The following is a 42,896-nucleotide window of genomic DNA, read 5'->3' as shown; positions in this document are numbered from 1 at the left end:
AGAGGTCCCCTCAGAATCGATTTCCACACCTCGCACAAGAGTACGTTTGTACTCATGTGCGATTCCCCTGCCCTTGAGGGGGAGATGCCCGGCAGGGCAGAGGGGGGCAACGCTTGATACCAACCTTCGGCTCTTCCCATCTCGGCAATGTTCGCCTTCATCGCTCACTGACGCCAGGCCTTTCCGCGCCCTTCGATGATGACGGCTTTGCGCTTGCCGACATCGCTGTGGCCGATGGCAAGATTTCCAGCATCACCGCGCATGACCGATCCGCCGATGGCGTCGATCTCGGCGGCCGCATCGTCCTGCCCTGTTTCGTCGACTGCCACACGCATATCGACAAAGGCCATATCTGGCCGCGCAAACCCAATCCCGACGGCACCTTCATGGGGGCGCTGAACGCCACCGGCGCTGACCGCACGGCCCGCTGGAGTGCCGAGGACGTGGCGCGCCGGATGGATTTCTCGCTGCGCTCTGCCTACGCGCATGGCACAAGGGCGCTGCGTACCCACATCGACAGCGTCGCGCCGCAGGAGGAGATTTCCTGGCCGGTATTCGAGACGATGCGCGAGACATGGCGTGGCCGCATCGAATTGCAGGGCGCCTGCCTGCTCGGCATCGAGGGCGTGCGCGACAGAAAATGGTTCGACAGGCTGGCGAAACGGGTTGCAGCGGCCAAGGGGGTGCTCGGCGTCGTCACCTATATGGTGCCGGACCTGGAAGAACTGCTCGACCAGGTTTTCGCGCAAGCGATCAAGCATGGCCTCGACCTCGATTTCCATGCCGACGAGACGGACGATGCCGCCGCGGTCTCGCTGAAGAAGATCGCCGAGGCGGCACTCTGGAACGGCTTCGAAGGCAATATTCTCGTCGGCCATTGCTGCTCGCTGGCCCGGCAGCCCGATCTCGAGGTGCTGGACACGCTGGACAAGGTGGCGAAGGCCGGGCTGGCTGTCGTCTCGCTGCCGATGTGCAATCTCTATCTCCAGGATCGGCGCCCCGATCAGACCACGCCGCGCTGGCGCGGCGTGACGCTGCTGCATGAGATGAAGGCGAGGGGCATTCCGGTCGCCGTCGCCTCCGACAACACGCGCGATCCGTTCTATGCCTATGGCGACCTCGACATGCTGGAGGTCTACCGCATGGCGACGCGCATCCTGCATTTCGATCATCCGGTCGCGGACTGGCCGCAAACCGTCAGCGCGACGCCGGCCAGCGTTATGCGGCTCGACGGGTTCGGCACGCTTGCCGCCGGCGGCGATGCCGACTTCATCCTGTTCAAAGGTAGGAGCTGGACCGAATTGCTGTCGCGGCCCGAATCGGATCGCATCGTCGTGCGCGGCGGGCGCGCGATCGACCGGCAGTTGCCCGACTATGCCGAACTCGACGGACTGATGGTGGAATGATGGACGTCTCGGGGCTCAAACGCGATCTCGAAGGCCTGAAGGTCGACGACAATCCGGCCATCGTCCAGCAGAAGAGCCGCGATTTCTACTGGTACAGCCCGGTGCTGAAGCGGCAGCTCGACCATGTCACCGGCGATCTCATCGTGACGCCGAGGAACGAGGCCGAACTGGTCCGCCTGCTGGCCGCCTGTTATCGGCATGGCGTACCGGTGACACCGCGCGGCAGCGGCACCGGCAATTACGGCCAGGCGATGCCGCTGTCGGGCGGCGTGGTGCTCAATCTTGCCGAGATGAACGAGATCAAGTCGATCGCGCCGGGCCGTGTCGTGACCGGACCCGGTGCGATCCTGGCCGATATCGACAAAGCGACGCGGGCGCATTCCGGCCAGGAGCTGCGGCTGTCGCCCTCCACCTACAACACTGCCTCGATCGGCGGCTTCATCGCCGGCGGCTCGGGCGGCGTCGGCTCGATCAATTTCGGCGGGTTGCGCGATTTCGGCAATGTGCTGCGCCTGCGCGTGGTGACCATGGAGGCCGAACCGAAGGCGCTCGAACTCACCGGCGAGGATCTGCACAAGGTGACCCACGCCTACGGCACCAACGGCATCATCACGGAAGTCGAGATGCCGCTGACCGCTGCCTATGAGTGGGTCGATGTCATCGTCGGCTTCGACAAGTTCATGGACGCGGCGCGCTATGGCAATGCGCTGGCCTGCCAGGACGGCATCCTGGCCAAGCTGATCACGCCGATCGCCGCGCCCGTGCCGCAGCTCTATTTCAAGCGGCACCAGAAATTCCTACGGGAAGGGCAGAGCATCTGCGTCGTCATGGTGGCGCGGCATGGGCTGGATGCTTTCCTCGCCTTCACCCGCCGCGCCGGCGGCGAGTTGATCTTCAATGCCGCGACGGCAACGCCGGAGGAGAAAAAGGGTCTGCCGCCGGCCTATGAGCTGGCCTGGAATCACACAACGCTGAGGGCGCTGCGGGTTGACCCTTCGATCACCTACCTGCAATCGCTCTATCCCTTTCCAAATCAGCTGGCGCTGGTCGAGAAAATGGACGCGATGTTCCCCGGCGAGGTGTTCTCGCATCTCGAGTTCGTGCGGCTGGACGGCAACATCACCTGTTTCGGCCTGCCGTTGGTAAAGTTCACCACCGAGGCGCGGCTCGACGGGATCATCCGCCTGCATGAGGATAATGGCTGCCCGATCTTCAACCCGCACCGCTACACGCTGGAAGAGGGCGGCATGAAGCAGACGGACGCGGTGCAGCTCGCCTTCAAGCGCGAGACCGACCCCCAGGGGCTGCTCAATCCCGGCAAGATGATCGCCTGGGAAAACCCGGATTATGACTACCGTTCGGGGCGAACCTTCCTTTTCAAGGGGCTGCAAAAGGCAGGGTGAGACGATGACCGGCGCATGGCGTTGTACCCCCCTCTGGCCTGCCGGCCATCTCCCCCTCAAGGGGGGAGATCAGACTGCCGCGTTGCTTTCGCCAATCATCAACGCCGCAGTTTGGTCGCACCACAAAAGCTGCCAATCTCCCCCCTTGAGGGGGAGATGCCCGGCAGGGCAGAGGGGGGCGCCTCGCGCTAACATAGGGGATGTTTCACCGTGAACATCCTCGTCCTCTACGCCCATCCGGTCGAGACCAGCTTCAATGCCGGACTGCACCGGATGATCGTCGAGCGGCTGACGGCGGCGGGTCATGCGGTCGATGACTGTGATCTCTACGCCGAGGATTTCGACCCGCGGCTGACGCACCAGGAGAGGCTGGATTATCACAATCGGCGCGGCCCCGAAGACCCGGCGGCGCCCTATGTCGAGCGCCTGTTGCGGGCCGATGCGCTGGTGCTTTCCTATCCGGTCTGGAACTACGGCTTCCCCGCGATCCTGAAAGGCTTCTTCGATCGCGTCTTCCTGCCCGGCGTGTCGTTCAAGCTGGTCGACGGCAAGGTGCAGCCGTCATTGCACAACATCAAGAAGGTCGCGGCCGTCACCACGTACGGCGGCAGCCGGTTTCGCGCCATGCTGATGGGCGATCCGCCGCGCAGGCTGATCAAGCGCATGCTGCGCGCCACCGTGAAACCCGGCGCGCCGGTGACCTATCTCGCGCATTACGCGATGAACCTGTCGACCGACGACAGCCGCAAGGCCTTCATGGCCAAGACCGCGGCCAGCATGGATGCCTTCTGATGCGCGCGCTGGTCGTCTATTGCCATCCGGTGCCGGAGAGTTTTTGCGCCGCGATCCGCGATGCCGCTGTCGAGGTGTTGACGCAAAGAGGCTGGGAGGTGCGGCTGCTCGACCTCTATGCCGAGAAATTCGACCCGGTGATGGGCTGCGAGGAGCGGCGTGGTTACAATAACCAGGCTCCGCGCGACCCGGCGCTGAAGCCGCATTTCGAGCTGCTCAACTGGGCCGAGGCGATCCTCTTCGTCTATCCGACCTGGTGGTACGGGCTGCCGGCGATGCTGAAGGGCTGGCTCGATCGCGTTTGGGCGACCGATGTCGCCTTCAAGCTGCCGGCGGGCAAGGGACGGATCAAATCGCTGATGACGCATGTAACCAAGGTCGGCGTCATCACCACCTGCGGGGCGCCGACCTGGTGGAGTGTCGTTGTCGGCCAACCCGGGCGCAAAACCCTGCTGCGCGGCATGCGGGCGCTCTGCGCGACGCGCTGCAGGACATTTTTCCTGGCGCATTATCTGATGGATGCCTCGACGCCACAATCGAGGACGGCGTTTCTGGCGAAGGTGAGGGCGAAGCTGGAGCGGTTTTGAGGAAATTAGCGTCCTTCTCCCCGTTCCACGGGGAGAAGATGCCGGCAGGCAGATGAGGGGCAGCGCGACTTTCGAATGCTGGCGCCGCCCCTCATCCGGCCCTTCGGGCCACCTTCTCCCCGTGGAACGGGGAGAAGGAAGAGGGCGCTACATCTTCGTTCGCTCGGCCTTGGGATCATACATCGGTTTCAGCGAAGCCTCTGCTGCAAAACGTTCGCCGGCGATCTCGATCTCGTAGGACGAGGCCAGCACATCGGCCTCGCTCTCGCCGGGGCAGGGCACAAAGCCGAGCCCGATCGCACCGCCGAGATGATGGCCGTAATTGCCAGAGGTGATTGGGCCGACGATCTTGCCGTCGCGCAGGATCGCCTCGTTGTGGAAGAGCAGCGGCTGCGGGTCCTTCAGGCGGAATTGGACGAGCCGGCGTGAGAGCCCGGCCTCCTTCTTGCGCAGCACCGCATCACGGCCGATGAACTCACCCTTGGCGGTTTTGACGGCGAAGCCGAGGCCGGCCTCCAGCACATGGTCCTCGTCGGTGATGTCGTGGCCGAAATGCCGGAAGGCCTTTTCGATGCGGCAGGAATCCAGCGTGTGCAGGCCGCAGAGTTTCAGTCCGACATCGGCACCGGCCTCGTCGATCGCCTCGAAGACATGGGCGGCCTGATCGGTCGAGACATAAAGCTCCCAGCCGAGTTCGCCGACATAGGTGACGCGGTGGGCGCGGGCGAGGCCCATGCCGATCTCGATTTCCTGGAACGTGCCGAACGGGTTGTTCTCGTTGGAGAAATCGTTGGGGCTGACCTTCTGGATTAGCTTTCGGGCGTCCGGACCCATCAGGCAAAGTACGCTTTCGGCCGCGGTCACATCGGTGATGACGACGAATTCCTCGCCGACATGCCGTCGCAGCCAGGCGAGATCACGTTGCAGCGTGGCGCCCGGCACGACGAGGAAGTAGGCCGTGTCCGATAGCCTGGACACGGTGAGGTCGCTCTCGATGCCGCCGCGCCGATTGAGCATCTGGGCGTAGACGATCTTGCCCGACGCCACGTCCATGTCGTTGGCGCAGAGCCTTTGCAGGAAAGCGCAAGCGTCGCGGCCCTCGACGCGGATCTTGCCGAACGAGGTCATGTCGAACATGCCGACCTTGTCGCGGACCGCCAGATGTTCCTCGCGCTGGTTGTCGAACCAGTTCTGCCGCTTCCAGGAATAGCGGTATTCGCGCTCCTGTCCCTCGCGGGCGAACCAGTTGGCGCGTTCCCAGCCTGCGACCTCGCCGAACACGGCGCCGCGCGCCTTCAGGTGTTCATGCAGCGGCGAGCGCCGGACATTCCTCGACGTTGCCATCTGCCGATAGGGGAAGTGATCGGCGTAGAGCAGGCCGAGCGTTTCGGAGACGCGCTCCTTGAGGTAGCGGCGGTTCTTCTGGAACGGCTGGGCGCGGCGGATGTCGACTTCCCACAGGTCGAACGGTGCTTCGCCATCGTTGATCCACTGCGCCAGCGCCATGCCGGCGCCACCGGAAGAGACGATGCCGATCGAATTGTAGCCGGTCGCCATCCAATAGCCCCGCAGTTCCGGCGCCTCGCCGAGATAATAGCGGTCGTCGGGAGTGAAACTCTCGGGGCCGTTGAAGAAGGTGTGGATGCCGGCGGTGGCCAGCATCGGCATGCGGTTGACGCCCATTTCGAGGATGGGTTCGAAATGGTCCATGTCCTCGGGAAGCTGGTCGAAGCAGAAATCCTCGCGGATGCCGTCCATGCCCCAGGGCTTGGCCACTGGCTCGAAGGCGCCGAGCATCATCTTGCCGGCGTCTTCCTTGTAGTAGGCGCACTCGTCCGGCACGCGCAGCACCGGCAGGCGGCCGAGACCGGGGATGGGTTCGGTGACAAGGTAAAAATGCTCGCAGGCGTGCAGCGGGATGGTGACGCCGTTCTGGGCGCCCAGTTCGCGCGCCCACATGCCGGCGCAGTTGACGACGATGTCGGCCTCGATCATGCCTGTTTCGTCACCTTGCGCCCAGGATACGCCGGTGACGCGACCAGCCCTGGTGTGGACCTTGGTCACCTTCACATTCTCGACGATGGTGGCGCCGCGCTGGCGCGCGCCCTTGGCCAGCGCCATGGCAATGTTGGCGGGGTCGCACTGGCCGTCGAGCGGCAGATGGACGGCGCCGACGACGTCGGACACGTTGAGATGCGGATACATCTCCTTGACTTCGCTGGGCGAAATCTCGCGCACGTCGACATCGAAGGCGCGGGCCAGCGAGGCCTGTCGATAGATCTCGTGCTTGCGCTCCTCGGTCAGCGCCACGGTGATCGAGCCGACTTGGCGCATGCCGGTTCCGACCTCGGTCTCGGCTTCCAGCTTGACATAGAGGTCGGCCGAATATTTCGCCAGCCGCGTCATGTTCTGCGAGCCGCGCAACTGGCCGATCAGGCCAGCGGCGTGCCATGTCGTACCCGACGTCAACTGCTTGCGCTCGAGCAGCACGATGTCGGTCCAGCCGAGCTTGGCAAGGTGATAGGCGACCGAACAGCCGGAGACGCCGCCGCCGATGATGACCGCCCTTGCCTTGGCATTGATGGCCTTGGTGGGGATGGTCGTCATGCGGCCTCGCGGCGATAGCTGGAAGCAAAACGGCGCAGCCGCAGCGCTGCTTCCCGCAGCACGGGCTCAGGCTGGCAGAGGCTGATGCGGATGTGGCCGGCGGCGGCCTCGCCGAAGCTGGAGCCGGGCATCACGCCGACATTCTCCTTGTCGAGCAAGGCCCAGGCGAATTTCTCGTCGTCGGGTTCGACATTGGATATGTCGAGCATGACATACATGCCGCCCTCTGAACCGCGCACGGTGACGTCGTTCATGCCGCGCACGGCCTCGATGAAGACGGTGCGGCGCGCCGCGTAGCGCTCGGCGATGTCCTTTACGCCATAGCGGTTCTCCAGCGCCTCTGCGCAAGCGATCGAGATGAAGGCCGGCAGGCCGTAGGTCGTCACCAGATTGAGGTTGATCAGCAGCGTGATCATCTCGCTGGGACCGGTCAGCCAGCCCATGCGCCAGCCGGTCATGCCATGGCTCTTGGACATGGAATTGATGACCAGCGTGCGCTTGGCCATGCCGGGCAGCGAGCGCGGCGAGACGTGCTCGCCGCCGCCCAACGTCCAGTAGACCTCGTCCGACAGCAGCCAGAGGTCGTGCTCACGGCAAATCTCGGCAAGCTGTTCCAGCCGCTCGCGCGAATAGACGGCGCCTGTCGGGTTGTTCGGCGTGTTGATCAGGATGGCGCGCGTGTTGGACTTGATCGCCGCGCGGATCATGTCGGCGCGGGGCTGGAAGCCATCCTCGGCCGGCGTCTCGACGACGGTGAAACTGGCGCCGGCGGCGCTGAACGTGTTGGGATAGGTGGCGTAGTAGGGCGCCACGACGATGGCATGGTCGCCCTGGTCGAGCACGGCCTGCACGGCCGCGTAAAGGGCGGCCTGGCCGCCCGGCGTGGCGATCACCTGATCCGGCACCGTCTCCACGCCCGTGCAGGCGCTCGAGGCCGCCGCCATCGCCTTGCGCAGGCCCGGCAGGCCGGGCAGCGGGGTATAGTGGTGATTGCTGCCGCGAACCGCGGTCACGCAGGCTTCGATCGTTTCCGAGGGCGTGTCGAAATCATGATCGCCGACCGACAGCATGATGATGTCTTCGCCAGCTTCCTTGCGTGTCCAGGCGGCGAAATGAACCTCCCAGCCATCCTTGCCGGAAGGTACGATACCGGAAATGCGCGATGATGGTCTTGGCATTATTGAACTCCCGAAATCTCATAGCCGGCCTGCTCAAGCCGGTCGCGCAGGGCGGCGATATGCGGCGGCCCGACTTCGCAGCAACCGCCGACGATAGTAGCACCGGCTTCGACCCAGCCGGTCGCCTGGTCGGCGTAGGCATCAGGGCCAAGGTCATGGCGTGCGTGCAGCACATCCACCGTGTCGCCGTGCTTCAGCGCTTCGGTTGAGGTGAAGCCATTGGCATAAGCGCCGACCGGGCCGCCGAGGTCGATCAGTTCAGGCAAGGCGGCGGCGATCGCTTCCGGCCGGCAGCAATTGAGCAGCCGCGCTGCGACGGTCAGGCCATCAAGCGCGCTGGACGCGCCGGCTATCGTCTCGCCGCTGCGCAAGCGCGGCGCGCCATGGTCGGCAAGCGTCCATGACACCCACACGGGCTTGCCGCTTTCCGATGCCGCGGTGACGGCCGCGCGCGCTTCCTCGGACGAGGCCATCGTTTCGCACAGGAACAGATCGACGCCATCCGCCTGTTCGGCGACGATGCGACGGTAGATGCCGAGTGTCTCTTCGAACGAGATGGTGAGCGCCGGGGCGTAGCTGCCGAAAAGCGGTGACAGGCAGCCGGCGATCGTCGCATCGCCGGCTTCATCGCGGGCCTGCCTGGCCAATTCGATGCCGCGCTTCTGCAGCGGCTTGAACAGGTCTTCGGCACCCTCGCGCGCCAGGCGTTCGGGCGTCGCCGAATAGGTGTTGATGGTGATGACGCGCGCGCCGGCGCGGATGAATTCCGCGTGCAGGCCGCGCACGAGGTCGGGTTCGTCGATCAGCACCCTGGCCGACCATAGCGGCGTCGGCTCGGACTTGCTGCGCCGCACCAGTTCCTGGCCCATGCCGCCATCGGTGAGAATGACCTTCTTCATGCGCGCAGCCTCTGGTTCTTCGGATCCCACAGGGGTTCGTCCTTCTGTACGATCGCCTTGAAGCGATCGCCGAAGATTTCGACTTCGACGGCGGTGCCGGGTTCGGTCAAATCGGCGCGCAGCATGCCAAGCGCGATCGATTTGTCGATGCGATGGCCCCAGCCGCCGGATGTGGTCTCGCCGACGATCTGGCCATCGTGCCACAGCGTCGACATGTAGGGTGCGTCGCAATCGCCGGGGCTTTCGACGACCAGCGTGACGAAGCGCTTCTTCACGCCTTGCTGCTTCTCGTTCTGCAGTGCGGCCTTGCCACGGAAGTCGGGCTTTTCCCATTTGACGAAACGCTCAAGCCCGCCCTGCAGGATGGAATAGTCGGTCGACAGGTCACCCTTCCAGGTGCGGTAGCCTTTTTCGAGCCTGAGCGAATCCAGCGCGTACATGCCGAACGGTTTCAGCCCATGGTTTTGTCCTGCCGCGCAGAGGGCGTCGAAGATGGCGGCGGTGTCGTCGACCCTGGTGTGGATTTCCCAGCCGAGTTCGCCGGCGAAGGAGACGCGCACGAGCTTCGCCCAGCGGCCGGCGATTTTGGTTTCCTGATGCGTCAGCCATGGCAGCGTCAGGTCGGCGTCGCAAACTTCTGCGAGGATTTTTCGCGAATTGGGTCCGGCCAGGATCTGGGTGGAGAATTCCTCGGTCCGGTCGATCAGCTCGAAGGTGGCATCTTTCGGCATGCGCGATTTCAGCCATTCGAAATCGTGCCACTGCGCCACCGCCGCGGTGATCAGCGTCATCAGGTTCTCGTCGTGGCGCACCACCGACATTTCGGTGACGATGCGGCCCTTGTCGTCGGCGAAATAGACGAGGCCGATGCGGCCGGGTTTCGGCACCAGCCCGGTGACCTGCAGACCGAGCCATTCTGCCGCTCCCGGCCCATCGAGGTTGAAGCGCGAGAACCCAGGCAGGTCGAGGATGCCGGCGGCGTCGCGCACGGCGAGACATTCTTCGCGCACGCGATGCTGCCACGGCCCGTCGCGGCGGAAGGTCAGCGTGGCTTCCTCGGAGATGTCGTCGCCGTCCTGCGCGTACCATGTGGCGCGCTCCCAGCCATTATAAGCGTCGAAGCGGGCACCCAGCGCCTTGATGCGATCGTGGATCGGCGACAGCTTGCGATCGCGCCCTTCGGGCCACGCATGGCGTGGAAACTGGATGGCGTATTCGTTGCCATAGATTTCCATGCCCTTGGCGACGCAATAGTCCGGTGCCGAAGCGAAAGAGGTGAAGCGGCGCGGGTCGCACGACCACATGTCCCATTCGGTCTGGCCTTGCGTGACCCATTCGGCGAGCACCTTGCCGGCGCCGCCGCCCTGGGCAATGCCGAAGGTGAAGACGCAGGCTTCGAAGGCATTGGGAACGCCTGGCATCGGGCCGATCAGCGGATTGCCGTCCGGCGCGTAGGGGATCGGTCCGTTGATGACCTTGGACAGGCCGGCGGTGCCCAGGATCGGCACGCGGGCGACGGCATCGGCCAGATAATGTTCCAGCCGGTCGAGATCGTCGGGGAAAAGCTGGAAGGAGAAATCGTCCGGCATCGGATCATTATGATCAGCCCAATGCGCGCGGCAATTGCGCTCATAGGGGCCGAGATTCATGCCGGCCTTTTCCTGGCGCAGATAGTAGGACGTGTCGACATCGCGCAGCAGCGGCAGCTTCTTGCCCTGTTCCTTGGACCATGCGGCGAGTTCGGGGATTTCCTCGAACAGGATGTATTGGTGGCTCATCACCATCATCGGCACCTCGCGCCCGAACATCCGGCCCACTTCGGCGGCGCGGTAACCGGCGGCATTGACGACGATTTCGCAACGGATATCGCCTTGCGCCGTGGCGACCACCCATTCGTCGTTCTCACGGCGGACGCCGGTGACGGGGCAGAAACGGATGATCTTGGCACCCATGTCGCGCGCGCCCTTGGCCAGCGCCTGGGTCAACTGCGCCGGGTCGATGTCGCCGTCGCTGGGGTCGTAGAGCGCGCCTTCCAGGTCATGCGTTTCGATAAAGGGATAGCGGCGCTTGATCTCGTCGACGCCGACCACGTCGATGTCCATGCCTTGGTAGCGGCCCATGCCCTTGGCGCGCTGGAACTCCTGCATACGCTCCTTCGAATGGGCGAGCCGCAGCGAGCCGGTGACGTGATAGTTCATGGGATAGTCGACCGCGTCTGCCAGGCCCCGGTAAAGCTCGGTCGAATAGCGCTGCATGTTCATCAGCGACCAGGACGAGGAGAACGTCGGCACATTGCCGGCCGCGTGCCATGTCGAACCGGAGGTCAGCTCGTTCTTCTCCACGAGCACGCAGTCGGTCCAGCCAGCCTTCGCGAGATGATAGAGCGCGGAAGTGCCGACCACGCCACCTCCGATGATCACCACGCGCGCCGTGCTCGGCAAACCCGCCATGTTCTTCTCCCAACTTGAAACTTAATAGACCGGTGGCGAAACCACCCAGATGACAACCGCCGGCTCGGTGCCTGGATTGCGCCAGCGATAGGGCTTGCCTTCGAAGCGGAAGGAATCGCCTTCGCCGAGCCGATGCCAGACACCCGCTATCTCGATCTCGAAAATGCCCGAGGCGATATAGCCTGCCTCCTCGGTCGGCCGCAGCTGCTCGGTCTTCATCTCCGCGCCCGCCGCGAAGATCGAGCGCACCATTTCAAAACTACCACTGAGATCGGGCGACAGGAGTTCTTCCACCAAGCCGGATTCGCTGGTGCCAAGCGAGCGGCGCCTGCCGGCACGCACCACCACGCCGCGCTCGCTCTCGACAGGCACCTCATGGCTGAAGAACAGGCTGATCGGCACGCCGAACAATTCGGCGAAAGCCCTGAGGTCGCCGACCGATGGCGTCGAGAGGCCACGTTCGATCTGGCTGACCCAGCCAACCGAACGGCCGAGTTTCAGCGCGATCTCGGCCAGCGTCAGCCCGCGAACGCGGCGCAAGGCTCTGATGTCGCTGGCCAGCACGCGTTCGTCGGACCCCTGCAGTGTTCGTGCGGTCGTCGGGGGCAAAACACTCTTCATGAAAATTCCCATCCGAATTTCATGAGAAATCAAGCTCATGAAAAAATCAAGTAGATTTTCACCAATGCTCAAGATTTGCTTGCAGGACTTTGACCGTTCATGCAAAGGCTCCGCCGCGAGCGGCGAGTGGGGACGTCCGATCGCGATAGCTAAGGGACGGCCCATGCTGGAAAAGAAGGCTCGAATCGCGGTTGAGGCCGAGATCGTCGACGACGCGATCCTATCGCGCCGTTCGGTGCGCGCATTTTTGCCCGACATGATCGACGACGAGACGATCCGGGACATTCTGACGGTTGCGGCACGCGCCCCATCCGGTACCAACATGCAGCCATGGCGGGTCTACGTCACCAAGGGCGAGACCAAGCAACAGATATCGGATGCCATCCTGAATTCCGGCATCCGCGCCGAGAAGGCCGAATGGGACGAGTACCGCTACTATCCCACGCAGTTCTTCGAACCGTATCTCACCCGCCGACGCGCCAACGGGTTCGGCCTCTATGGCGCGCTCGGTATCGGTCGCCGCGAGGTCGACAAGATGCGTGCCCAGCACGACCGCAACTTCGTCTTCTTCGACGCGCCGGTCGGCATGATCTTCACCATCGACCGCCGGCTCAACCAGGGCTCGTGGATCGATTACGGCATGTTCCTGCAGAACATCATGGTCGCGGCGCGGGGCAGGGGCCTGCACACGTGCCCGCAAGCGGCCTTCGCGCCCTATCACCGGCAGATCCGGCCGGTGCTCAACATTCCCGACGAGGAAATCGTCGTCTGCGGCATGGCGCTGGGCTATGAGGACATTTCCAAGCCCGAAAACGCCTTCCGCACCGACCGCGTGCCGCTCGAGGAATGGGTTACGTTCAGCGAATAGCCGGCCGCGACGGGCTGCGGCACTATTCCGTATTCATCTGCGCGCCATGACCGCTGACATGGGCGCCGTCCTGTGGCGTCAGCTTGAGATAGGCTGATAGTGCGCAGAGCGTGATGACGCCCTCGATCGCGAACAGAATCCGGAAATCGCCGATCACGGCAGGCCCGCCGCCGGCCAGGAACGACAGCATGGCCGCCGCAAGGCCGACGCTGATCGCCACTGCCAGTTGCCAGAGGATGTAATAGAGCGCGCTGAAGCGGGCGAGTTGGTCGGGAGCGATGTCGGAATAGGCGAGGTTTCCGGTCGAGGCCCATTGCACCGAGCGGAAGACGCCGAAAACGAAGATGTAGCCAAGCACGATCCAGACCGACGTCGCCGCCTGCATCAGGGCGAAGCCCGCAACCATCGCGGCGACGATCGGCGTGTTGACGACCAGCACGCGGCGGAAGCCGAAGCGGTTGAGGACGCGCGGCATGAAGAAACGCATGACCACCGAGCCGAGCGCGGCAACGAAGGTCAGCGATCCCGCCTGCACCGCGCTCATGCCGAAGCCGAGCTGGAACATCAGCGGCAGCAGGAAGGCGACGGAACTGAGGCCGATCGTGTCCAGGCCGCCGCCGGTGAGAAACGAGATGCGGAAGGTGCGGATGCGCAGCAGCTTGAGGTCGAGCAGGGGATTGGGCACGCGCAGGCAGTAGAGCGAGGCGATCGACAGGATGATGACCGCCAGCGCCAGTTCGCCGGCAATCATGCCGCCGGCGGCATCCTTGGCGGCAAGCGAGTCCATGCCGAAGACAAGCAGGATCATGCCGCTGCCGACCAGCAGAAAGCCGGGAAAATCGAACCGCGTGCGAACGGGCTTGGTCACCGTCGGGAACAGCGAGGCGGCAAGGATTGCCGCCGCCAGCGCGAACGGCACATTGATGAAGAAAATCCAGCGCCAGGAAATGTAGGTGGTCAGCGCGCCGCCGACGAGTGGGCCGACCAATGGCCCGGACTGGCTGGCCAGCGAGATGTACATGTTGATCTTGAGCGTGCGGCTGCGCGGAAAGCTCGACAGGATGACGACCTGGCCGAGCGTGCCCATCAGCGCACCGCCGAAGCCTTGCAGCGCGCGGGCGCCGACCAGTGTCCAGATATCATCGGCCAGGCCGCAGAGCGCCGACGAGCTAGCGAACACCAGCAAGGCAAAGCAGTAGACGTTGCGCAGGCCGAAGCGGTCGGCGGCCCAGCCGCCGAGCGGCATGGAGATGATCAGGCTGGCGACATAGACGGTGATCAGCAGGCCGAGTTGGCTCGGCGGATGACCGAGGCTTTCGCCGATGCCGGGCAGTGCCGTCACGACGACATTCTGGTCGAGGCTGGTCATGAAAACGCCGCAGGCGACCGTCAGCGGCAGCAGGAGCAAGGCTCGCGCCGACACATCGGCGCGATCCGTGGCGCCGGCGGATAGTTCTGCGGTCATGGGGATGTTCGAACCAAACGAATGCGCCGACTCTTAAAGACGGGATTTATGCCCCTCGGACCGGTTGGGCGGCCATTTTTTCCACCATGGACGCACGCGGCAGGATTCTCTAGCTGCAGAACCGGCTGGTGTTGATGCCAGAAGCAATTGCTCTACTGCACCTCGTAGCCGACTTCCTCGCTGGCATGGCAGAGCGCCTTCCAGAACGAGCGGGCGAACGAGCGAAAGACGTAGATGTCGAACTCGTCGGCGCCGGTGCGCTGGATCTGGGCGAAGACATCGTGATGTGCGGTCGAGCGGCCGGCGCCTATGGGAAAAGCCGGCAGCGCGAAGTCGATGGCGAAGAATTTCGCCAGCACCCATTCGGCCTTCGGCCCGGCGATGCGGATCGCGGTGCGGCCATGCGACAGGTCCGTCACCGTGCCGATGGCCGGCGTCACCGCGTTGACCAAGGCGGCGGCCAGTCCTTCGGCCTCGTCGACCACGGTGAACTTTCCCGGCGCGAAGCCGAACACCGACTTCACGCCGTCGCTCAAGCCGCCGCCGGCACCGTCGGGCAATGCAAGGCCGGTGACTGTGCGGATGGCAGCGATCAGCTTCTTCTCCTCGCCTGGCCATGCCGCGAGCTGCACGATCGAGCCCGGCCTTGTCTCGGTCAGGAGGATCTCGACGCCGTGCTCGAAATTGCCGTGCGAGCCGGTGTGAAACTCCGGCTCAAGGGGAGATTGGCGCTCAACCATGCATGCGGGTCCCTTCCGGATCGTAGAAATGGTTGGAGACGATCTCGACCGGCCCGAAGCGGTTGCGCAGCGGATCGGAGACGTAGGCACGCGTGCCGTGCCTTGCCTTGCCGCCCTTGACCAGCGCCAGCGCGATATGCTTGCCGAGCGCCGGTGAGTAGCAGCAGGCGGTGATGTGGCCGATCGAGCCGTGCGGATTGGCTTCGTCAACCTCCTCGACGATGTGCGCACCGCCGTTGAGCGGCCGGTTGTCCAGCGCGATCAGGCCGACCAGTTCCAGCCGGTCGGCCGCGATCAGGCCTTCGCGGTCCATCATGGCCGAGCCGATGAAGGGCTTCTTCTTCGATAGCATCCAGTCTAGATGCAGATCGCGCGCCGTGGTGCGGCCGTCGATCTCGGCGCCGGTGACATGGCCCTTTTCGATGCGCATCGTGCCGAGCGCCTCGAGCCCGTAGGTGACTAGCTCGAACGGCTTGCCGGCCTCGATCAGCGCTTCCCAGACATGCGTGCCATGGCCGGCGCCGCAATAGACCTCGAAGGCCATTTCGCCGGAGAAGGACAGCCGGCAGATCATCACCGGGACGCCGGCGATCTCGCCACGCACGATGCCCATGAAGGGCAGCGTCGCATTGTCGACAGCGGTGCCGGTGACGCAAGCACCAAGGATCTGCCTCGCCTTCGGCCCGCCGATCGCGGCGCCCGCCCATTCATCGGTCACCGAGGTGACGTGCACTTTCAGCTCCGGCCAGACCACGTCGAGGAAATATTCCAGATGCTGCATCACCTTGCCGGCATTGGCCGTGGTGGTGGTCATCAGGAAATCCTGCTCGCCAAGCCGCCAGGTGGTGCCGTCGTCGAAGGCAAAGCCGTCCTCGCGCAGCATCAGCCCGTAGCGCGCCTTACCGACGGCGAGCGTCGAAAACATGTTGGTATAGACGCGGTCGAGGAAAGCGGCTGCGTCGGGACCTTGCACGGCGATCTTGCCCAGCGTCGAGACATCGACGATGCCGGCGCTTTCGCGCGTCGCCTTGGCTTCGCGTACATAGGCCTGCTCGACCGTCTCGCCGGCATGGCCGTAGATCATCGGCCGGTACCAGAGGCCGGCGGAATACATGGTCGCGCCGTTGGCGAGGTGCCAGTCATGCATCGGCGTCAGCCGTTCGGGCTTCAGGTCGCCGAAACGCTCGGCCGCCAGCGAGCCGATCGACACCGGCGCGAAGGGCGGCCGAAAGCGTGTCGTGCCGACTTCCGGGATCGGCTTGCCGAGCGCCTCGGCCATAATGGCGAGCCCGGGGACGTTGGAGCTCTTGCCCTGGTCGGTCGCCATGCCAAGCGTGGTGTAGCGCTTGAGGTGCTCGACCGAGACGAAGCCTTCGCGATGCGCCAGCCGCACATCCTCCGCCGTCACGTCGTGTTGGAAATCGACGAAGCTCTTGCCCTTGGCCCTGATCTCGAAAACCGGCGCCGGATCGGGATCGCCAGGTGCGGCCTCAACAGTGGGCAGCGCCGGCGGCGTGGCTGTTCCACCGGCCGCCGTGAGCCCGGCAGCGCGGCCTTCGGCGATGGCTTCGGCCGTCGAAAAACTGCCGGTAAAGGCGCCGGCACCAATCCATTGCTGTGTTGGCCATTGTTGTGTCGGCCCCTTCTGTGTGGGCTTCGGCGGCAGGAAGGCCTGCCGTGCTGCGTTCCATTCCGCCCTGGCGCCGGCCTGGCTGGCGAGATGGATGGTCGGCGACCAGCCGCCCGACATCAGCAGGCAGTCGGCGTGGATCGAGCGCGCATCGTCGCTCAGCGTGCCCGTGACCATGTCGAAACGCTGAACCTTGATGCCCGAGAGCGCCTTGCCGCCTTCGGTGGCGACGACGGCATGGCCCGTCAACAGCTCGGCCTCGGCTTCCGCGGCGAGCTTGCGCATCTCGGCCGAAAGCTCGGACCTGACGTCGGCGATGGCGATGATCGCGGCGCCCGCCTTCTTCAAGGCAACCGCCGCGCGGTAGGCGCTGTCATTGTTGGTGAACAGGGCGACCCGTTCGCCCGGCAGCACGCCGAACTCATTGGCATAGCGCTCGGCCGCATGCGCCAGCATGACGCCTGGCCTGTCATTGCCAGGGAAGACAAGCGGCCGTTCGAAGGAACCCGTGGCCAGCACGACGGACCTGGCGCGGATCGCCCAGTAGCGATGCCGCGGCTCGCCCTTGGCGGGCTGCTCCTTGTGGTCGCTGACCCGTTCGAGCGCGGCAAGCGTGTTGTTGTCGTAGTAACCCCAGACGGTGGTGCGCGGTAGAAGCCGGACATTGTCGCGGCCTGCGAGCTGGGCGACGGTGCGCCGCGCCCAATCGGCGGCGGGCGCGCCATCGATGATTTCATCGGACCAGTTGGCCGAACCGCCGAAACGCGGTTCGAGATCGGCCAGCATGACACGGGCGCCCTGATCGGCGGCTGCCTTGGCGGCCATCAGGCCGGCAGGGCCGGAGCCGACCACCAGCACGTCGCAAAAGGCGTTCATGCGTTCGTAGCGGGCCGGGTCCTTCGCCGATCCGGCGCTGCCGAGGCCAGCGGCACGGCGGATGAAGTGCTCGCAGAACATCCAGAAGCGCGTGCCCTTGAGCGGGCCGACCACGGGTCCCATGAAGGTCTTGTAGTAGAAGCCGGCCGACAGGATCTTGCCGCCGAGCTGGTTGACGGCGTTGATGTCCCAGGCAAGCGAGGGGAAGCGGTTCTGGCTGACCGCGACCAGGCCGTCATGGATCTCGACCGTGGTGGCCGGGATGTTGGGCTCGCGCACCTCGCCCTTCAGCACCGTCACCAGCGCATTGGGCTCCTCGACGCCAGCGGTCAGCAGGCCGCGCGGCCGGTGATACTTGAACGAGCGCCCGAAAAGCGTGACGCCCTTGGCCAGCAGCGCCGACGCCAGCGTGTCGCCGGCATGGCCCGTATAGGCAACGCCGTCGAAGGTGAAACGGATGGTCTTCAGCCGGTCGATGCGGCCGCCAGTGTCGGTGCGGCGCGGGCTCATGCCTTGTCCTCCGCCTTGCGGCGGGCGGCCGAACCGTGGTCGCCGCGCACGAAGGCGACACTCGAAATCTCATGCGTCAGCGTGTTGCGCACGACGCGCAGATGCGCGCGGCAACCGCCGGAATGCTGCCAGATCTCATGGTGATCGCCTGCCGGGTTCAGCCGGTCGTAGACATAGGCGTTCCACGCCTCGAAATTCTGCGAGGCGGGATCGGGGCGCTCGCGGTTGCCATCACCCTGGTAGGTGAATTCGATGACGTCGCGCGGGCCGCAATAGGGGCAGGTGATCAACATTCAATTCTACCTAATGCAGCCTGGGGTTCGCACCCTGGCCCTTGTCGTCGATGACGAGGCCGCGGTGGAAACGGTCGAGCGTGAACGGCGCGTTGAAGTCGTGCGGCTCATCCTTGGCGATGGTCCAGGCAAAGGTCCAGCCAGAGGCCGGCGTCGCCTTGAAGCCGCCATAGCACCAGCCGCAGTTGAGATACATGCCGGGCAGGGGGCCGGTGGTGATGATCGGCGAGCCGTCCATCGACATGTCGCAGACGCCGCCCCAGGAGCGCAGCATGCGCACGCGGGCAAGTCCCGGGAACAGCGCCAGCATCTCGCTCATCACCTCGTCGACGACGGGCAGGTTGCCGCGCTGGGCGTAACTGTTGTAGCCGTCGATGTCGCCGCCATAGACAAGGCCGCCCTTGTCCGACTGCGACATGTAGAAATGCCCCATGCCGAAGGTCACGACGGTGTCGATGAAGGGTTTTAGCGATTCCGTGACGAAGGCCTGCAGCACATGGCTTTCGATCGGCATCGTCTCGACGCCGGCCAGTTGCATGACCCGGCCCGTGCTGCCGGCCACCGCGACCGCCACCTTCTTGGCGCGGATGTCGCCGCGCGAGGTGGCGACGCCGGTGACGCGGTCGCCGTCGCGCAGGAAGCCGGTGACCTCGCAATTCTCGATGATGTCGACACCGCGCCGGTCGGCGCCGCGCGCGTAGCCCCAGGCGACGGCATCGTGGCGGGCGGTGCCGGCGCGCCGTTGCATCAGGCCGCCAACCACGGGGAAGCGCGCATCGCCGGAGATGTCGAGCGCCGGGATTAGGCGCTTGATCTCGGTCGGCGTCATCAGCTCCGCATCGACGCCGAGATGGCGCATGGCGTTGCCGCGCCGTGCGTAGTCGTCAAACTGGGCCGGCGTGTGCGCCAGGTTCAGGCAGCCGCGCTGCGAGAACATGACGTTGTAGTTGAGCTCGTGCGAGAGGGTCTCCCACAGTTTCATCGAGTGTTCGTAGAAACGGGTGTTGGCCGGCAGCAGGTAGTTCGAGCGCACGGCCGTCGTGTTGCGGCCGACATTGCCGGAGCCGAGCCAGCCCTTTTCCAGCACCGCGACATTGGTGATGCCGTGCTCCTTGGCAAGGTAGTAGGCGGTCGCCAGCCCGTGGCCGCCGCCGCCGACGATGATGACATCATAGGACGCCTTCGGGTCCGGCTTGCGCCAGGCCGGTTTCCAGTCCTTGTTTCCCTTGAGCGCGTTCGCGAGCAGCGAAAGGGCCGAGTACTCTGCCATGTGCATGTTGTCCGGTTCGGGCGATGCGGCAGACTATAGAGCAGGCCGCACGCGCAAAGCCAATATTGCGCCATGGCCTTTCGACTGGCCGACGCCTTTGTCAACGCTCCGACGCGACGGCTTGCCCCATGATATGGCCGTCTTTATCAAGGACAGGCTTTCAAATTGCCTTTGCCGTCCATGAGTCGCCCACAAATCATGCTTTTCCGATTGCTTCGCCTCATCATGGTTCTCATGCTGGTCGTCTCGGCGCCGCCGACGTTCGACGCGGCGGCTCAGGGCGTCGGCCAGGCGCCCACCGGATTGGTCGCCGACCAGCAGAAGATCATCCAGGGCCTGACCACCAAGACCGACAGTTTCGAAAAGCAGACCCAGCAGAATGGCGAGGACGATAGCAGCCTGGTCGATATCCGCCTGCAGCTGGAGGAATTGTCACGGCAATCGCTTAACAGCGCGCTGGCCTTCCGCACGCGCCTTGGCGAGATCAACGCCCGTCTGGAGCAGCTTGGCCCGGCCCCCGCCGCCGGCCAGCCGGAAGAGCCCGATATCGTCAGTGCCGAACGCCAGGCGCTGACATCCGAAAAGGCCGAGATCAACGCTGTCATCTCGCAGGCCCAGGCCCTGTCGATCCGCATCAGCGGGCTGATCGACAAGATCGGCAACATGCGAAGCGAGCTGTTCCGCAATCTTTTGACCAAGCGCTACGTGCTGTCGGACGCGCTGAGCCCGCAGGTGTTTTCCGACGCCCGCGACGAGTTCGGCAATTTCTACAAGGCGGTGTCGTCCTGGCTGAGCTTTGCCTTCAAGTTCAAGTTCCAGGCGATCCTGGCGGCAACCTTCGTGGCGCTCGGCCTGGCGCTGGTGCTGCTGGTCGGCGGCAGGCGCCTGTTCGGGCGGGTGTTCGAAGCCGACCCCACCAATGAGGACCCATCCTATCTCAGCCGCTTGTCGGTGGCCTTCTGGTCGACCTTGCTGCCGACGCTGGCGGTCGCCGCCTTTCTTGGATCGACAATTTTCTTTTTCAATTATTACAATGTGTTGCGCGGCGACATTGGGCTCTTCCTCAACGCGCTGGCGACCGTCATTGGCGTGGTGTTCTGCGTCAACCGGCTGACCAATGCGGCGCTGGAACCGCGGCTGCCGAACTGGCGCCTGATCCCGGTCGAAACCGGGCCGGCGCGCTGGCTGGTGCGCCTGGCCACCGCCATGGCCGTGGTCATCAGCGTCAATACCTTCCTGTCGGTGATCAACGACAAGATGGGCTCGCCGCTGTCGCTGACCATCGCGCGCAGTTTTGTCGCCACCATTGTCGTCGGCATCATCCTGATCCTGATGGCGATGCTGCGGCCGTTCAAGGCGCGCGACGGAAGCTGGCGGCCTTGGCCGGCATGGCTGCGCTACCTGTCGCTGGGACTTGGCTTGTTCACCATCATAGCCGCCTTGCTCGGCTATATCGGCCTCGCGCTGTTCGTCTCACTGCAGGTGGTGGTCACCGGCACAGCCTTGATCACCGCCTATATCGGTTTCCTGTCGGCGCAGGCGATCGGCGAGGAAGGCGCTTTCGCCAACACCTTCGTCGGCCGCTGGCTGTCGGCCAATTCCAGCTATGACGATACCGCGCTCGACCAGCTCGGCCTCGTCGTCAGCATCGGCATCAACCTGTTGATCGTGCTGGTGTTCCTGCCACTGATCCTGTTGATGTGGGGGTTCCAGCCCGGCGACATCCAGGCCTGGGCCTACAAGCTCGCGACGGGGATCAACATCGGTTCGGTGACGATTTCGGTCACCGGCATCCTTTCGGGCATCGTAGTCTTCGTCATCGGCTATTTCCTGACGCGCTGGTTCCAGGGCTGGCTCGACGGCTCGGTCATGGCGCGCGGCAAGGTCGATACCGGGGTGCGCAACTCGATCCGGCTGGCGGTAGGCTATGCCGGCGTCGCGCTGGCGGCGCTGGTCGGTATCTCGGCCGCCGGCATCGACCTCTCCAGCCTGGCGCTGGTCGCGGGTGCGCTTTCCCTCGGTATCGGCTTTGGCCTGCAGAATGTGGTGTCCAATTTCGTCTCCGGCCTGATCCTGCTGGCCGAGCGGCCGTTCAAGGTCGGCGACTGGATCGTCGCCGGCGATGTCAGCGGCACCGTCAAGAAGATCAGCGTGCGCGCCACCGAGATCGAAACCTTCCAGCGGCAGTCGGTGATCCTGCCCAATTCCAACCTGATCAACAACGCCGTCGGCAACTGGACGCACCGCAACAAGCTCGGCCGCATCGACATCAAGGTCGGCGTCGCCTATGGCAGCGACGTCAAGCAGGTTCACGCCGTCCTGCTGGACATCGCCCGCAGTCATCCGCTGGTGTTGAAGAACCCCGAGCCCTTCGTGCTGTTTTCCAATTTCGGACCTGCCGCGCTCGAATTCGAGATCCGCGTGTTTTTGGCCGACGTGATGAACGGCAACATCGTTCAGAACGATGTCCGCTTCGCCGTGCTGGAAAAGTTCAGCGACCAGCATATCGAGATCCCCTCGACGCCGCGCGCCGTCGTCGAGGCCCACAAGCCCAAGGCCTGGCCGACCGACGACGACAAGATCGAGGCCGACTTCGCCGAACAGGAACAAGCCAAGGTTGAGGCCGCGGCCGAGGCAAAAAAGCTCGCCAAATCAGGACGCAAGCTGCGCAAGCCGGATCCCGACTAGACCGGAAGCCGGCAAGCCGAAGCCAATTGCGGCATGAATGCGGCATTCAGTTGCGGTTCAGCTTCCATCTCATATAAGCTCCCATGCAAAGGCGAAAATGCCTTGCGTAATGCAACAGAGGCGGTGGGAACACCGATATTGCAAATGTGGAAGTCTCTCGTCGCTGCCGTCGCCTTGCTCGCCGTGAGCGGCTCGGCCCATTCCGCAAGCGCGGTCAACAAGGACGCCGAGACCCGCACGCTGATCGTGACGGAAGGCGGCAGCAAGACCGACCTTGCGCTGGCCGGCGGTGAAACCGTCGAATTCTGCCAGAATGGCTGCTTCGTCACCTTGCCCAATGGCGACCTCGAAGCGCTGACGGGTTCTGAAACCGTCGAGATCTCCGGCGGCGTCGCCCGCATCAAGTAATCCTGGCGGCATGATTGGAAGGCCGGGCATTTGTCCGGCCTTTTATTGTTTTCGGTAGCGGTTGCTTAACAATGACGCCGGAAATACCACCGCGACAGCCGCCCACAACCGTGCGTTTTAACGTTCGCTACGCCATACCCCGCTATACCAGCCCCAAGACGCCGAAACACGGCGCGCAACGAGATTCCGGTTTCCCGGATCAAACGGCGGCAGGGGCAGGACGTACATGGATGCGCGGTCGGACAGGAACGCAATACCGCTTGCGGTCGATCTCGACGGCACGCTGATCGCAACCGACCTGTTGTGGGAAGGACTGTTCATCCTTCTCAAGAAGAACCCGCTCTATATCTTCCTCGTGCCGTTCTGGGCGGCTGGCGGACCGGCGCGGCTGAAGCAGGCGATCGCGCAACGCATCGACATCGATCCCGCGTCGCTGCCTTATCGCGAGCCATTGCTCAACCGCCTCCGCGCCGAACATGCCGAGGGCCGCAAGATCGTGCTGGCGACCGGCACGCCGCGCAAGTTCGCCGACGCCATTTCGGCCCATCTCGGCATTTTCGACCGGGTGCTGGCCACCGACGGCTTCGACAATCTTACCGCGAGCCGGAAGCGCGCCTCGCTGATATCAGCCTATGGCGACGGCGGTTTCGACTATGCCGGCAACAGCCGCCATGACCTCCAGGTCTTCGACGCTGCGCGCAATGCGATTGTCGTCGCACCCGACCGTCACGCCGCGCGCTGGCAGGCGGCGCGTGGCGCCGAAACGATGCCGGCGCCGAAGCCGACATTGCGGACCGTCGTCAAGATGCTGCGCGTGCACCAGTGGCTGAAGAACTCGCTGATCGCCGTGCCGATGGTGCTCTCGCACGAATATTTCAACTCCAACATGATCTGGGAATGCCTGCTGGCGTTCGTCTCGTTCAGCGCGGTGGCGTCGGCGATCTACATCCTCAACGATTTCTTCGACCTGGCGCTCGACCGCAAGCACGTCACCAAATGCAACAGGCCGTTCGCCAGCGGCGCGCTGTCAATCCCCTTCGGCATTGGCGCGATCGCGGTGCTGCTGGCGATCGGCATCGGCACCGGGCTCTTTCTGTCGCTCGAATTCCTCGCCGTGCTTGGCGGCTACATGGTGGTCACGACGGCCTATTCGCTGTCGTTCAAACGCATGCTGCTTGTCGACGTGCTGACGCTTGCCGGCCTCTACACGATCCGGGTGATCGCCGGCGCGGCCGCGACCGGCGTCGACGTCTCGTTCTGGCTGCTCGCCTTCTCGATTTTCTTCTTCCTGTCGCTGGCGCTGGTGAAGCGTTTCGTCGAATTGCGCACCACCGCCATTCCACCCGGCGAGCGCATTGCCGGACGGGGTTATCGCACCGAGGACCAGGAGATCATCGCCCAGGCCGGCATGGCTTCGGCTTTCTCCTCTGCTCTGGTGCTGGCGCTCTACATGGACAGTGTCGCGGTGCGCGAACTCTATCCGCATCCATGGCTGATCTGGCCGCTGGCGCCGATCGTGCTCTATCTCACCATGCGGGTCTGGATCCTGGCGCGTCGCGACGAAATGCATGACGATCCGGTCGTCTTCATCATCCGCGACTGGCGCAGCCAGATCGTGGTGCTGATCGGCGCGGTGCTGCTGGTCATCGGGGGCTGGTAGGCATGGCTGAACGCTTCCGCAGCTTTGNGTGCTGATCGGCGCGGTGCTGCTGGTCATCGGGGGCTGGTAGGCATGGCTGAACGCTTCCGCAGCTTTGGCCTTGCCACGCCGCCGGCGCCAAGGGCAATCCAGGCCGATGATGCCATCGCGTTGCTGAAGGCCGGTCAGGCCGGCGAAACCTCGCTGCTTGCCTATGGCAATGGCCGTTCCTATGGCGATTCCTGCCACAACCAGGCCGGCGCGGTGGTCGACATGCGATCCCTGAACCGCATTCGCGGCTTCGATGCCATGACCGGTGTGCTCGAAGCGGATGCCGGCGTGTTGTTGTCCGACATCATCGCGCACGCAGCACCCCACGGCTTCTTTCCGGCAGTGGTTCCGGGAACGCAATTCGTCACGCTCGGCGGCGCCATCGCCAATGACGTGCATGGCAAGAACCATCACCGGCGCGGCACGTTCGGCTGCCACGTGGAGAGTTTCACGCTGCTGCGATCCGACGCAAAGACCTATCGCTGCTCGGCCACCGACAATCCGCGCCTGTTTGCGGCGACCATCGGCGGCATGGGGCTGACCGGCCTGATCCTGTCGGCCTCGATCCGGCTGATGCGGGTTCCTTCGCTCGACATCGTCGAGAAGGCAACGCCGTTTCGCGACCTCGGCGAATTCTTCGATATCGCCGAGGCGGCGGATCAGGCCAATGAATATGCCGTGGCCTGGATCGATCAGCTCGCGGGCGGCCGCCGCAGCGGGCGCGGCCTTTTGTTTACCGGCAACCACGCCGAACATGGCTCGCATACGGCCGCGCGGGCCGGCGGCAATCTGTCGGTGCCGTTCCAGCCGCCCTTCAACGTGCTCAACCGGTCGTTCCTGACCGTTTTCAACGCCGCCTACCGGTGGAAGAAGGGCCGGGCGACAGTGCCGCGCCAGAGCGGTTACCAGGGTTTCTTCTTTCCGCTCGATGGCGTGCGCGACTGGAACCGGCTCTATGGCCCCAATGGACTGTTCCAGCACCAGAGCGTGATGCCGGAGGAGGCTGCGCGCATCGTCGTGCCGGAACTGCTCGCCGCCGCCAGGCGGGCCGGGCAGGGTTCCTTCCTGACCGTGCTGAAGCGCTTCGGCGGGGTCCGCTCGCCGGCACTGCTGTCGTTCCCGCGGCCGGGCTATACGCTGACGCTGGATTTCCCCAACAGGGGGGAGGCGACGCTTGCGTTGCTCGGCGAGTTCGACCGCATCACCATCGCGGCCGGAGGGGCGGTCAATCCTTACAAGGATGCGCGCATGGCGCCTGCGATCTTCGCCGCCTCCTTCCCGGACTGGCCGCGGCTGGAAGCGCTACGCGACCCTGCCTTCATGTCTGATTTCTGGGCGCGCACGGCTGGGAGCATCGACCTGCGGCGACGCCGCGCCGAGGCTGCCGAATAGCTAAAATTGAAATGATTCATGGTTATCGAACGCTTAACGCCAAGGTTTACTCAAAACATTCTTCTGAGTTCACGAAATCTTTTGGGGTTTGTATTACTCGATGTCACGGGGCGGGCGCACTGACATGAAATATATCGTCTTCATTCTATTTACGGTCATGACCAATGCGGCTGCGCAGCTCATGCTGAAGCAGGGCATGATGTCGCTTGGGCCGATCTCGTTCGAAGGTGCCAACCCGCTGGTCAAGCTGCTGCAGATCGTCTTCAGCCCGTGGGTGTTCCTGGGGCTTTGCATCTTCGTAATTTCCATGGCCTCGCATCTCTATGTGCTGTCCAAGGTCGAGCTTTCCTTTGCCTATCCATTCCTCAGCCTCGCCTATGTCGCCGTCGCCATCTTCGCCTATTTCGTCTTCCGCGAGGACCTCAATGGCTGGCGCATCGCCGGCATCGCCTTCATCTGCGTCGGCACGGTGCTGATCGCGCAGAGTGGTCGCGTGCACGAAGAGGAAACGGCTTCCCTTTCGTCCGACAAGATTCACCATGAGACCGTTCGATGAGACATGTTATTTTCGGTGGTGACGGCTTCGTCGGCCGCCACCTTGCCCCGAAGCTTGTGGCCGATGGCGAAGAGGTTGTCGTTGCCGACATCGCCAGGAGCGACCTTGCGCACTACCGCAACGTCCGCTTTGTGACGTGCGACGTCACCGATCCGGCGTCGGTCGCTGCGGTCGGGCTCAAGGCCGACGACATGATCTACAATCTGTCGGCCAAGATGCTGTCGCCGATCCAGGTGCGCGCCAAGCGGCACGATTTCTTCTTTCCGGTGAATTTCCACGGCACCGAACACATCATGCAGGCCATGGACAGAGCCGGCGCGCCCAAGCTCGTCCACTACACGACCGACATGATCTACGGCCACACGGTCACCCAGCCGATGACCGAGGACCATCCGGTCGCGCCGCTCGGCGAATATGGCTGGTCGAAGCAGAAGACCGAGGAACTGGCGGCCGAATGGCGTAAGCGCGGCATGTCGATCTCGCTGTTTCGCCCGCGCCTGATCATCGGGCCCGGCCGGCTCGGCATCCTGGAAAAACTGTTCAAGCTGATCGACTGGAACTTGCCGGTGCCGATGATCGGCTCGGGCAAAAATCCTTATCAGTTCATTTCGGTTTTCGATTGCGCGGAAGCTGCCCGCGCGGCCTGGAAAGCCGGCGTGCCAAACGAGGCCTACAATCTCGGCTCGCTTAATCCTCCGCCGGTCAAGAGGCTGCTTGGCGACTTGATCAGGCATGCAGGGTCGAAATCGCTCCTGATCCCGACGCCGGGCTGGGCGGTCAAGCGCACGCTTGACCTGCTCGATCTCATGAACATGCCGATCATGGATCCGGAGCAGTATCTGATCGCGGACGAGGAATGCGTGCTCGACGTGTCCAAGGCCGAGCGGCAGCTCGGCTGGGTGCCGCAATATCGCGACGAGGACATGCTGATCGCCGCCTACAGCGAGTACCGCGCCAAGAAGGCCGGGCATGCCGTCGCCACCAAACATGTGCCCGCCGAATAGCGGGTTTGCCAACAGCTTATGGCGCACGACTCTGGTCGTAAGCGCGGACAAGGAGATTGAAATGACCGTCATGGCCAAGCCCGAACAGACGAATGCGCGTACCATGGTCAACGCGCCGGCGCTGTCGCCCGCCACCATCGCCAAGCCCGACCTGATCAGCGTCGAGCAGGCCAAGGCAATGGACGTCGCGGCAATGACCGACCTGTTCAAGGCGCACCTCAACCCCGGCCAGCTGCATTTCATGAAGCTGCTCGGCTTCCACAAGATCAAGATCGAGCGTGCCGAGGGCATGTTCTACATCGACCAGAACGGCCGCAAGATCCTCGATTTCTTCGGCGGCTTCGGATCGCTGGCCTTCGGCCACAACCATCCGCGCATCCTGGAAGCGCGCAAAAAGTTCCAGGAGGAGAAGCGCCAGGAAATCGCCATCGCCTTCATGTCGCAATATGCGGCGGCATTGGCGCACAACCTTGCCAAATGCTCGCCCGGCGATCTCGATATGGTGTTCCTGGGTTCGTCCGGCTCGGAGGCCATGGAAGCGGCGGTGAAACTCGCTGAGCGCGCCGCGGGCCCCAAGCGGCCAAAGATCGTCTATGCCGAGAATTCCTTTCACGGCAAGACCAAGGGCGTGCTCGGCATCACCGACGGGCAGCTCTACCGCGCCGACTTCAAGATGGCGGACAATACGGTGCGCATTCCCTTTGCCGACGTCGATGCGGTCGAGCGCCTGTTCCGCTCCGATCCGGAGGTCGGCGTCATCGTGCTCGAAACCATCCAGGGCGGAGGCGGTATTATCCAGGCGCCTGCCGAGTATTGGCAGAAGCTGCGCGCGCTGTGCGACCAGTACGGCGTGCTGTGGGTCGCCGACGAAGTGCAGTGCGGCTATGGCCGCTCGGGGCGGTTCTACGCCTTTGAGCACTACGGCGTGGTGCCCGACGTGACGGCGCTGGCCAAGTCGCTCGGTGGCGGCAAGGCGGCGGTCGGTGCCATGATCGCGCGCCGCGAGGTTTACATGAAGGCCTACGGCACGCCGAAGACGGCAATGATCCATGCCATGGCCACCTTCGGCGGCATGGGCGAGGCCTGCGTCACCTCGATCGAGGGCCTCAACGTGCTCTATGACGAGGGGCTGATCGACAACGCCGCCGTCACCGGCGATTATTTGCTCGCGCGCCTGCAAGCGCTCAAGGACAAATATCCCAAGATCATCAAGGATGTGCGTGGCAAGGGCTTCATGGTCGGGCTTGAGTTCCACGACTTCTCGCAGACCCTGCCGATGGTGCTGCGCCCGATCGTCAGCGTGCTCGACGACAAGCTGAAGGGCTCGCTGTCCGGTTTCGTTGGGGCGCTGTTGCTGCGCGACTACGATGTGCTGGTCGCCTTCACCGAATATAATCGCAACGTCATCCGACTCGAGCCGCCGCTGATCTGCCAGCGCGAACATGTCGATCGTTTCGTCGATGCCTTCGACAGCCTGTTGTCGCGCGGCATCGTCGGTATCGTGAAGGATTTCGTCAAAAGCCAAGTCCGTTAAAATGAAGCTCGCTGAGTAGATCATGCTGACCAAGTCGCCCGCTCCGCAAAACCAGATCGACCGGCTCACCGAGGCCGGCCTGGCGTGGGGCGAGGGGTCTTATGCGAGGCTGGCAGCCCCGATCGGCGCGGCGGCCTTCGCGCTCTACATCCTTTTGACGGCGTTCACGGCCTGGGTGATGCCGGACGCCAACTGGGACATGCTGCCCTATCTCGCAATATCGGAGGAAGGCACCTATCCCGATGCGCAGGCGCTGCATGACTACGCCTACAGCACCGTCAAATCCGGCGTGTCGGCCGGTTACTACCAGACGCTGACCGACGATGGCGGCGGCTTCCGCAGCCATATGACGGAGAATGCCGCCGATTTCCATTCGCTGCTCGGCATGTACCGGATCAAGTTCCTCTATGCCGAGATATTGTCGACGATGAGCTCGGTGATGTCCCCGGTCGAGGCGATGCGCCTGGTGCAGGTGTTCTCGGTGCTGCTGTTCGGCGCGATCACGCTGCTCTGGCTGCGTTCTCAAAACGCATTGGCCATGGCGCCGCTGGTCGGCGCGGTGCTGATCATGGCCGATTTCGCCGATGCGGCGCGCGCCTCGACGCCGGACCTGCTGACGTCTGCGCTGCTGCTCGGCGGGCTCTACGCCTACATCAGGTGCCGCGAGGCGGCGACGGCGATCCTGCTTTTTCTCGCCTTCATGGTGCGGCCGGACAATATTGTTTTCCTTGCTGTTTTCGCGGTGCTGCTGGTCGTCTTCCGGCACAAGGCATGGGGCGCGCTGGCCGGTTTTGCCGCGTCCTTCATTACCTATTTCGCCATTTCGCACTGGGCCCATCATCCCGGCTGGTGGCCGCATCTTTGGTTCTCCAGCATCGAGCAGCACTATAATATGGACGGGTTCGAGCCGGCCTTCTCGGCCATCGCCTATCTCAGAGCGTTCGCCGCGTCGCTGCTGCGCGCCGTCAATTTGAACAGCTGGGTCGGCGTTTCGGTGCTGGCGCTGGCCGGCTGGTACGCTGCCGGTCGCGCCGGCTTCCGCCTCGACCGGCGTGCCGGCATCCTGTTCGCCGCACTGGTGCTTGGTGCGCTGGCGAAGTTCACCGTCTTTCCGATCCACGACACGCGGATCTATTTCCCGCATCTGATCCCGCCCTTCCTGCTGCTGGCAACGCCGTACATGGCGCTTTGGGCAGCTATTGCCCGCGGCCAGCATCGTGCGGCGCTGCAAATCATTCCCGGAGACAAGCCATGAATTCGCTATCCAGCCTGGCGCGGACTGCGCTGTCGCTCGGTCTCCCGGCAGGTCTGCTCGATCGCGGGCCGTCGCTGCGCGGCACCAAATTCCTCGCCAAGGCGGCGCTGAAAGCACGCTTCGGCGGGGCAGGACGGCCGTTCCAGATGGTCAATGTCGGCGCCTGCGACGGCGCGCTGTTCGATGACGTCACGCCGTGGCTGCACAAGATTGCCGGCGCGCGCGCCATGCTGGTCGAGCCGATCCCGTACAATCAGAAGCGGCTGCGCGCCAACTATCCCGACACGGGCCGCTTCATCATCGAGCGCGTGGCGGTCACAAAAACCAAGGGCACGATCACCGTCCACACTTTCGATGCGGCGGCGCTCGAAGCCGGCACGCTGCCGATCGAGTTCATCGGCTGCTCGTCGGTCACCGACACCAATCTCATGTCGGGCAAGAACGCCTGGGGCGAGGCCGACGCCAACTTCAACAAGTTCGCACCGCACCTCCGGGATATCGAGGTGCCGTCGGAAACACTGCAGACGCTGCTCGACCGCAACGGCATCAGCCATATCGACGCCTTCCTCGTCGATTGCGAAGGCGCCGACTGGATCGTCTTCGAACAGCTGGACCTCAAGCGCTATCGTCCGGGCATGATCAAGGTCGAGGTCGGCGCGCTGCCGGCGACCGAGATCGGCCAGGTCGTGGTCAAGCTGAAGACGGCGGGCTACCAGGTCGGCTTCCAGGCCGAGGATGTCTGGGCCTTCGCCTGAGGGTTACGATTCTCCTGATCATGTAGGGGGTCGCGCCGCACCAGCGGCGTGTCGCAAACAGGCGGTAGCATGGTCGCTGTCGCCTGCATATTGTGCGCCGATCAAACGGGCGCCGACGCTGCCCGCAATAGCATCTGGAGTCGCGGGCAATGGCAGAGTTTCCGAAAAAGGCGAAGGTCGTCATCATAGGCCTCGGCGGCATCGTCGGCGCGTCGATCGCCCATCATCTGATCGAGCGTGGATGGGACGACATCGTCGGTATCGACAAGTCGGGCATCCCGACCGATATCGGTTCCACCGCGCATGCCTCCGACTTCTGCTACACGACCAGCCACGACTTCCTGTCCTGCTGGACGACGCTCTATTCCATCGATTTCTACGAGAAGATGGGCCACTACGCGCGCATCGGCGGCCTTGAAGTCGCGCGCGTCGGCGACGACGGCCGCATGGACGAGATCAAGCGCAAGATCGCCTCGGCCAAGGCTTTTGGCACACGTGCACGCCTGATCGAACCCGCCGAGATCAAGGAAAAATTCCCGCTGATCGAAGAAGGGATGGTGCAGGGCGGGCTCTGGGATCCCGATGCGGGCCTGGTGATCCCGCGTTCGCAGACTGTCGCCGGCAAGCTTGTCGACCAGGCGGAAGCTTCGGGCAAGCTCAAATCCTTCGCCAATACGCCTGTCAGGTCGCTCGTCGTCAAGGACGGCCGGATCAGCGCCGTGGTGACCGATCGCGGCACCATCGAAGCCGATTATGTCATCGTCTGCGCCGGTATCTGGGGCCGTCTGATCGCGGAAATGGTCGGCGAGGATCTGCCGGTCATGCCGATCGACCATCCGCTGACCTTCTTCGGCCCCTATAATGAGTTCGCCGGGACCGGCAAGGAGATCGGCTGGCCGTTGCTGCGCGACCAGGGCAACTCGGCCTATATGCGCGACACCGGCGATCCCAAGACCGCCGAGGGCGGCCAGATCGAGTGGGGCTATTACGAAGAAAACAATCCGCGCCTCTGCCATCCGCGCGACCTGCTTGAGAAGGACCAGGCGCGGCTGTCGCCGTCGCAGCGCGACCTCGACATGGAGCAGATCCTGGCACCGCTCGAGCGCGCCATGGAACTGACACCGATCCTGGGCGAGCTCGGCTACAACGAAAGCCATTCCTTCAACGGCCTCTTGCAGGTGACGGCCGATGGCGGACCGTCGATGGGCGAAAGCCAGAAGGTGAGGGGGCTCTGGTATGCCGTCGCCATTTGGGTCAAGGACGGCCCCGGCATGGGCAAGCTGATCGCCGATTGGATGACGGACGGCCGCACGGAAATCGACCACCACGCCATCGACTATGCGCGCTTCTATCCGCACCAGACGAAGGAACAGTTCATCTGGGACCGCTGCACCGAAACGGCGATGAAGGTTTATAATCCCGCGGTGCATCCGCGCGAGCCGTTTTCCAAGGCCCGCAACATCAGGCGTTCGCCGTTCTGGGAGCGCGAGAAGGAGCTCGGCGGCTACTTCATGGAACTGGGCGGATGGGAGCGTGCTCACGGCTATGCCGCCAACGAGCATCTCTTGGAGAAATACGGCAACCGCGTACCGGTGCGCGAGAACGAATGGGACAATCGCCATTTCTGGCGTGTCTCCAACGCCGAACATCTGGCGATGAGCGAGGATTGCGGCATCGTCAACCTATCGCATTTCTCGATGTACGACATCGAGGGACCCGACCACGTTGCGTTGCTGGAGTGGCTTTGCGCGGCCAAGATCGGCGGTGACAACAATATCGGCAAGGGCATCTACACCCACTTCCTCGATGAGGAAGGCATGGTTCGCGCCGACTTCACCGTCATCCGCATGGCGGATCGCTGTCGTTTGATCGACGGCGCGGATGCCGGCCCGAGGGACTTCCAGTACATGCGCCGCACGGCGCAGGACAAAGGTTTCGATGTCACCATCACCGACGTGACGGAGAAATTCGTCACCATCGGCATCTGGGGTCCGAATGCCCGTGCCACCCTGCAGAAAGTGGTCGAGAATCCCAAGGGGCTTTCGCTCGAGAACTTTCCGTTCGCGGCGATCAAGCCTGTCACGATCGGCGGCAAGGATGTCACCGCTTTCCGCATCTCCTATGTCGGCGAGCAGGGCTGGGAACTGCACATGCGCTACGAGGACGGCCTCGCCGTCTGGGATGCGCTGCGCTCGACCGGCGTGATGCCGTTCGGCGTCGAGACCTATGCCAACACGCGCCGCATGGAAAAGAGCTTGCGCCTGCAGAACGCCGACCTTTTGACCGAGTACAATCTGCTCGAAGCCGATCTCGCGCGTCCGAAGGTCAAGGAGAACGATTTCTGCGGCAAGGCCAAACATCTGGAGTATCGCGCGCGCGAACACCAGCCGGCCATGCTGTGCACGCTGGTGATGACCGAGAACACCGATTCCAAGGGCGTCGCCCGCTATCCCGTCGGCATCATGCCGGTGATGGACCCCAAGACGGGCGAAACGCTGGTCGACGAACTCGGCCGCCGGTCCTTCACTTCCTCGGTCGCCTACGGCCCGACCATCGGCAAGAACATTGCGCTCGCCTATCTGCCGTGGGCATATGCCCAGGAAGGCCGCAAGCTGGCTGTCGAATATTTCGGCGAGACATATCCGGTCGAAGTCGCGGCTGTCGGTTACAAGCCGCTCTATGATCCGGAGAACCTCAAGCCGCGCAGCTGAGCGCCGGCGGAGCAGCGGAGCGATCGCAAAAGCCTGGCCTCGAGCCGGGCTTTTGTCTTTTTAACCGGATGGTTTTCGCTTACCTTGCGGTATGTCTGCTTTCTCGTATGCAAGACATCTGCTTTCCGGCTGCGCCGCGCTGGCGCTGACGCTCTGGCTGGCGCCGGGATCGCGCGCGGACGAGCCGGTCGATGTCGAACTGGTGCTGGCGGTCGATGTCTCGCTGTCGATGTCGGCGGACGAGCTCGAAATCCAGCGCCATGGCTACGCGGCGGCGCTGACGCATGACAATGTATTGCAGGCGATCGCCAATGGCTCCTATGGCAAGATCGCCGTCACCTATGTCGAATGGGCCGGCACCAGCTGGCAGCGTGTCATCGTGCCATGGACGGTCATCGCCAACCGTGACGATGCCGAGCGGGTGGTCGCGCAAATGTCGGCGCATCCGCCCGACAGCGCGCGACGCACCTCGATTTCCGGCGCACTGGAGTTCGGCAGCGACCTTTTCGCCGAAAGCGGCTACCAGGGGACCAAGCGGGTCATCGACATTTCCGGCGACGGGCCCAACAACCAGGGCGCGCCGGTCAACCTCACCCGTGACGGTGTGGTCAGGCAAGGCATCGTCATCAACGGCCTGCCGCTGATGACCCGCGGCGGCTTTTCCGGCGCCTACGACGTCAACGATCTCGACCGCTATTACAGCGACTGCGTCATCGGCGGCCCAGGAGCCTTCATGATCCCGGTCAACGACTGGACGCAATTCCCCGAAGCCATCCGCCGCAAGCTGGTGCTGGAGCTTGCCGGCCCGGCGTCACTGCAATGGGCGGCCGAGGAGGCGGATCATCCGCCAGTCGTGCTGGCGCAGGAAAAGCCCGCCAGCGATTGCCAGATCGGCGAGAAAATGTGGCGCAATCGGAGCTGGATGCCGGACAGCCGCTAGAGACCCTGGCGCGGGTAGAGGAGGCATTGGCAAACTGATCAGCCCGCGCTATCCAGCCGGTGGGGGCCACGGTCGAACCGAGGAAACATCAGATGAAACGCCTTGCCGTCCTGACAGCTGTCGCGTCCGTGCTTTTTGCAGATGGCGCCAGCGCCCAATACAACGACCAGCCTGCCTGCGTCATCTTCGAGCACGCGAATTTTCGCGGCCGGTCGATCGAAATGGCGCCCGACGATTCGGTGAGCTTTCGCGGTGGTCAGTTCTGGAACGATCGTGTTTCGTCGGTGTTCGTCAGCCGCGGCTGCACGCTCGTGGCCTATGAGGATACGCGGATGGGCGGCCGTTCGATAGAGATCGGCCGCAGAGCCCGCTATCTCGGAGGCAACTGGAACGATCGCATCTCGTCCGCCGAGTGCGTCTGCGACGGTTAAAATATCCTGGATTCAGGTAGCCGGTAGCCATTGGGTCATTTGGCTGCCGGGCCGGCTGCGTGTCTGCGGCCAACCCGACACGCGCTTCACCATGCTGTTGATTGACAAGGTCGCCGGTGTCTGTGAACTATTCCCCCAAGAGAAACAAAAGGGGAACCGACATGAACAGAATCGCCATTTTCGCCGCAACATTGACACTTGCCGCCGGTCTGTCCGCGCCGGTGATGGCCGCCACGTCGGTCACCATCGGCATCAGCGGCTGGACCGGCTTCGCGCCGCTGACGCTTGCCAAGCAGACAGGCCTCTTCGAGAAACACGGCCTCGACGTGACCTTGAAGAAAGTGCCGCAGGCCAGCCGTCCGCTCGCCATCGCCAGCGGCGACCTGCAATGCGCCGCCACCACGGTCGAGACGTGGCTGGTGTGGAACGCAAGCGGGGTGACCACCAAGCAGATCTTCCAGCTCGACAAATCCTACGGCGCCGACGGCATCGTCGTGCGCAACGACATCAAGACCGTCGCCGATCTCAAGGGCAAGAATGTCGCGTCCTCGGCGCCGGGCACGTCACCCTATTTCATGCTCGCCTGGGTGCTGAACAAGAACGGCATGTCGACCAAGGATGTGACCGTCGTCAACCTAGAGCCGGACGCGGCGGCGCAAGCCTTCCTCGCCGGCCAGAACGATGCCGCGGTCACCTATGAGCCGTTCATCTCGGCGGTGCGCGACAAGGCCGACCAGGGCCATATCCTGGCGACCACGCTCGACTATCCGATGGTCCTCGACACGGTCGGCTGCACGCCCGAATTCCTCAAGGCCAACCCGGATGCCGCCAAGGCGCTCGCCGACAGCTATTTCGAGGCGCTCGATCTGATCAAGAAGGATCCGCAGAAATCCTACGAGATCATGGGCGCCGATGTGAAACAGTCTGCCAAGGAATTCGAGGATTCGGCGAAGTACCTGAAATGGGCCGACAAGTCCGAAAACAAGCAGTTCTTCACCAAGGAATTCCAGGACTTTTCCAAGACCGCCGGCGATCTGCTGCTGCAGATGGGGTTGATCAAGGAAGCGCCCGACGTCGGCACTTTGGCCGACACCAGCGCGGTGGCGAACTGACCGCCCAGCCTTTGCCCATCAAGCGGCGGCGCCTGGCGCCGCCGCTTTCCCACGGACAAATTTGAGCATGGGGACGAAATGACGATGCGGACGATCTGACGATGCGCCCCTTGCATCCGGTCGCGCCGGGCCTCCGAACCGTGCTCGGCATTTCCTTCTTCGTGCTGTTTGTGGCGTTCTGGGCGTGGATCACGCTTGGCGGGCACGTCAACCGCATCTTCCTCGCCGACCCGCTGTCTATGTTGCGGGACGGCTGGCGGCTGTTGGTCGAGGACCGTTTCTGGCTCGACATACTGATCACCATCTGGCGGGTCTTCGGCGGTTTTGTGCTGGCGTCGGTTGTTGCCGTGCCGATCGGCATCGCGATGGGCGCCTGGAAGCCGGTGGAGGCGTTTCTCGAACCTTTCGTCTCTTTCGCGCGCTACCTGCCGGCATCCGCCTTCATTCCGCTGCTCATCCTGTGGGCCGGCATCGGCGAATTGGAAAAACTGCTCGTCATCTTCGTCGGCTCGGTGTTCCAGATCATCCTGATCATTGCCGTCAAGGTGGGATCGACGCGGCGCGATCTGGTCGAGGCCGCCTATACGCTGGGCTCGACCAACAACGGCATCGTCAAACGGGTGATCATGCCGGCCAATGCGCCCGAGATCGCCGAGACGCTGCGGCTGGTGCTCGGCTGGGCCTGGACCTATGTCATCGTCGCCGAGTTGATCGGCTCGTCGTCGGGCATCGGCTACATGATCATCAACAGCCAGTCGCGGCTGGCGACCGGGCAGATCATCTTCGGCATCATCGTCATCGGACTGATCGGGCTGTTGTCCGATTTTGCCTTCAAGGCGTTCAACCGCTGGCTCTTTCCGTGGAGCCTGGCGTGAGCAAGCTTCTTATCGAGGGCGTTTCGCGCACCTTTGCCGGCGTGCGTGGCGGACAGCCGGTCAGGGCGCTGATGCCGGTCGACATGGCGGTCGCCGCCAACGATTTCATCACCATTCTGGGGCCGTCCGGGTGCGGGAAGTCGACACTGCTCAGGATCGTCGCCGGCCTCGAAGCCCCGAGCGAAGGCCGCGTGCTGCTCGACGGCAAGGCGGTGACGCGACCGGGACCGGATCGCGGCATGGTCTTCCAGTCCTACACGCTGTTTCCGTGGCTGACGGTGGCCGAGAATATCGCCTTCGGACTGCGCGAACGCGGCATGGCGCAAAAGGAGCGCGACGAGGTCGTCGCTTCCTATGTCGATCTCGTCGGGCTGAAAGGGTTCGAGAACCATTGGCCGAAGCAGCTTTCCGGCGGCATGCAGCAGCGCACGGCGATTGCCCGAGCGCTGGCCAACGATCCCGAGATCCTGTTGCTGGACGAGCCGTTCGGCGCGCTCGACAACCAGACGCGCGGGCTGATGCAGGAATTGCTGCTCGGCATCTGGGAACGGCGCAAGAAGACGGTGCTGTTCGTGACCCATGATATCGAGGAGGCGATCTTCATGGCCTCGCGCGTGATCGTGATGACGGCGCGGCCCGGCAGCATCAAGTCGGATGTCGCCATCGACCTGCCGCATCCGCGCCATTACACGCTCAAAACCAGTCCGGAATTCTCCGCGCTGAAGGCGCGACTGACCGAGGATATCCGCGTCGAGGCGATGCGGACGGCGCAGGCACAGCCGACCGAGGCCTGACCGGCGGAATTGCGGATCAAGCGGCCAGCAGCTGCTTGCGGTCGACACGCTCCTGCTGCGGCGAACGGGCGTAAAGCTCGCGATAGCATTTGGAGAAATGCGAGGCCGAGACGAAGCCGCAGGCGACAGCCACCTCGACCACCGGCATCGACGACTGGATCAGCAGGTGCCGGGCGCGGTCGAGCCGGATTTCCAGGTAATAGCGGGCAGGGGAGCGGCCCATCTCGGTGCGGAACAGGCGCTCGATCTGGCGGCGCGACAGGTCGACATGGTCGGCGATCTCGATCAGAGACAGCGGTTCGGAGAGATTGCCTTCCATCAGCTCGATGATGGTCAGCACTTTCGAGTTCTGCACGCCGAGGCGGGCACGCAACGGCAGGCGCTGGCGGTCGGTCGGGCTGCGCACGCGGTCAGTCAGCACCTGCTCGCAGACGCGGTTGACGAGGCTCTCGTCGAAATCGTCACCGATCAGCTTCAGCATCATGTCGAGTGCTGCGGTGCCGCCGGCGCAGGTGTAGATGTTCTGGTCGATCTCGAAGAGATCGGCAAAGACATTGGCCTTGGGAAACGCCTCGGAAAAGCCCGGCAGGTTTTCCCAATGAATGGCGCAGCGCTTGTTGGACAGCAGGCCGGCGGCGGCCAAGATGTGCGCGCCGGTGCACAGGCCGCCGACGGCGACACCGCGATTATACTCCTCGCGCAGCCAGGCGAAGGCCGACTTGTTATGGTAGCGCTCGACATCGATGCCGCTGCAGACGATGGCCATGTTGGGCCGTTCAGGGCCGGCCATCTTCCTGCGCTCCTCCTCGAGCGAGGTGTTGACGGCGCATTCGACACCGTTGGAGGCGCGCACCGGCTTGCCGTCGATGCTGGCGAGGCGCCAGCGATAGGCCTCGTAACCGAGCATGCGGTTGGCCGAACGCAGCGGGTCGAGCGCGGTCGCAAAAGCGATCATGGTGAAGTCGGGGACAAGAAAGAACACAAACGATCGCTTGATCGGATGCTTTACGGCGTTCAAGGGAACCTCACACAGCCATGACGCGAACAGGATGTCGCGAATAGCATAGCGTCATCAGGAAAAGCCATGCTTGTCAATCGGCTACGCCGCCTGGACGCGATTAAATTTGCGACATGGGTCGCAAATGGGCAATGGGATCGATTAACCCCGCGGGAGCGGGTGAGGTCGAAACAAAAACGCCGCCTCGGCCAAGGCCGGGCGGCGTTGCAGTCATGGGAGCAGCGGCAGGGACGCGCTGCCCCGAAGAAATCTTCAGGCGACGAAGCCGAGGCGTGCAGCAGCCATGGCGCCGGTCTGGCCGGGCATGGTGTTGGCGAGGCGCTGACGCTCGAGGGCGGTCGTCAGGTTCATTTCGCGGCGGGCGAAGAGGCGGGCAAAAAGCTTCATGATCATCTCCATTCGGTTGCTCAGACGGGTCGCCTTCGCTTGATGGAGTGGGGCAGCTCGTTTGCTGCGGTGATATAGGCTTGTGTAAGCAGAAACTAAATCGCAAAAGCGAAGCGCTTGATATGAAAAGCGACATCAGATGCGACAAATTTGGGCATGATGCTCAGAATCTATTATTGTTTACAGCCGGTTAGTTCAAAAATCGGGATGCTATGCGGCTTGTTCATATGCGCCATGCAGCGGCAGCATGGCTCGTGAATTCATTTGAATGCAAATAAAATAGAGAAGGCCTGCCGGGCGGGTGGCGCGGCAGGCCTTCAGCATTTGATACACACGGTTTACTTTGCTCCAGCCCAGGATCCGATGCCGTTGCGAATACCGGCCTTGGCGTCGGAGGCTTCAGGCCAGCCAATATCCTTCTGCAGTTCGATCGGCAGGGAACGGATGGCACGTTCGGTCTGGTAGCGGGCACGGGCCTCGCTGAATTCGGTCGCGATGCGACCGATGGACGACAGGATAGACATTTCATTCTCCCTTCTGTGCCTGACGGGGATGCCAGGCAGTGGCTGGTTACGTCATGTCTGTTTCAGCTTCATTTCATGTCGAATGCGGGTCTGTGTCATGTTGGTTTCATGGGCTGCATTTGGCAGCATCCTGCTTCGACAAGATTGACTATCCTCCCAAACTGATGTTCAATCAAACGAAATGGAATGATGCTTTGTATCAGAAAAATTGAAGGTCGATCGCCATGAACGCCCCACTCAATCATCCGCTGCCGCTGCTCGATCTCGACGTTTTGCGCACTTTCGTGGCGATTGCCGAGACCGGCAGCTTCACCACCGCCGCCAACGCCGTCTTCCGCACGCCGTCTGCGGTGTCGATGCAGATCAAGAAGCTGGAGGACATTCTCGGCCGCTCGGTGTTCGCGCGCGACGCGCGTTCGGTGACGCTCACCACGGACGGCGAAATGCTGCTCGGCTATGCCCGCCGGCTCTTGTCGATCAACCGCGAGGTGGTGTCGAAGTTCATCATCCCCGATATCGTCGGCGTGGTGCGGCTCGGTTCGCCGGATGACTATGGCGAGCGCGTGCTGCCGCATGTGCTGAAGCGCTTCGCGCAGTCGCATCCCTCGATCGCGGTCGACGTCACCATCGACCAGAGCAGCAACCTACGCCGGCGCATGGACGACCGCGCGCTCGACATCACGCTGCTGACCAATTCCTACAAGACCAGCGCGCTCGGCGCCGAGGTGCTCTTGACCGAGCCGATCGTATGGGCCGGCGCCAAGGGCGGCTGCGCGCATCTGCGTGAGCCCTTGCCGGTGTCGCTATGGGAAGAGGGCTGCGCCTGGCGGGCCGGCGCGCTCGAAGCGCTGAGCCGCGAAGGGCGCAATTACCGCATTGCCTATATGAGCGCCCATACGGCCGGACAGCGGGCCGCCATCATGTCCGACCTCGCCGTGGCGCCGCTGCCGAAGTCCTTCCTCGGCAACGACATGGTCGAACTCTGCCCGAAGGATGGCATGCCCGACATCGGCACCTACAATCTGGCCATGGTGGTGGCGCCGGACGCCAGCGCTCCGGTCAAGGCTGTCGCCGACCACATCCGTGCGACCTTCGAAGTGTTCCGGGAAACCGGCAAGTTTTGATCCGCCGGGCGTGCGGGACTGAAAGCGCTACTCCGCCGCCTCGGCGGAGGGCGCTTCGAAGCTTGTTCTGGTGCCTTGGCTGATCGGTGCGCCGACGTCGTTGAGGAACGTGACGATGTGCTGGCGCGCGCGGCGCGATTCCGGCATGTCGATCAATGGCCAGACATGAAACATGCCTTCCTCGTACACGAGCTCGACCTCGACGCCTGCGCTGCGCGCTTTTTGCGCGAAGATCAGATTGTCGGGTGTGAGGAGATCGCGCGAGCCCGTCAGAAGCAATGTCTTGGGCAACACCGAGAGATCGCCATAGACCGGACTGATATGCCAGTCGGTGGGAAGCATTCCGGCACTGTAGAGCCGGATCGCCTCCCGTCCGCCGGCAATGCCCAACCAGGGATCGTTCCGCTCCGCTTCGAATACTGCGGGGTTTGCAAGCGAAACGTCGAGCCCTGGTGAAATCAGAACGTGGCGCGATGGCGGCGGCAGACCCTGTTCGGCCGCCATCATGGTCAGCACGACGGCCATGTTGCCGCCGGCGGAATCCCCCATGAAGACGATGTCCTCGGGCTCGGTCTCGTCGAGCATCCGGCGATAGACGTTGCCAACCATACCGAACATGGCGTGGAAGTCATGCTCGGGAGCGATGGGATAGATCGGTACGGTGACGGCATAGCCCAGACGGTCGGCCATGTCGGCAATCAGGTACCAATGATAGGGCGTGATTTCAAAGACATAGGCGCCGCCGTGCAGGTAGAGAATCCGCTTGCGCTCGCCGGCCCTGGGGGCGATCTCGTAGACCGGAAAGCCGTCGACTGCGCGCGTCTGGATGTCGAAACGCTGCTGCAGCGAGACCGGCGGATGATGATCTTCGGTCTTGCGCGCGGCGGCAATCCAGCGTTGCAGGTTTTCCGGGCTGGAAAACGCCTTTTTCCGGCTGTACCTGAGCACGAAGGAAACGAAGTGGCTTTTCAAACTTGGCATGCGCATACACGAGCTTCGGCGACAGCCGACTAAGAGAACTCCCCTTCTTTTTTGAAGATCGTGCACTGGCCGAAAATGTCAAGATTGACGCCGTGTGCAACACGGTGGTGTGATCCGCCGCGTGGATCCGACATACTGCGGTGGTCAGCGGCGCGGCAAGAGTGCGGCGCCCAATCGGTTGCTGGTGATCGCCGGGGACGTGCGAGGTCCCCGGCGGATGCCGAGCAATTTGCATTTGTCGGCGAAGGTCATCAGCGTGACGTACCCAGACGCAGCGCGGTGAGCGCGGCCTGCGGATCATTCTGCGGCGATGCCGGCCAGCCGATGTCTTTTTGGACATGTGCCGGCAGGCTGTTCAGCGCGCGGGTCGCCCTGTTCCTGGCGTGGGCCTGCCTGATGGTCGCACCGAAGCGGCCGAGATTTTCGAACATCGACATTTTCATCTCCCTTGAAGAGCAGCGGCGGCCGGGGGTTTATTCGTGGCCGCCGTGCAATGCCGGGTAAATGCGCCTGCCATGTATCGGATGGATTTCGCGAAAACAGCGTTTTGGTTTCCGGATCGGGCGATCCGGAAACATTTGCATACAAATGAAATTGAATGCGTAAGGGCGCGGCCTATTCCCGGCCGCGCCTTGCCGCGTGACCTTCGCGTGAACGCCGGCGCGGTGTGGCGTCGCCGGCGACGCCATCCTCGCTGACCGTCTTGCGTGGCGGCAATTTCACCGCCGCCGACAATTTCGGGAACGGATCGACCTTGTTGGGCAGCGCCATGGCATAGACGAAATGCTCCTGGAATTTCGGCTCCAGCGCGGTCTCGATCTTCTCGATCTGGCTCACCGTCTCCTCGATCTCGCGGCGATAGCCGCGATTGAGCAGCGCCATGCGCGCACCGGCGCCGGCGGCGTTGCCGACGGCCGAGACCTTGTCGAGATCGCAATCGGGGATCAGCCCCAGCACCATGGCGTATTTCGGATCGATGAAGGAACCGAAGGCGCCGGCGAAGTGGATGCGGTCGACATGCTCGGTGTTCTGCTTTTCCATCAACAGCTTGGTGCCGGCATAAAGGGCCGCCTTGGCAAGCTGAATGGCGCGCACGTCGGTCTGGGTGATGGTGATCTTGGG

37 protein-coding genes (1 of these 37 cut by a window edge) are annotated in these 42,896 nt (G+C 63.5%); 21 read left to right on the top strand and 16 right to left on the bottom strand.

Annotated features, from left to right (window positions below; all coding sequences use genetic code 11):
* The first annotated feature begins 113 nt into the window (after positions 1–113).
* The 4 genes from X741_RS139185 to X741_RS139200 all read left to right on the top strand — a co-directional run bounded on the left by X741_RS139185 (position 114) and on the right by X741_RS139200 (position 4,188).
* Positions 114–1,406 carry a cytosine deaminase gene (locus X741_RS139185; protein ID WP_023780455.1) on the top strand — a complete coding sequence of 431 codons (1,293 nt, stop codon included), beginning with the start codon at positions 114–116 and terminating at the stop codon, positions 1,404–1,406.
* Positions 1,406–2,809 (top strand): FAD-binding oxidoreductase, encoded by a 1,404-nt coding sequence (locus tag X741_RS139190; protein WP_031250604.1) that lies wholly within the window; start codon positions 1,406–1,408, stop codon positions 2,807–2,809. The genes X741_RS139185 and X741_RS139190 overlap by 1 nt, the downstream gene beginning before the upstream one ends.
* Before the next feature lie 210 nt (positions 2,810–3,019).
* On the top strand, positions 3,020–3,601 hold the full coding sequence (locus tag X741_RS139195; protein WP_023780453.1) for an NAD(P)H-dependent oxidoreductase: 582 nt from the start codon (positions 3,020–3,022) through the stop codon (positions 3,599–3,601).
* Positions 3,601–4,188: an NAD(P)H-dependent oxidoreductase gene (locus X741_RS139200; protein WP_023763358.1), complete on the top strand. Its 588-nt coding sequence runs from the start codon at positions 3,601–3,603 to the stop codon at positions 4,186–4,188. Before X741_RS139195 ends, X741_RS139200 begins: the two co-directional genes overlap by 1 nt.
* A 147-nt stretch (positions 4,189–4,335) precedes the next feature.
* Here the strand turns inward: X741_RS139200 and X741_RS139205 are convergent, their stop codons facing one another.
* Genes X741_RS139205 through X741_RS139225 form a run of 5 tightly spaced genes read right to left on the bottom strand, consistent with a single transcriptional unit; the run spans position 4,336 to position 11,943 of the window.
* A complete protein-coding gene (locus X741_RS139205; protein WP_023780452.1) occupies positions 4,336–6,795 on the bottom strand; it encodes an FAD-dependent oxidoreductase in 2,460 nt (819 codons plus the stop codon).
* Positions 6,792–7,973, bottom strand: coding sequence for a pyridoxal phosphate-dependent aminotransferase (locus X741_RS139210; protein WP_023780451.1), 1,182 nt, complete (start codon positions 7,971–7,973; stop codon positions 6,792–6,794). Before X741_RS139210 ends, X741_RS139205 begins: the two co-directional genes overlap by 4 nt.
* A complete protein-coding gene (locus X741_RS139215) occupies positions 7,973–8,872 on the bottom strand; it encodes a homocysteine S-methyltransferase family protein (RefSeq protein WP_023780450.1) in 900 nt (299 codons plus the stop codon). The genes X741_RS139210 and X741_RS139215 overlap by 1 nt, the downstream gene beginning before the upstream one ends.
* Complete coding sequence (locus tag X741_RS139220; protein WP_023780449.1) at positions 8,869–11,322, bottom strand: FAD-dependent oxidoreductase; 2,454 nt, start codon at positions 11,320–11,322, stop codon at positions 8,869–8,871. The genes X741_RS139215 and X741_RS139220 overlap by 4 nt, the downstream gene beginning before the upstream one ends.
* 21 nt (positions 11,323–11,343) lie before the next feature.
* Positions 11,344–11,943 carry an XRE family transcriptional regulator gene (locus tag X741_RS139225; RefSeq protein WP_198024011.1) on the bottom strand — a complete coding sequence of 200 codons (600 nt, stop codon included), beginning with the start codon at positions 11,941–11,943 and terminating at the stop codon, positions 11,344–11,346.
* Between the two features lie 163 nt (positions 11,944–12,106).
* Between X741_RS139225 and X741_RS139230 the strand changes: the two genes are divergently transcribed.
* The gene (locus X741_RS139230; RefSeq protein ID WP_023780447.1) at positions 12,107–12,811 is read left to right on the top strand and encodes a nitroreductase; all 705 of its coding nucleotides are present in this window, start codon (positions 12,107–12,109) and stop codon (positions 12,809–12,811) included.
* A 22-nt stretch (positions 12,812–12,833) separates the two neighbouring features.
* Here the strand turns inward: X741_RS139230 and X741_RS139235 are convergent, their stop codons facing one another.
* The 5 genes from X741_RS139235 to X741_RS139255 form a co-directional block, all read right to left on the bottom strand.
* Entirely contained in the window at positions 12,834–14,276 is a 1,443-nt protein-coding gene (locus tag X741_RS139235; RefSeq protein ID WP_023780446.1) for an MFS transporter, read from the bottom strand.
* Positions 14,277–14,428: 152 nt separating this feature from the next.
* The gene (locus X741_RS139240) at positions 14,429–15,016 is read right to left on the bottom strand and encodes a sarcosine oxidase subunit gamma (RefSeq protein ID WP_023780445.1); all 588 of its coding nucleotides are present in this window, start codon (positions 15,014–15,016) and stop codon (positions 14,429–14,431) included.
* Entirely contained in the window at positions 15,009–18,032 is a 3,024-nt protein-coding gene (locus tag X741_RS139245; RefSeq protein ID WP_023780444.1) for a sarcosine oxidase subunit alpha, read from the bottom strand. Before X741_RS139245 ends, X741_RS139240 begins: the two co-directional genes overlap by 8 nt.
* Positions 18,029–18,325, bottom strand: a complete 297-nt coding sequence (locus X741_RS139250) for a sarcosine oxidase subunit delta (RefSeq protein WP_023780443.1) — start codon at positions 18,323–18,325, stop codon at positions 18,029–18,031. The genes X741_RS139245 and X741_RS139250 overlap by 4 nt, the downstream gene beginning before the upstream one ends.
* 10 nt (positions 18,326–18,335) lie before the next feature.
* Complete coding sequence (locus X741_RS139255; protein WP_023780442.1) at positions 18,336–19,595, bottom strand: sarcosine oxidase subunit beta; 1,260 nt, start codon at positions 19,593–19,595, stop codon at positions 18,336–18,338.
* A gap of 198 nt (positions 19,596–19,793) precedes the next feature.
* On the opposite strand from X741_RS139255, the gene X741_RS139260 reads away from it, so the two are divergent.
* From X741_RS139260 to X741_RS139330, 15 genes are all read left to right on the top strand, one after another.
* Positions 19,794–22,283, top strand: coding sequence for a mechanosensitive ion channel family protein (locus X741_RS139260; RefSeq protein ID WP_023780441.1), 2,490 nt, complete (start codon positions 19,794–19,796; stop codon positions 22,281–22,283).
* Between the two features lie 144 nt (positions 22,284–22,427).
* Positions 22,428–22,691, top strand: a complete 264-nt coding sequence (locus X741_RS139265) for a hypothetical protein (protein WP_023763371.1) — start codon at positions 22,428–22,430, stop codon at positions 22,689–22,691.
* Between the two features lie 226 nt (positions 22,692–22,917).
* A complete protein-coding gene (locus X741_RS139270; protein WP_023780440.1) occupies positions 22,918–24,351 on the top strand; it encodes a UbiA family prenyltransferase in 1,434 nt (477 codons plus the stop codon).
* 72 nt (positions 24,352–24,423) lie between these two features.
* Positions 24,424–25,773 carry an FAD-binding oxidoreductase gene (locus X741_RS139275; protein ID WP_023780439.1) on the top strand — a complete coding sequence of 450 codons (1,350 nt, stop codon included), beginning with the start codon at positions 24,424–24,426 and terminating at the stop codon, positions 25,771–25,773.
* 88 nt (positions 25,774–25,861) lie between these two features.
* On the top strand, positions 25,862–26,329 hold the full coding sequence (locus X741_RS139280; RefSeq protein WP_280940358.1) for an EamA family transporter: 468 nt from the start codon (positions 25,862–25,864) through the stop codon (positions 26,327–26,329).
* Positions 26,326–27,333 (top strand): NAD(P)-dependent oxidoreductase, encoded by a 1,008-nt coding sequence (locus tag X741_RS139285; RefSeq protein WP_023780437.1) that lies wholly within the window; start codon positions 26,326–26,328, stop codon positions 27,331–27,333. Before X741_RS139280 ends, X741_RS139285 begins: the two co-directional genes overlap by 4 nt.
* A 103-nt stretch (positions 27,334–27,436) precedes the next feature.
* Complete coding sequence (locus X741_RS139290) at positions 27,437–28,867, top strand: aspartate aminotransferase family protein (protein WP_198024012.1); 1,431 nt, start codon at positions 27,437–27,439, stop codon at positions 28,865–28,867.
* 22 nt (positions 28,868–28,889) lie between these two features.
* On the top strand, positions 28,890–30,122 hold the full coding sequence (locus X741_RS139295; RefSeq protein ID WP_023780435.1) for a hypothetical protein: 1,233 nt from the start codon (positions 28,890–28,892) through the stop codon (positions 30,120–30,122).
* A complete protein-coding gene (locus X741_RS139300; RefSeq protein WP_023780434.1) occupies positions 30,119–30,877 on the top strand; it encodes an FkbM family methyltransferase in 759 nt (252 codons plus the stop codon). Before X741_RS139295 ends, X741_RS139300 begins: the two co-directional genes overlap by 4 nt.
* Positions 30,878–31,026: 149 nt before the next feature.
* Complete coding sequence (locus X741_RS139305; RefSeq protein ID WP_023780433.1) at positions 31,027–33,588, top strand: FAD-dependent oxidoreductase; 2,562 nt, start codon at positions 31,027–31,029, stop codon at positions 33,586–33,588.
* Positions 33,589–33,679: 91 nt separating this feature from the next.
* Positions 33,680–34,528 (top strand): DUF1194 domain-containing protein, encoded by an 849-nt coding sequence (locus X741_RS139310; protein WP_023780432.1) that lies wholly within the window; start codon positions 33,680–33,682, stop codon positions 34,526–34,528.
* A gap of 92 nt (positions 34,529–34,620) precedes the next feature.
* Positions 34,621–34,959 carry a peptidase inhibitor family I36 protein gene (locus tag X741_RS139315; protein ID WP_023780431.1) on the top strand — a complete coding sequence of 113 codons (339 nt, stop codon included), beginning with the start codon at positions 34,621–34,623 and terminating at the stop codon, positions 34,957–34,959.
* 161 nt (positions 34,960–35,120) lie between these two features.
* On the top strand, positions 35,121–36,071 hold the full coding sequence (locus X741_RS139320) for an ABC transporter substrate-binding protein (protein WP_023780430.1): 951 nt from the start codon (positions 35,121–35,123) through the stop codon (positions 36,069–36,071).
* 101 nt (positions 36,072–36,172) lie between these two features.
* On the top strand, positions 36,173–36,946 hold the full coding sequence (locus X741_RS139325) for an ABC transporter permease (RefSeq protein WP_013894965.1): 774 nt from the start codon (positions 36,173–36,175) through the stop codon (positions 36,944–36,946).
* Positions 36,943–37,740: an ABC transporter ATP-binding protein gene (locus tag X741_RS139330; protein ID WP_023763384.1), complete on the top strand. Its 798-nt coding sequence runs from the start codon at positions 36,943–36,945 to the stop codon at positions 37,738–37,740. The genes X741_RS139325 and X741_RS139330 overlap by 4 nt, the downstream gene beginning before the upstream one ends.
* A gap of 16 nt (positions 37,741–37,756) precedes the next feature.
* On the opposite strand, the gene X741_RS139335 is transcribed toward X741_RS139330, so the two are convergent.
* From X741_RS139335 to X741_RS139340, 3 genes are all read right to left on the bottom strand, one after another.
* Positions 37,757–38,695 (bottom strand): GlxA family transcriptional regulator, encoded by a 939-nt coding sequence (locus X741_RS139335; RefSeq protein ID WP_348625706.1) that lies wholly within the window; start codon positions 38,693–38,695, stop codon positions 37,757–37,759.
* 315 nt (positions 38,696–39,010) lie between these two features.
* A complete protein-coding gene (locus X741_RS1000000171600) occupies positions 39,011–39,145 on the bottom strand; it encodes a hypothetical protein (protein WP_013894968.1) in 135 nt (44 codons plus the stop codon).
* A 338-nt stretch (positions 39,146–39,483) separates the two neighbouring features.
* A complete protein-coding gene (locus X741_RS139340; RefSeq protein ID WP_023763386.1) occupies positions 39,484–39,669 on the bottom strand; it encodes a hypothetical protein in 186 nt (61 codons plus the stop codon).
* Between the two features lie 224 nt (positions 39,670–39,893).
* On the opposite strand from X741_RS139340, the gene X741_RS139345 reads away from it, so the two are divergent.
* Entirely contained in the window at positions 39,894–40,793 is a 900-nt protein-coding gene (locus tag X741_RS139345; protein WP_013894970.1) for a LysR substrate-binding domain-containing protein, read from the top strand.
* A 27-nt stretch (positions 40,794–40,820) separates the two neighbouring features.
* Here the strand turns inward: X741_RS139345 and X741_RS139350 are convergent, their stop codons facing one another.
* The 3 genes from X741_RS139350 to X741_RS139360 form a co-directional block, all read right to left on the bottom strand.
* On the bottom strand, positions 40,821–41,774 hold the full coding sequence (locus tag X741_RS139350) for an alpha/beta hydrolase (RefSeq protein ID WP_023780428.1): 954 nt from the start codon (positions 41,772–41,774) through the stop codon (positions 40,821–40,823).
* Positions 41,775–42,025: 251 nt separating this feature from the next.
* Positions 42,026–42,211, bottom strand: a complete 186-nt coding sequence (locus tag X741_RS1000000170585) for a hypothetical protein (protein ID WP_023780427.1) — start codon at positions 42,209–42,211, stop codon at positions 42,026–42,028.
* A gap of 178 nt (positions 42,212–42,389) precedes the next feature.
* Positions 42,390–42,896: the 3' end of an ASKHA domain-containing protein gene (locus X741_RS139360; protein ID WP_032928370.1), read on the bottom strand. It continues 1,641 nt past the right edge of the window; 507 of the gene's 2,148 nt are visible here — the last part of the coding sequence; its start codon lies off the right edge, out of view; the stop codon is at positions 42,390–42,392.

It is taken from the genome of Mesorhizobium sp. LNHC221B00 (genome assembly GCF_000502935.1).
Classification (GTDB): domain Bacteria; phylum Pseudomonadota; class Alphaproteobacteria; order Rhizobiales; family Rhizobiaceae; genus Mesorhizobium; species Mesorhizobium opportunistum.
This window is presented reverse-complemented; position numbering and strand designations above follow the sequence as displayed.

Coding starts and splice junctions, on each gene's coding strand:
- X741_RS139190 (WP_031250604.1), top strand. CDS start 1,406: ATGGACGTCTCGGGGCTCAAACGCGATCTCGAAGGCCTGAAGGTCGAC.
- X741_RS139200 (WP_023763358.1), top strand. CDS start 3,601: ATGCGCGCGCTGGTCGTCTATTGCCATCCGGTGCCGGAGAGTTTTTGC.
- X741_RS139205 (WP_023780452.1), bottom strand. CDS start 6,795: ATGACGACCATCCCCACCAAGGCCATCAATGCCAAGGCAAGGGCGGTC.
- X741_RS139210 (WP_023780451.1), bottom strand. CDS start 7,973: ATGCCAAGACCATCATCGCGCATTTCCGGTATCGTACCTTCCGGCAAG.
- X741_RS139215 (WP_023780450.1), bottom strand. CDS start 8,872: ATGAAGAAGGTCATTCTCACCGATGGCGGCATGGGCCAGGAACTGGTG.
- X741_RS139220 (WP_023780449.1), bottom strand. CDS start 11,322: ATGGCGGGTTTGCCGAGCACGGCGCGCGTGGTGATCATCGGAGGTGGC.
- X741_RS139225 (WP_198024011.1), bottom strand. CDS start 11,943: ATGAAGAGTGTTTTGCCCCCGACGACCGCACGAACACTGCAGGGGTCC.
- X741_RS139230 (WP_023780447.1), top strand. CDS start 12,107: ATGCTGGAAAAGAAGGCTCGAATCGCGGTTGAGGCCGAGATCGTCGAC.
- X741_RS139235 (WP_023780446.1), bottom strand. CDS start 14,276: ATGACCGCAGAACTATCCGCCGGCGCCACGGATCGCGCCGATGTGTCG.
- X741_RS139240 (WP_023780445.1), bottom strand. CDS start 15,016: ATGGTTGAGCGCCAATCTCCCCTTGAGCCGGAGTTTCACACCGGCTCG.
- X741_RS139245 (WP_023780444.1), bottom strand. CDS start 18,032: ATGAGCCCGCGCCGCACCGACACTGGCGGCCGCATCGACCGGCTGAAG.
- X741_RS139250 (WP_023780443.1), bottom strand. CDS start 18,325: ATGTTGATCACCTGCCCCTATTGCGGCCCGCGCGACGTCATCGAATTC.
- X741_RS139255 (WP_023780442.1), bottom strand. CDS start 19,595: ATGGCAGAGTACTCGGCCCTTTCGCTGCTCGCGAACGCGCTCAAGGGA.
- X741_RS139260 (WP_023780441.1), top strand. CDS start 19,794: ATGCTTTTCCGATTGCTTCGCCTCATCATGGTTCTCATGCTGGTCGTC.
- X741_RS139265 (WP_023763371.1), top strand. CDS start 22,428: ATGTGGAAGTCTCTCGTCGCTGCCGTCGCCTTGCTCGCCGTGAGCGGC.
- X741_RS139270 (WP_023780440.1), top strand. CDS start 22,918: ATGGATGCGCGGTCGGACAGGAACGCAATACCGCTTGCGGTCGATCTC.
- X741_RS139275 (WP_023780439.1), top strand. CDS start 24,424: ATGGCTGAACGCTTCCGCAGCTTTGGCCTTGCCACGCCGCCGGCGCCA.
- X741_RS139285 (WP_023780437.1), top strand. CDS start 26,326: ATGAGACATGTTATTTTCGGTGGTGACGGCTTCGTCGGCCGCCACCTT.
- X741_RS139290 (WP_198024012.1), top strand. CDS start 27,437: ATGGTCAACGCGCCGGCGCTGTCGCCCGCCACCATCGCCAAGCCCGAC.
- X741_RS139295 (WP_023780435.1), top strand. CDS start 28,890: ATGCTGACCAAGTCGCCCGCTCCGCAAAACCAGATCGACCGGCTCACC.
- X741_RS139300 (WP_023780434.1), top strand. CDS start 30,119: ATGAATTCGCTATCCAGCCTGGCGCGGACTGCGCTGTCGCTCGGTCTC.
- X741_RS139305 (WP_023780433.1), top strand. CDS start 31,027: ATGGCAGAGTTTCCGAAAAAGGCGAAGGTCGTCATCATAGGCCTCGGC.
- X741_RS139310 (WP_023780432.1), top strand. CDS start 33,680: ATGTCTGCTTTCTCGTATGCAAGACATCTGCTTTCCGGCTGCGCCGCG.
- X741_RS139315 (WP_023780431.1), top strand. CDS start 34,621: ATGAAACGCCTTGCCGTCCTGACAGCTGTCGCGTCCGTGCTTTTTGCA.
- X741_RS139320 (WP_023780430.1), top strand. CDS start 35,121: ATGAACAGAATCGCCATTTTCGCCGCAACATTGACACTTGCCGCCGGT.
- X741_RS139325 (WP_013894965.1), top strand. CDS start 36,173: ATGCGCCCCTTGCATCCGGTCGCGCCGGGCCTCCGAACCGTGCTCGGC.
- X741_RS139335 (WP_348625706.1), bottom strand. CDS start 38,695: ATGATCGCTTTTGCGACCGCGCTCGACCCGCTGCGTTCGGCCAACCGC.
- X741_RS1000000171600 (WP_013894968.1), bottom strand. CDS start 39,145: ATGAAGCTTTTTGCCCGCCTCTTCGCCCGCCGCGAAATGAACCTGACG.
- X741_RS139340 (WP_023763386.1), bottom strand. CDS start 39,669: ATGTCTATCCTGTCGTCCATCGGTCGCATCGCGACCGAATTCAGCGAG.
- X741_RS139345 (WP_013894970.1), top strand. CDS start 39,894: ATGAACGCCCCACTCAATCATCCGCTGCCGCTGCTCGATCTCGACGTT.
- X741_RS139350 (WP_023780428.1), bottom strand. CDS start 41,774: ATGCCAAGTTTGAAAAGCCACTTCGTTTCCTTCGTGCTCAGGTACAGC.
- X741_RS1000000170585 (WP_023780427.1), bottom strand. CDS start 42,211: ATGTCGATGTTCGAAAATCTCGGCCGCTTCGGTGCGACCATCAGGCAG.